The organism is Streptomyces sp. SolWspMP-5a-2 (assembly GCF_900091845.1).
GTDB classification, from domain to species: Bacteria; Actinomycetota; Actinomycetes; order Streptomycetales; family Streptomycetaceae; genus Streptomyces; species Streptomyces doudnae.
Genome location: NZ_FMCI01000394.1, coordinates 1 through 56,131, shown reverse-complemented (window position 1 = coordinate 56,131; position 56,131 = coordinate 1). Strand labels below are relative to the sequence as shown.

The window sequence follows — 56,131 nt, the reverse complement described above, 5'->3', positions numbered from 1 at the left end:
CGGGCGGGCCTGGTCCGGCAGGAAGTGGCCCCATGGCTGAACCAGAGCGCTCCCCGGCCACCGAGCCGCCCCCGGGCGGGCGCGCGGCCCGAGAGGGCGTCAGAGGGCTCGACGCGCAGGGGTACATCGCCCGTGAGGGCTCCCTCGCGCGCGTGCCCGCCGTCTTCCGCCCGGTCGTCGCGCACGCCAGGGACCGTCTCCTGGACGCCTTCGGGAACCGGCTGCACAGCGCCTACCTGTACGGCTCGGTGCCGCGCGGCACCGCCCGCGCGGGCCGCTCCGACCTGGACCTCCTGGTCGCGCTGCGCGAGGAGCCCACGGCCGCCGACCGGGAGACCGCGCGCGCCCTGGACGCGGCCGTCGACCGGGAGTTCCCCGAGGTCGACGGCGTCGACACGCTCGTCCACGGCAGGGCCCGGCTGCTGAGCGACGACGAGACGTACGACCTCGGCTGGTTCGTGGCCTGCCTGTGCACCCCGCTGCTCGGCGACGACCTCGGCGAGTACCTGCCGCGCTACCGCCCGGACGCCCGCCTGGCCGCGGGGACCAACGGCGACCTGGCGGCGCTGCTGCCCGGCTGGCGGCGGCGCGTCCTGGCCGCGGCGGACGCCGGGGAGAGCGAAGCCGCCGTCGCCGAACGGCGGGCCCTGGTCCGGTCCCTGTCGCGCCGTCTCGTCCGCACCGGGTTCTCGCTCGTCATGCCCCGCTGGAACGGCTGGACGAGCGACCTGACCGAGATGGCCGAGGTCTTCGGGACGTACTACGGGGAGCGGGCGGCCGACCTGCGCGCGGCGGCCCGGCGCGGGTCCGGGCCGGACGCGGACCCCGCCGTGCTGCGCCACTACGTCGACGACCTCGGCCCCTGGCTCGCCGCCGAGTACGCGCGCGTGCACGGCACCGGGCGGCTCCCCCCGGACGGCCGCCCCGGCCCCGGCGACGGCCCGGGGACCGCCTGAGACGGCGTCCCGCGGGCCCTAGATGATGCCGTGTTCGCGCAGGTAGTCGAGCTGGGCCCGGACCGACAGCTCCGCGGCGGGCCACAGCGCACGGTCGACGTCCGCGTAGACGTGCGCGACGACCTCGGCCGGGGTGCCGTGGCCGTCCTCGACCGCCGTCTCCACCTGGGCGAGCCGGTGCGCGCGGTGGGCGAGGTAGTACTCCACGACGCCCTGCGCGTCCTCCAGGACGGGCCCGTGGCCCGGCAGGACGGTGTGGACGCCGTCGTCGACCGCGAGGGAGCGCAGCCGGCGCAGCGAGTCCAGGTAGTCGCCCAGACGGCCGTCCGGGTGCGCCACGACGGTCGTGCCGCGGCCGAGGACCGTGTCCCCGGTGAGGACCGCTCGGTCGGCCGGGAGGTGGAAGCAGAGGGAGTCCGAGGTGTGGCCCGGCGTGGGCACCACCCGCAGCTCCAGACCGCCGACGGTGACGACGTCCCCGGCGGCCAGCCCCTCGTCCCCGAGCCGCAGCGCCGGATCGAGGGCCCGCACCTTCGTGCCGGTCAGCTCGGCGAACCGGGCGGCCCCCTCGGCGTGGTCGGGGTGGCCGTGGGTGAGGAGGGTGAGCGCGACGCGCCGTCCGGCCCGCTCGGCGGCGTCGACGACGGCCCGCAGGTGCCCCTCGTCCAGCGGGCCGGGGTCGATGACGACGGCGAGGTCGGAGTCCGGCTCGGCGAGCAGCCAGGTGTTGGTGCCGTCCAGGGTCATCGCCGACGCGTTCGGCGCCAGGACGTTGACCGCGCGCGCGGTGGCGGGGCCCGAGCGGACCACACCGCGGGGCTGTCCCGGCAGGGCGCTTGCGTCCGTCATGCGGGAGCTCCCCCGGTGGGCGGGTCGGTCGGGACGTGCCGGGTGAACTCGTCGTGCCCCGGCCAGGTCAGGACGATGCCGCCGTCCTCCAGGCGGGCCCGCGCGAGGACCGGGGTGAGGTCGCGGGCGGGGGCGTCGGCGAGGGCGTCGGCCGCGGCGGCGTAGGGGGCGAGCTGACGCAGGGTGGCGAGGGTGGGCGGCATCATCAGCAGGTCGCCGCGCTCGTACCCGGCGACGGCCTCCCCGGGGCGGATCCAGACGGTGCGGTCGGCCTCCGTGGAGGCGTTGCGGGTGCGCTGGCCGGGCGGCAGGGCGGCCACGAAGAAGAACGTGTCGTAGCGGCGCGCCTCGAACTCCGGGGTGATCCAGCGGGTCCAGGCGCCCAGCAGGTCCGAGCGCAGCACCAGCCCGCGCCGGTCGAGGAACTCCGCGAAGGACACCTTGCGGTCCACCAGGTCCGCGCGGTCGGCCTCCCAGTCGGCGCCCGTGGTGTCGCCGACCACGGTGTCGGGGGCGGCCCCGGCGAGCAGGACGCCGGCCTCCTCGTACGTCTCGCGGACGGCGGCGCAGACGATCGCCTGGGCCGCGACCTCGTCGACGTCCAGGCGCCGCGCCCACCACGCGCGCGTGGGGCCCGCCCAGCGGATGCCCCGCTCCTCGTCGCGCGGGTCGACACCGCCGCCCGGATACGCGTACGCGCCCCCGGCGAAGGCCATGGAGGCGCGTCTGCGCAGCATGTGGACGGATGGTCCGGCGCCCGCGCCGCCGTCCTTGAGGAGCATGACGGTGGCGGCCCGCCGGGGGACGACCGGGGTGAGCGTGCCCCGCGCCAGCGCGCGGATACGTTCCGGCCAGTCCTGCGGGAACCACTGCCCATTCGCCATGGGCGGAGGCTATCCCGTGGCGCGCGAATGTTCGAGAGGTGATCGGAGCGGGGCGACCCGGGCCGCCACCGCGCCTTCCTCCGCTACGGGACGAGTTCCACCTGGATCTCGACCTCGACCGGCGCGTCCAGCGGGAGCACCGCGACACCCACCGCGCTGCGCGCGTGGACGCCCTTCTCGCCGAGGACCTCGCCGAGCAGCTCGCTGGCGCCGTTGACGACACCCGGCTGGCCGGTGAAGTCGGCCGCGGAGGCGACGAAGCCCACGACCTTCACCACGCGCGCGACGCGGTCCAGATCACCGGCGACGGACTTGACGGCGGCCAGCGCGTTCAGCGCGCAGACCCGGGCCAGCTCCTTGGCCTCCTCCGCGGTGACCTCGGCGCCGACCTTGCCGGTGACGGGCAGTTTGCCGTCCACCATGGGGAGCTGGCCGGAGGTGTACACGTAGGCGCCCGACCGCACGGCCGGCTGGTAGGCGGCCAGCGGCGGCACCACGTCCGGCAGGGTCAGGCCCAGCCCGGCGAGGCGCTCCTCGACGGCGCTCACGCCTTGGCCCGCTTCAGGTACGCCACGAGCTGCTCCGGGTTGGGTCCGGGGACGACCTGGACCAGCTCCCAGCCGTCCTCGCCCCAGGTGTCCAGAATCTGCTTCGTGGCGTGGACGAGCAGCGGCACGGTCGAGTATTCCCACTTGGTCATACGGGCGACTCTAGCCGCTGCCGTGACAGGCCGGACCGCCGCTGTCCCGGCGGGCCCGGACGGTGCCCGCGGCCCGGTTGTCCACAGCCTGTCGCGTGGTTGGCACAGGGACTGGTTAGGCTCGAAGACGTGAGCAGGCTCCAGGTCGTCAGCGGCAAGGGCGGGACCGGAAAGACCACGGTCGCCGCAGCCCTCGCGTTGGCTCTCGCGACGGAGGGGAAGCGGACGCTTCTCATCGAGGTCGAGGGCCGCCAGGGCATCGCGCAGCTCTTCGAGACGGAGGCGTTGCCTTATGAGGAGAGGAAGATCGCCGTCGCGCCGGGGGGCGGGGAGGTGTACGCGCTCGCCATCGACCCCGAACTGGCGCTGCTGGACTACCTCCAGATGTTCTACAAGCTGGGCAGCGCCGGGCGGGCCCTGAAGAAGCTCGGCGCGATCGACTTCGCGACCACCATCGCGCCGGGCGTCCGGGACGTCCTGCTGACCGGCAAGGCGTGCGAGGCGGTCCGGCGCAAGGACAAGGGCGGACGGTTCGTCTACGACTTCGTCGTGATGGACGCGCCCCCCACCGGCCGCGTCACCCGCTTCCTGAACGTGAACGACGAGGTGGCGGGCCTCGCGAAGATCGGCCCCATACACAATCAGGCGCAGGCCGTGATGCGGGTGCTGAAGTCGCCGGAGACGGCCGTGCACCTGGTGACACTGCTGGAGGAGATGCCGGTCCAGGAGACCTCCGACGGCATCGCCGAACTGCGGGCGGCGCGGCTGCCGGTGGGCGAGATCATCGTCAACATGGTCCGCCCGCAGGTGTTGGACGCGGCCGACCTGGAACTCGTACGGGAGGTGCCGCGCACCGCCGTCGCCCAGGCGCTCTCCGCCGCGGGGCTCGGCGGGGCCCGGCGCGGTGGCAAGGCGGAGCAGTTGGTGGACCCGCTGCTCGAACAGGCGGCCGAGTACGCGGAACGGCACGCGCTGGAGCACGAGCAGCGCTCCGCCCTGGGCGAGCTGGGGCTGCCGCTGCGCGAACTGCCGCTGCTCGCCGAGGGCATGGATCTCGCGGGCCTGTACGAACTCGCCACCGAGCTGCGCAACCAGGGGATGTCATGAGTCCACAACCGGCGCACACCGACGACAGCGCGCGGCACCGCATCGCCCCCGCGCGCGTGCTCGACGTCGATCCGCTGCTCGACGACCCGGAGACCAGGATCGTGGTCTGCTGCGGCTCGGGCGGGGTCGGCAAGACGACGACGGCGGCGGCGCTGGGGCTGCGGGCTGCCGAGCGGGGCCGCAAGGTGGTCGTGCTGACCATCGACCCGGCGCGCAGGCTGGCGCAGTCCATGGGCATCGACTCGCTGGACAACATCCCGCGCCGGGTGAAGGGCATCGACGACGCGGCGGGCGGCGAACTGCACGCCATGATGCTCGACATGAAGCGCACGTTCGACGAGATCGTCGAGGCGCACGCCGACCCCGAGCGGGCCGCGGCGATCCTGTCGAACCCCTTCTACCAGTCGCTCTCGGCGGGCTTCGCGGGCACGCAGGAGTACATGGCGATGGAGAAGCTGGGGCAGCTCAGGGCCCGCGAGGCGTGGGACCTGATCGTCGTCGACACCCCGCCGTCGCGCTCCGCGCTCGACTTCCTGGACGCGCCCAAGCGGCTCGGGTCGTTCCTGGACGGCAAGCTGATCCGGGTGCTGCTGGCGCCCGCGAAGGTCGGCGGGCGGGCCGGGATGAAGTTCCTGAACGTCGGGATGTCGATGATGACCGGCGCGCTCGGCAAGGTGCTGGGCGGGCAGCTGCTGAAGGACGTGCAGACGTTCGTCGCCGCGATGGACTCGATGTTCGGCGGGTTCCGCACCCGCGCGGACGCCACGTACAAGCTGCTCCAGGCGCCCGGGACGGCGTTCCTGGTGGTCGCGGCGCCGGAGCGGGACGCGCTGCGCGAGGCGGCGTACTTCGTGGAGCGGCTGGCGGCGGAGAAGATGCCGTTCGCGGGTCTGGTGCTCAACCGGGTCCACGGCAGCGGCGCCGACCGGCTGTCGGCCGAGCGCGCGCTCGCCGCCGCGGAAAATCTTGTGGAGTCCCGCATTGTGGATCAGGACGACGGGAAAGCTGGACTTCGTAACTCTCCCGATCCGTACGCCGGTTCAGACTCCCCCACGGCTTCAGGGCCCGCGGCCGATCCCCCCGGTCCGCGCGGACCCGAGCAGGGGCCCGGGAAGGACCGCACCGACTCCACGCACCCCGCGAACCCCGAGGACTCCGCGAAGGGCGTGTCCTCCACGGGCGACGCGGACACCGCGGACCCCATGGACCCCGTGGACATCGCGGACCCCGTGGGCGCCTCGGCCACCGGGGACGACGATGCGGACCAGGGCGTCGACCGGCTCACCGCGGGTCTGCTGAGGCTGCACGCCGAGCGCATGCGGCTGCTCTCCCGCGAGCTGCGCACGCGTGGCCGCTTCACCGCCCGCCACCCCGAGGTGGCCGTGGCGGAAGTGGCCGCGCTCCCCGGTGACGTGCACGACCTCGCGGGGCTGCGGGACATCGGTGACCGGCTCGCGGCCAACCGGTCGGAGCGGTTCGACGCCGCCGACGGCTGAGCCGGGAGCTGTGACCGGGGGCCCGGCCGAGGGGTGACCTCAGCCGACCGCCGCGTAGTTCTCGTAGATCTCGTCGTCGTCGAGGGCGACGATGCCCGCGCCGCGCTCGTACTCCGTACGCGCCGTCTCCAGGAGCCGGCGCCATGAGGTCACCGTGGGCCGCCGGCGCAGCAACGCGCGGCGTTCCCGCTCCGTCATGCCTCCCCACACGCCGAACTCGACGCGGTTGTCCAGCGCGTCCGCCAGGCACTCGGTGCGTACCGGACATCCGGTGCACACTGCCTTGGCCCTGTTCTGCGCCGCTCCTTGAACGAACAGTTCATCCGGATCGGTAGTGCGGCAGGCGGCCTGCGCACTCCAGTCGCTTACCCAGCCCATACCGGCGCCGTCCTCTCCCGAATCGAGGCTCCCCCACGGCGGCAGCGGCATATTCACCGCCGCCAGTTGAGGACGTTACGGAAGGCGGGGACACGGCAACACCCCCGTCGGGCCCAATCTTGAATGGCCCGAACGGACTATGGGTAAGCGGCAGATCACCCGGGGGAGTGAGCTGACGACATGCGTGATCATCCCGGCATACCGGGACGTTTCTCATGGGTCGCAACGGGCGTCAGGTGACACACAAGGCGGATTCGGACACGCCTTCCCCAGAAAATGGGGTACGCCCGGAACGATTCGGGGTCGCCGGACGTATTGATACGTGGTCCTACTGCTGTGACAGTTGAGAGCAGCTTAGGCCAAGGCATATACGCGTGTCCGGCGAATGAGAACGTAGGCTGCCCCCATGCCAAAGAAGCGTTCGGGCGGTGGTCTGTCTCCCGCGCAGCAGGCCGCCAAGTTCCTCGGTGTCAGTGTGCTCGCCGGTGCCGTCCTCGCCGGCATCGCCCTGCCCGCCTTCGGCGCGCTCGGACTCGCGGCCAAGGGGTCGGTGGAGAGCTTCGACGAGCTTCCCGCCAACCTCAAGACCCCGCCGCTGAGCCAGCGCACCACGATCCTCGACGCGGACGGCGGCCAGATCGCCACCGTCTACTCGCGCGACCGGACCGTGGTGTCGCTGAAGGACATGTCGCCCTATGTGCAGAAGGCGATCGTCGCGATCGAGGACTCGCGCTTCTACCAGCACGGCGCGGTCGACATGAAGGGCGTGCTGCGCGCCCTCAACAAGAACGTGCAGAGCAGCGGGGTCGCCCAGGGCGCCTCGACGCTCACCCAGCAGTACGTGAAGAACGTCTTCGTGGAGGAGGCGGGCGACGACCCGACGAAGGTCGCGCAGGCCACCCAGCAGACCCTCGGCCGCAAGATCAAGGAACTGAAGTTCGCGATCCAGGTCGAGGAGGAGCTGGGCAAGAAGAAGATCCTCGAGAACTACCTGAACATCACGTTCTTCGGTGAGCAGGCGTACGGCGTCGAGGCCGCGGCCCAGCGCTACTTCTCCAAGCACGCCAAGGACCTGAACCTCCAGGAGTCGGCGCTGCTCGCGGGCATCGTCCAGTCGCCGAGCCGGTACGACCCGGTCAACGACGAGGAGGAGGCCACCAAGCGCCGCAACACCGTGCTCGCGCGGATGGCGGAGGTCGGCGACGTCTCCAGGGCCGAGGCGGACAAGGCGATGAAGGCGCCGCTCGGGCTGAAGCCGAGCCGCCCGAAGAACGGCTGCATCACCGCCGTCAAGGGCGCCGGGTTCTTCTGCGACTACGTCCGCCAGGTGTTCCTCTCCGACCCGGTCTTCGGCGAGACCTCCGAGGCCCGCGCGAAGGTGTGGAACCAGGGCGGCCTGACGATCCGTACGACGATGGACCCGCAGGCGCAGGAGTCGGCGCAGGACTCGATCAAGAGCCACGTCTACAAGAGCGACGACGTGGCGACCGCGGCAACCATCGTGCAGCCGGGCACCGGCAAGGTGCTGGCGATGGGTCAGTCGCGGCCGTACGGCATCGACACCAAGGACCACCAGACCACGATCAACCTCTCGGTGAACCAGAGCATGGGCGGCGGCGCCGGCTACCAGCCCGGTTCGACGTTCAAGCCGATCGTGGCGGCGGCGGCGCTGGAGGGCGGCACCCCGGCGACCCAGTCGTACTCGTCGCCGTACGAGATGGACTACCCGAGCCCGGTCTCCGTCTGCAACGGCAAGACCTGGCGCAACGACCCGAACAACCCGGCGAAGCTGACCAACGAGGACGAGTCGGAGCACGGCCCGTACTCGATGAAGGAAGCGACCGCGAAGTCGGTCAACACCTACTACGTGCAGATGATCAGCGACATCGGCATCTGCCCGGTGGTCGAGCTGGCCAAGAAGATGGGCGTGAGCCGGGCGGACGGCAACAAGATCGTCCAGGCGCCCTCGATCGCGCTCGGCACCCAGGAGATGTCCCCGCTGACGATGGCGAACGCGTACGCGACCTTCGCCTCGCGCGGCATGTACTGCACGCCGGTCGCCATCGAGTCGATCACGCAGACCGTCGGCAGCCAGAAGAAGTCCCTGCAGGTGCCCAAGTCGACCTGCACGCGGGCGATGTCGCCGACCACCGCCGACACCGTCAGCACGCTCCTGAAGGGCGTCGTCGAGGACGGCACCGGCCAGCAGGCGGGTCTCGGCAGCCGTCCGAGCGCCGGTAAGACCGGTACGACGGACAACCGCTACGCGGCCTGGTTCGTCGGCTACACGCCCAACATGGCGGGCGCGGTCTGGGTCGGCGACCCGACCCACAAGCGCCGCATGATCGGCATCAACATCGGCGGCATCGGCTACGAGAAGGTGTACGGCGGCGAGGTGCCCGGCCCGATCTGGCGCGACATGATGAACGGCGCCCTCCAGGGCAAGCCCGCGCCGGACTTCAACCTCGTCAACATCCCGGACGGCGACAAGAACAAGGGCCGGGGGAACGACGACGGCAACAACGGGGACCCGGGGCGCGGCGGTGACAACGGCAGCCTGTTCGGCGGCCTGCTGAACGGCGGCACCGACGGGGGCGGCAACAACAACGGCGGCAACAACGGCGGTTCCTTCCCGTCCCCGACGTTCTCCCTCCCGGAGGGCCTGTTCCAGGGCAACGGGAACGGCAACGGCAACGGGCATGGGGGGCGGGACGGGGGTGACGGGGCCTCGGTCGGGCGGCAGCCCGGCTGGGCGGCGGCTCGGGTGACGGAGGCTCGGTCGGGCGGGCGGCTCGGGGTGTAGAGGCGCCGGTACGACGAGAAGGGGCTTCCTGGTGGAGGGCGTGAGGAATTCACGTCCGGTACCACCGGGGAGCCCCTTTGTCGTTGCGTCGGTTTCCGCGCGGGGGGGGAGAGAGAGAGGTGGGGCGGCTGTGGCCGTGGGGCGGGGCGGGCGGCCGGGGCTCGGGTGTTGGAGCTGGCCGCGGTGGCCGGAGACCGTACGGGGCGCCGGGGCCGCCCCTGACAGATCCCCGGGGCGGTCGGCCGCCCCTGCTCCCTCCCGGGGGCAGGGGCGGGGAAGAAACCTTCAGCCGGGCGGGGACGCCGTGGGAGGGAGAGGGAGAACCGCTCGGATCGGCGGCCGGGGGTGGGCGCCGGTTCAGCCGGCGAGGTGCTTCTTGACCGCGGCGGCGACCCGGCCGCCCTCCGCGAGGCCCGCGACCTTCGGGTTCACGATCTTCATGACGGCGCCCATGGCCCGCGGCCCCTCGGCACCGGCGGCCCTGGCTTCGGCCACGGCCTGGGCGACGATCGCGTCCAGCTCGTCGTCGCCGAGCTGCTTGGGCAGGTACTCGGCGAGCAGCTCGCCCTCCGCCTTCTCGCGCTCGGCCTGCTCGGCGCGACCGCCCTGGGCGAAGGCGTCGGCCGCCTCACGGCGCTTCTTCGCCTCCTTGGTGATGACCTTCAGCACCTCGTCGTCGGAGAGCTCCCGCTTCTCCTTGCCCGAGACCTCCTCCTTGGTGATCGCGGCGAGCGTCAGCCGGAGCGTCGAGGAGCGGAGCTCGTCACGTGCCTTGATCGCGGTGTTGAGGTCGGCGTGCAGCTTCGACTTGAGCGTGGTGGTCATGGACCCGATTGTCGCAGGTGCCGCGGCGCCGGTGCCCCTCCATTTAGGGGAGACGGGGCGGGAGGGGGCCGGGCCGGACGGACCGGGCCACCGGGGGCGCGGCCCTCAAGGGGCGCTGGGGAGTGGGACATCCGGTGGATCTGACACGATGGAAGAATGCGCGCGCGATACGGAGTACCTCTGTCCATCGCGGCGGCTGGCGCCGCCGGTGTGTTGTACGCGGCGGGCTTCGAGGCCCGCTCCTTCCGCTTGAGGCGGGTGACGATCCCCGTCCTGCCGCCCGGGATGCGCCCGCTGCGTGTGCTCCAGGTCTCCGACATCCACATGGTCGGCGGGCAGCGCAAGAAGCAGCGCTGGCTGCGTTCGCTGGCGGGGCTGCGTCCCGACTTCGTGATCAACACCGGCGACAACCTGTCGGACCCGGAGGGCGTCCCGGAGGTCCTGGACGCGCTGGGCCCGCTGATGGAGTTCCCGGGCGCGTACGTCTTCGGGTCGAACGACTACTACGGGCCCAAGCTCCGCAACCCCGCCCGCTATCTGCTGGAGCGGGCGAACGGGCGGTTCGGGCTGAACGGCAACGCGCCCGCCACCGGCGTGATCCACAATCCGTGGGAGGACCTGCGGGAGGGTTTCGACACGGCGGGCTGGCTCAACCTGACGAACACGCGGGGGACGCTGAAGATCGAGGGCGCGTCGCTGGAGCTGACGGGGCTCGACGACCCGCACATCAAGCGGGACCGGTACGCGCAGGTCGCCGGTGGACCGTCGGGCACGGCGGACTTCTCGATGGGCGTGGTGCACGCGCCGTACCTGCGGGTCCTGGACTCCTTCACGTCCGACGGCTATCCCCTGGTCCTGGCCGGTCACACGCACGGCGGCCAGCTCTGCGTCCCCTTCTACGGGGCGCTGGTCACCAACTGCGACCTGGACACGGACCGGGTGAAGGGCCTGTCGACGCACCGCGCGGAGGGCAGGGAGTCGTACCTCCACGTGTCGGCGGGCTGCGGCACGAACAGGTACACCCCGGTCCGCTTCGCGTGCCCTCCGGAGGCGTCGCTGCTGACGTTGGTGGAGCGGGGATAGGGGGGCGGGGGTAGGGGGGCGGCTGGGCGCAGGGCGCAGGGCACCCGCTCAGCCCCAAGGCCGGGCCCGAATCCGGAACCGGACCCGGACTCGGACCCGGAGCTGAAACTGGAGCCGAGGTCAGGTGCCGTCCTTGGGCGGGTGCGGGGGCAATTTGTGCTGGCGCCCTGGTCGAGGCGCGGGGTGGCCCGTGCTGGAGGCCTGTCGGGGGCGGGGTGACCTGTGCTGGAAGCCTGTCGGGGGGCGGGATGACCCGTGCTGGAAGCCTGTCGGAGGCGGGGTGACCCGTGCTGGAGGACCTGGTCGGAGGGGCGAGGTGATCCGTTGCCGGAGGCTCGGGCGGGTGTGGGGCATCGCGGAATGAAGCCCCGGACGGATGTGGGACATCCCGCGCCGGAGGCCCGGTCGGGGGCGAGGTAACCCACACGGCGCACCCATATCGCCCATTTCACCCCTCCTGCTTAGCGTGAGGGGCATGACCGCCCCGATACCGAGGGACATCCCGGACATTCCCGCAGTTCCGGGCATCCCCGCGCTGCTGCCCCTGCCGGTTCCCGCGTCCGCGGTGATGGCGCCGGTGAGACGCCCCCTGACCGCCGTCTACCGTGCGCTGATCGCGTTCGTGGCGGTGGCGGGGGTGATGATCGTGCTGCTGCTCGGCAGCCCGGTCCGGGTCCTCACCTACTTCGAGGTTCAGTCGAACATCCTGCTGGCGATCGTCTTCGCGGCGGCGGCCCGACGGGACTGGTCGGCACGCCGCCCGCTCCCCTCGGCGCTGACCGGTGCGACGCTGCTCTACATCGTGATCACGGGGGCGGTGTACCACCTGCTCCTGGCGGACGGCGCGATCCCGTTCACGATGACGCCGGGATCGGGGCCGACGGGCTGGGCGTCCGCGGCGAACCAGATCCTGCACACGGTGACGCCGGCGGCGGCGCTGCTGGACTGGCTGCTCCTGACCCAGCCGGGCCGGCTGCGGATCCGGCAGGCGGCGCCGTGGATGCTGTACCCGCTGGCATACCTGGCCGTGTCGCTGACGCGAGGAGAACTGATCCTGCCGGGGACGCCGGGGCGCTACCTCTACCCGTTCCTGGACGTCGACCTGCACGGATACAAGAGCGTCCTGGCCAACGCCCTCCTCCTGGGCCTGGCCTTCTACGCCCTCGCGGTCCTGCTGATCGCCGCCGACCACGCCCGCCCGAAGCCGCTCCGCCACCACGGCAAAACCGGATTTCGTCTCTAGCCACCGGTGGGCTAAAGTAAACGACGTCGCAGAGAGACACAGCGACATCGGGGTGTGGCGCAGCTTGGTAGCGCGCTTCGTTCGGGACGAAGAGGTCGTGGGTTCAAATCCCGCCACCCCGACAGAGAAACACCAGATCAGCCAGACTACTCACATGAGTAGTCTGGCTGATCTGGTTTGTGCGTGTCTATCTGCGTGACTACCGGTTCCCGCGTATATACGGCCGCTGCGGATCAGCGCCGAAGATCCCGTCCATGACCACAGCGCCGGTCTGGATCACGGGCCGGATCTGCTTCCGGTAGACCTCTTCCGTGACGGCCGTGCCGGAGTGCCCGACAAGCCGGGAGATCTCTTCCAGCGGGACGCCCCGATCGGAGAGCAGCGACACGAAGCTGTGCCGGAGCTCCCGCGGCGTCCACTCGTCTCCGTCGATCCCGTCGACGTCCTTGAGCGCCTGGCGGAAGGCGCGGCGGACGTTGGCAGCGTCGAGCGGCTTGCCGACGGCCGAGGAGAAGACAAGGCCGTGTTCCTCCCACTTCTCGTCAGCGGCGAGCCGATCCCAGCCCTGATCTTCGAATTGCTGCCAGAGGGCTTCGACGCAGCGCGCCGGCAGGGCGAGGGTGCGCCGGGACCGCCGGGTCTTGGTGTCCCCGGTGCGCCGGACAGAGCGCCAGACGGCGATGTGGGGAGGCTGCGGCGGGTCCATGTCGGGACGGCCTTTCAGGAAGACGTGGTCCCAGGTGAGGGCGCGCAGTTCTTCAGTCCGGGCCCCGGTCAGCAGCGCGAGCACGATGTACGCGTGCATCGAGGTTCCCTCGGCACCCTTGAGTACGGCCTCAGCCTGGGAGAAGGTGAGCGCCTTGGACGGGCGCCCTGCCTGCCCTTGGGGTACCGAGCACAGCTCGACGACGTTGCGCTTCACCTTGTCCCGCGCCATGGCCCGCTTGACCGCACGGTTCAGGCAGGAGTGAAGGCCCTGAAGTGTGCGTGTGCTGAGCGTCTTCGCCTTGGTTGCCAGCCAACGGTCCACGTCCTCCGCGCTGAGGTCGCGGAGCTTGCGGGCGCCAAGTGATGGGATGACGTGTTTCTCGCTCAGGAGGGTTGTCGTCTCGACGGTGCTGGGGTCGAGGCCGGCGAGGCCGTAGGTCAGCCAGTCCGTCACCGCGTCTTTGACCGTGTAGTTGGTGGGTGCGATGGCAAGGCCGTCTTCGTGGTCCCGCAACACCTCCTTGAGCTTGTTCTTCGCCTCCGTCTTGGTCTTGCCACTCCCCCGCTTCACGATCCGCTTCCCGCTCGGGTCGAAGCCGAGGTTGGCCGTGGCGATCCACCGTTGTCTCTTCTCGTCCCAGTGCAGGCCGCCGTCACCGCGGCTACGGCGCGTCGTCATCAGGCAGCCCGCTCCATCTGCCCAGCGATGAACTCGCCGATAGCGGAAGCAGGGATGCGCCGACACCGGCCGATGGTGACCGAGCGCAGACGCCGGGTGCGGATCAGGTCATAGACCTTCGACCGACCGAGCTTGAGCCGCGCCATGACCTGTACCACGGTCAGCAGTTCGTCATCACGCTCGCGCATGCGTCGGTTCTCCTTCGGTTCCTGGGGCGGGTTCGAGGGTTTCGGCGAGCCAGGTTTCGGTGTCGGTGAGGCCGGTTCCGGCGTAGACCCAGTGGGCGAGGACGAGGGTCGTGTCCGAGGGCGCCTGGTCGTCGGTGACGGCTTGGGCTCGGCGCCACTCGGCGCGGGCCGTGCGGAGCGCACCGAGAGTCGTGGAGTAGCGGCGGGACTTGGTAGAGAAGTGGCCGCGGAAGCCGAGCATGTGAGCCCAGGCCCGCAACCGGAGGTCTGCCAGATCCTTGCGGGCACCGAGTGTCCAAGCGGTGCGGACCATGCGGCGGGCGTGGTCGCTGATGTCGAGTTGGGCGAGTTCGGCGAGGAACTTGAGGGGGCGGTCGAGGGCGCCTGTCGCTGTCTCGGCTCCCTTGGTGGCGTACTTGGCGATGTACGCGGCAACTGCCCGCTCGGTGAGTTCCTGGCCTCCTTCGAAGTCGGCGGATCGGATGGCGCGTACGTCGAGTTGGCGGCCGAAGGTGAAGGTGTGGGCGCGGTTGTCGATGACCGGGCCGTCCACCTGGGCGGCGGAGGCGGCGGTGCGGATGGCGTCGGTGAGGAGTTCGGCGGTGGCCCAGGCGGGCGGAGGGGTGTCGCTGCCCTCGGGCCCGTCGACGCGGATGACGGCGTGGAAGTGGACGGCGCCGCGTTTCTGGTATTCGGCGACCTTGGCGAAGGAGACGCGGGCGTAGTCGCGGAGGGCGCGTTGGGAGAGGCCGGCGCGCTTGGCGACCTCGCGGCGGAGGTAGATCGAGAAGCGTCGCCAGAGCAGGCCCGCGTGAGCGTTCCAGAGAACGGCTGCGTCGTAGTCGTAGGTGTCCGGGTCGAGCGGGGTACCGAGGGCGGCGTCGTCCTGGTCGTGGAGGGCGCCGCAGCGGCAGGGGCGGATCGTTCGAGCCGGGCCGGTCGGGCGGTTGTGGACCGGGCCGAAGCCAGGGGCGGTGAAGGTAGCGAAGACGCGCGGGTGGGAGGCGACGCGTTCGGGGACGCCCTTGCCACCGCGCAGGCCCGAGGTGATCAGGTGGAAGGTGTCTCGGCGGTAGACCTCTGCGCAAGCCTGGCAGCGGGTCGTGCGGCGGTTGTTGCAGCGGACCAGGAGGTGACCGGCCGGGAGGGCGGCGGAGTCGAGGTGGTGGAGGACCTTGCCGATCTCGCCCGTATCGGTGTTCAGCGCGTGTTCGGTGCGGTGGCCGTCGAGGCGGATCGGGTGGGTGCAGCCGCCGAGGCCTGAGAGCTGGCGCAGGAGTGCGGGCATGGTGCCGTGGGCGGCCAGTTCGCCGAGTTCGGACAGCGGGGGCGGGGTGGCGCGGGTGATGATGGTCTTCTCCTTCTGGCTTCGGTCAGGAGGGGTAGGGCCCCCGGGGCGGCGGATGCTTGGCGGTATCAGGGCCGCCCCGGGGGTCTGTTGTGCTGGTGGTGTCAGCGGCGGTGGGAGTCTCGGAGCATCGAACGCAGGACTAGGGCCGCGATGGCCACGGAGATGGCCGTGACGGCGACGGCGGCCAGGAGCGCGGTCAGGACGACGCCGCCGACGAGGACGGTCACGATCGCTCCGGTGCTGACGGAGATCTGTGGGACCGGCCGGTGAACAGGAGCCGGATCGGTCGGCGCGTGCGTGTGCGCGGACGGCGGGGTCGGGCTGTCGGGGTACTTGGGCAGGAACACGGCAGAACTCTCCTTGCCTACTCGTCTAGTTATGTGAGCCGTTGATGACGTCCACGCCGGAGCGCGTACCGGACTCGATGGCCGGGGCCATGAAGGTGTGCGAGAGCCAGAAGCCGAACAGGGCGATCACGACGACGATCCAGGTGCGGACGCCGAGGAACTTGACCGCTCCCCAGGCGAAAGCGCCGAGGACGAAGACGAGCGGCAGGCTGACGGTCACGGTGGATCGGTCCTTTCAGCGGACGGGGCAGCGGTGGGTGCGGGCGGCCAGCTCGGCGGCGGCGCGGCTGTCGTAGTCGGCGGAGAAGCCGCACCGCGGGGCCGTGCAGGCGGCGGTGTGCTTCTCACGGCCCCGGTTGTCGTAGGCCGTGCCGACCTGAACGGGGCCGATGCGGGTGACGGAGCGGAAGCGGCGGTTGGCGCTCATGTGGGTCTCCCTTCAGAGCTGTGCGGCGATGGCGTCGGCCATGGGCAGCGGAACGCCGAGACGGGCGCGCAGGGTCGTGGTGTCGATGGCCGTACCGGTGCGGGCGTGGTGTTCGGTGGCGACTTTGCGGGCGTGCTCGACCAGTGCGGCCGGGACGGGCACGGCGGGCGGAGAAAGCGCAGCGGGGACTGACTCGGTGACCGGTGGCGACGGGAGCGCCGGTACCGAATCGGGCGCGTCCTCCTGGTCGTCGATGTCCTCGGGCTCGTGGCGCTGTTCCTCGGTCGCGTCGTGCTGGGTCGGCGTACGCGTCGGCTTCGGCGTCGAGTGAGCGAGGAGAGTCCCGCCGAGGAAGCCGATCGCGGGCCAACCTGCGACGAGGATGCGGAGCCAGGCCGGCACATGGTCCATGTCGAGCAGTCCGGCGGTGGCGACGTTCGCTCCGAGGGAGGCGGCGAGCGCGATGGCGAACCAGCACCACCCGGCGGCTTTCGCGTCGCTGGTTCGCAGTCGGCGCCAAGCGGCGACGAGCAGCAGGTCGACCGAGACCGGGTAGGCCCACGCTTTCCACCCGTCCTGTCCGGCCGCGGAGGCGACGTCGTGCAGGTGGGCGAAGGACAGGGCTGCGGCGATGACGGCCTGGACGAGTACCGCGTCGACACGGGCCAGTTGGGCGCGCATGTCGCGGCTCCTTTCGGATTCAGACATGGGCGGGATAGGGAGGTGGCGCGAGGTGGTCACGCCGACCGGGAGGAGAGGGAGTGGCTCAGTCGGTCACAGGTCGTGACCGGACGGCCGGGGCCTTGGACTCGACCGGCGGCGGTACGGGTACGTCGTGCCGGAAGGGCTTGAGCGCGGGCAGGTCGGGGACCAGGTGAGCCGAGGCTCGGCAGGTCTCGGCCGCGTCGGCAAGCGAGAGGTACGGCGTGCGGATACGGGACCAGCCGCCGGAGGTGTCACCGGCCACAGCCAGGCCGGGCAGCTCAGGCGCGATGGCGCAGGCGGCCGAGACCGCTTCGGGGGCGATGTCGCCAAGTGCCATCTTGGAGGAGGCTTCGTCGTTGACGCGGTGGCAGACACGGCCGGTGAGCTGGGCCCGCAACATCGTGGCGCCCTTGCCGAGTTCGGCGCCGAAGCGCTGTCCGCAGACCTCCAGGTAGATGCCGGCCGCGCGGCCGAGCTGGGCGAGGCGGATGAGCTGGGTGACCATCTCGTCCCGCCGTTCCTCCTCCTTCTTCGTGGCGACGAGGAAGAGTTCCGCCACCTCATCGACGAGCAGCACAACGGGCACGGGGCGTTCGCGTTCGGGCAGGCCCCAGATGTCGGAGGTGATCTCCTCGTCCGGCGTGCTCGGCGCGATGCCCTGCCGGGACTTGATCAGGTCGTAGCGGTCCTCCATCTCCTGGATGAGCACAGGCAGCAGCTCGGCCGCCTGATCGGGGTCGGTGGCCAGCGCGGAGAGCCGGGCGGCGAAGGGCGCCAGCTCCACGCCGCGCTTGCAGTCGATGCCGACCAGGGCGACGGGCTGCCGGGCGAGTCCGGTGACGAGGTGGCGCAGGTACATGGATTTGCCCGACAGCGTGGCGCCGAGGGTGAGGCCGTGCGGAACGGTGCGGTAGTCGCGTACGAAGGGAGTGGAGTCCTCCCGCAGCGCGACGGGGATCTTCAGGAAGTCGGCTGTCGTCTTGCGCGGCATACGGACCTTGCGCAGTACGTCGAAGCCGACGAGCCGCAGTTCGACCACACCAGGCCTGACCGTGGTCACGTAGACGGCGTGAACTCCCCAGGCGTGCCGCAGCCGTTCGGCGGAGGCGGCGATGTCGGCGGGTTCCTGGCCCGGGGCGAGCCGCAGGCAGAGCCGGAGCCCGGTCGAGGTGGGGCGGATGAGGCCGCGACGCGGCGGGACGGGCCGGACCTCACGGCGGGTGGTGGCCTGGACCGCCAGGGCCCGGAGCCGGGAGGGCGCGACGGTCAGGCCGCAGGCTTCCATGACCGAGCCGTACGAGCTGAGCAACCGGGCCGTGGAGAGCGGCAGGCCAACCGTGGACCAGTAGACCCCGGGGTGGTGGGCCCGGGTGTAGGCGGCCCCACCGCCGAGTGCGGCGACAGGACCTCCCACCTCCAGAAGCGTCGTCAGGTCGGTCATCAGGCCGTGGCCCCCATGGCGGCCGGGAAGGCAGCCGGAGTGACGGCGGCGGCGCGGTAGGCGATGCCGTGCCGCTGCTGGCCGTTGAACACGCTCTCCCAGGGCCGGGCCACCAGGCCGGGCAGCGAGACCGGAGCGCCGAGTGTGAGGCCCTCGGACACCCCGCTCTCCGGGACGGTGACCTTGATCAGCGACGACTCCCCTTCCTCGATGTAGACGACGCCGATCGTCATCAGCGCCTCACCGCTGTTGATGTCCTTGGCGATCTCGCCGGTCTGACGGTCGCGGACCTTGGGCTCGGGAGCTTCGGTCAGGAGGATCGTCGCGGCCGAGGTCTCCACACGGATGGTGCGCAAGGTTTCTTCCCATCTACTCGTCTACACAAGCTGCATCCTTGGTGCCCGACGTCGCCGGGAACGGGATCACTCTGACACACGACTTGCCCACTCGTCTATACGAGTATGCGTGTCGGGGTGTACGAGTCCGGAGAAGTGGCCTCGCGCACCGCCGATCAGTTCGCCGGGAGCTGGTACGACAGCACGTAGGCGTCCGCCGCCATGACGGTGTCGCAGACCTCTACGGCCCGCTTCTCAGTGTCGTAGGCGGTGCGGATCAGGTGGATCACGGGCACGCCGGACGCGAGTTGCAGAGTCCGAACCTCGACGGGCGAGGGCATCCGGGCGCGGATCTCCTCCTCGAAGTGGTCGAGGTGGTGACCCAGTTCTTCGAGCCGGGCGTAGATACCGCCGGGGCCAGGGTTGGGCTCGGCGATCTGCGTGCCGCGGGCGATGTCGAGCGGCAGGTAGGAGGTGGCGAACTCGACCGGCTTCCCGTCGAGGAGATACCGACGCCGGCGGGCGAGCACCCTCCGCACGGAGCCGAGCCGGGTGGAGATGTCCTGGCTAGCCTTCTCCTCCTTCACCTCCAGGCTGTCGACCTGGGGATGGCTACCGGCCGCGTCCGCCTCCACGATGAACGCGGACTTGCCCTGCTCGCGATGGCGGCGGGCGAAGCGGTCGGAGGCGAGACGCCGTACGGGAGGCCGGGGCCGAACAAAGACGCCCTTGCCATGCTCGGCGTGTACCAGGCCCTCGCCCGTGAGGACGGAGAAGGAGTTGCGGACTGTCATCCGGGAAACCCCGTAGTGCTCGACGAGCTCAGCTTCAGAGGGGAGCTTTTCACCCTCCTTGAACCGCCCACGGTCGATGGCCTCGCGCAGCTGGTCTGCGATCTGCCGGAAGACCGCACGATCGCTCGTGGGGTCGAGATCACCGAGCACGCTCGGAAGTGACGTCACGTGTACTCCTTTAGGTATCTAGACGAGTGGGCGAGTGTTGTTGCTACGGTGGAGAGCCTAGCCATCTGAGAGGGCCGAGGAACGTGAGCACTGACCGTCCGCACTCTGTGAGCGTCGCCGGAGTCATCGTCGACGACCACGGACGCGCCCTCCTGATCAAGCGCCGCGACAACGGTAAGTGGGAACCTCCGGGTGGCGTCGTCGAACGGGACGAGACCCTCCCCGAGGCCCTTCAGCGCGAAGTCCTGGAAGAGACCGGCATCAAGATCGCGACCCCTGCCACACTCACCGGCGTCTACAAGAACATGACCGGGTTGATCGTCTCCCTGGTCTTCCGCTGCCAGGCCGCCGACGGCACACCCACCACCGGGGACGAGACCCGCGCACTTCACTGGGCCACCCGCGAAGAGGTATCCGAACTCGCCGACGAGGCATACGCGATCCGCGTCCTGGACGCACTCGACGCGGCATCCCCGCCGGCCATCCGCGCCCACGACGGCGTGAAACTCGTCTAGCCCGAACCCGCTGCACATGGCGGCCTACCAGCACGAAGGAACTTGTATGCACGAGTATACGAGCACTGCGCGGGTCTGGGGGCTCACTTGCCCAGGTTTTCCCGAGGAGGTCAGCCGGGCCCGCCGCTGGACACGCGACATCCTGCGAGGCTCACCCCTGGCCGAAGACGCCGAGCTGATCGTGAGCGAGCTGAGCGCCAACGCGATCCTCCACACCGCGAGTGGGCGAGAGGCCGGCGGCTTCCATCTGGCGTTGGCGATGTCTTCGCGCGTGGTCGCTCTGTCGGTGACGGACGGCGGAGGCGCCGGGACGGCTCCGAAGGTCGAGCACCGGGACCAGGAGGCGGAGCACGGCCGGGGACTGGGCATGGTCAGCGCGATCGCCCACCGGGTCGTGGTCCACGACAGCGACGGCGGTCACACGGTCACCGCGGAGCTCCTAACGGACGTACGACGAGGCGGTCACCCGTGCTGACCACGACGACTGCCCCGGGCTTCTGGTGCGAATGCTGGACCCGGCACCTGGACGACGGCCAGCCGCCAACACTCTTCGGCTCTTACGACGCGCGCACCGAGGTCGAGGCGAACAACTGGGTCTCCGAGATCCTGCGCACCATCTCACCGGCACTCGACACGGACACCTCAGAGGAGGCGTGGGAGCGGCTCTACGACCACCGCGTCAACACCCGCAGAGCCCTCCTACGCCGTGTGCCCTGGACGGTGTCTGTCACCCACGCCCGCACACTCATCAGCTGGACCGTCAGCCCCGTGACCTTCCTACCGTTGGCACACCGCAGGGCCGCAGAACTCCCTACATGCGCATACGACTTCACGCCCCACACACCCCGAACGACCGACTGAGTTACAACTTTCTCTACTGGTTCAAGCACCCGGCTGCGCTCCGCTCCGCCGGGCGGGCTTCCCGGCTCCGCTCGGGGCGCCGCTCCTGCCTTCGGCCCGCTCCGCCCCGCTGCGCCGACGCCCGCCCACTGTGGATAGGCCCGGAGGTCATGAGTCGAGCATCCGACACGCTCGCGGCTCACGGTCACAGACGATGCCTCCGGCGGGGGATCGGCCGGCACCGGGTGGGAGGGGGCGCCGTTCCCGGCCGCGGGCACATCGTGGCGAGCGTTGGGGGCTCCCATCCCGTCCACCGTCGACCCAGGCAGAGCCGAGCAGACGCGGCCCATGGCGTCCAGGTCGTTCGTACAGTGGCGCGCTCCACCTGGACGCCATGAACCACGCCCGCTCCACGGTGTGTGGGTCGACGGCGGACGGGATGGGAGCTGAGGTTGGGTGTGGTGCGGTAGGGCTACCGCAGCGGTTCCCCAGATTCCGTGAACTGGAATTCACACGCTAAAGAATCTCTAGGTTCGACCTGTGCGCGTCACGGGCCCACTGATTTCGCTAACGATTGGCGATGATCAATGAGATCAGGACCAAGCCAATTAGGCCAACGCGCAGTGCTCGGATTGCACGGTTAGTCCACAGGTATTTCCTGTTTGCGACGAGAGAGTTTGCGTGAACCTGAAGTGCGATGTGATCGGTGATCTCTCGCTCGTTCCCTGTTAGTGCTGCCAGTACCTGTGAATACGTTGGCGCATCGTGCTCGTATACACGCTTGACGTCGCCGTAGAACAGCAGGTTAGTAGGGCTGCGCTCGGCCTCAGCCTGCGCAGGCTCTGGCTCGCTTTCGTTAGTTGGCACACGCCGCCCAGCCCACAAGCTGCGCAACTTCGCGCGCGCCGCGCCACTCAGAGGAGGTTTAAGCTGAGGAGCCAGAGCCGCCATGGCAAACAGTCCGGCCAGGAAGATGGCCAGACCGGTAACGCACGCAACGAGGTCGAGTGCGATTCCGGGGTTGCTCTGGTCCTTGAGTAGGTTGTAGGCGACCCCTCCGGCGACTCCAGCAGCAGCCAAGGTTGCAACGCTTTTAGTCTCAGCGTGTTTCACCCAATCGTTGACTAGGCCTAGCGCCTTCCATGCGTGCTCCGGCTGGAGAGCGCCCGGAGCAGGGGTGCCTTGCTCGGGCTCCTCACTCGCTGAGGTTTCTGGCATCACGAGGTGAACCCAGAACGTCGTGCTCGGAGCGCCTCGCGCTCCTGTTGAGCCTTCGACCAGATCGCTTCACGCATTCGCGATGCGGCGGCTGCCTTCTTCAAGTGATCGACGTCGTTGCGCTTCTTCTCGCCACGCAGGACGGCTGCGCAGTACTCCTCCCCATGGACCGCGCACCAAGAGGAATGCAGTACACGCCCCTGAGATTCCGGATCTCCGTCAGGGAGCCGATCGATCGTGTGGTCCACCCAGAGAGTGTCGGACGGACCCTCGCCGCAAGGGCACGTGTAGGCGAGATAGTCGTTCCTCTCGACGCGGTCCCACACGCTGCCGGTAACGGCCATTAGATGCCGATCGACCGACTGGGCGGCTTTGGCCGCAAAGTTGACCGCCTTGCCCGCCCAGACTGGTTCTTGCTGATTGATATTGCGCGGCGTGCCGACCCGCTTGGCTAGGAGACGGCTGGAGGCAACGCCGACTTTATATCCCGTGCTTGGCAATTGGGGATCGTGCGGCCACCGGGCTTCAAGCCGCCTCACCAAGTCGGAACTAAAACGCAGTACGGTGATCCCGGTAGTCAAGGCACGCTCATACCGGCGTTCCCCCCAGAAAAGCGCAAAAGCGCCGTCACCTTGAATGGCCAGGAAGTCGGCCTCGAACTTGTCGAAAATTCTGACGACTCCGCCCGTGCTGGCCTCGTAGATGCTGGCGGTGCTCGCAGCCCACTTTCCGGTACCCAACTTCGTGGAGCCCTTCAAGTCCGCAACGACGGCGACCGCGTCAGTTACCTTGTGCCATCTCCGAGCGCTGATGGGCAAGGCCGACACGTCAAGGTCGTGCCCCTTGTCCACCACGTCCGGGGTGGACGCGAACTCGTCCTTCGCCTTCTGGTCGAGCTCTTTGAGTAGATCTTCGAGATTGACGTCAGTCACGGACGACCCCTCCCACTTGGTGCTACGGCTTCCAAGGTAAGGGAGAGGTGTGACAAGACGAGGCCAAAGAGACAGAACGCGAGTCCTGCTGACATCTACAGATGGCATCAGCGGCGTCAAAGGAGGCACCTCTGTGAGGCCCCGCACGTCCGCTGCAACCCCCCGCGAGCCCCACGGGGGTGTCCTTGGCGTGAACTACTCGGGCAGTGAAGCCGTCGGACAGGTCCAGGTGGACCGGCGAGCCCGGATGGGTCGGGGACCAGCCTCTCCGGAGGGCCCACGTGATGGTGGCGGCGACGTCCGAGGGCAGCACCGGGACGACAGGCTCTCCGACCCAGTTGCTGGCGTGCGGCTGGTTCGTGGTGACGACGAGGGTCGTCCCAGGGGTATCTGCATGCTCCACCGCGTACGTACAGGGTGACCAGCAAAGCCCCTGGCTGTACGTCGGCCGGCCGCGCAGGTGCCAGCGGTACGTCGTGCCGTCGACGACGATGCGGCGTGAACCCTTGCGGCCGATTGCCATGGCGAGCCCCCATCCCCTGAACTGGCCGCGATGCTAGCTGGTCAGAGCATGGCTGAGCCGGGACTTTCGGGCCTTCCCTGGGCCGTCCGAGGCCGCTCGACAGTGACCAGCAGCGACCGACAGCGACAGGTGTCCAGGGCGACGACCCCAGGTCACCGCGTTCCATCTGCGACACTGGTACAGCCATGCCTAAGCCCGGAGAACTGAGCTCCGAGAGCCGGATAGTGATCCGCCTGCCTTCCTGCTCGGACCCGTGCCAGAACCATGCCAGGTTGGCCGGGGAACCACGGGGAGTGGCGGGCACGAAGTCGCCTGTGCCGAGGCGCCATTAGAGCACTTTGCCGCAGGTCAGACGCCCAACTCCCCCTAGATCAAACGAGCTTCCTAAGCATGTGTTCACTCGGTGCGCTCTAGACCTTCCCGAACTGCCGGTTCTAACATTCGAGGTCGACCACAGAGGGATTTGGGGGAATCGTGACGGACTTTCATGCTGAGGCGATCAAGGTGTACGAGACGACACGCAGCAGCGATACCCGAGGCATCATCTCGGCCCTGTTGCACCTAGCCGAGACGATGGCCCCGGCAGTCCCCAGCAGTCCGGGGGGCGGCACCTCGCTGAGCTGGCAGGGGCCGGCCCTCGCCTACGTCCAGGGCAATCGGCACCAGAAAATGAGCGTTGACCATCTGGCCAAGTGGCTGACTCAGCAAGGCTTCGACGTGGACAAAGACGCTGTCAGTCGCGGCATGTGGGAACTTCACGGGGCGGGCCGCGTGGGGGTCCACACTGGCGGGGACCAGCCAGTGTTCTCCGCCGTCCCCGAGCGTCGGTGACGACATCTACTCCTGAACAGCGATTCCACCGAAGCCAGTGCGTGTCTAACTGCGTGACAACCGCGACGCACAGCCGCGAACAACCGTGGACGTCAGCGGACCATCAGCGCAGGTGACAGGCCGAGTAGCCCAAGGACAGGGAGCGGCCAGAGTTGCTTCGGGACGAAGAGGTCGTGGGTTCAAATCCCGCCACCCCGACAGCCAAAACAGCAGGTCAGGCCCGGTACTGAGGAATCAGTATCGGGCCTGATTTGCGTTCGGGGGCCAATTTGGGAGCCGTTTGGGAGCCGACTTCGGGATCGGGCTCCCCCAGCCGACCGCCTGGCGACAACCGCAGGGCAACAGATCCTTCGGACGGAAACTCGGGCTCACTGTCAGTGGCCCCGTCTAGCCTTGAACCAGCACCGTCCTAAAGGAGGCCGGATTGGCCGGGTTCAAGATCGACAAGCGCGCGATCGCGAAGATGCAGAAGGAGATCGTCAAGGAGTTCGAGCGGGCCAACCGTAAGCACCCCGTACGCATCCCCGTCGAGGTCGACCCGCCGTCCATGGGCATGCTCACCCTCGCGAGTGCCAGCGGCCTCGAAAGCGATCCGCAGCTGTCCCGCTTGTTGCTCTGGCTGTACGAGTCGGTCCAGCAGAATCCGAGCCACTACGTAGACGTGCAGGTCTTCGCGCGGAGCGAAGGTCTGCCGGAAGACGATAGCGACACCATGGCGCTGCAACTCGAGAAGCTCGGGCTCGTCAAGATCGCGCGAAGTCTCGCCGGCGGACTCTCCGAGGTGTTCCCCACGGACGACGGCCTCCTGGAAGCGCGCCGCCTGCTCGCTCTGCGCACCGACACAGTCGAACGCTTCGGGCACGCCTGCGATGTGTTGTTGCGCTGGGTCCTACGCGTGGGCGGACGGCAAGCCTCGGTTCCGGCGCTGGCCTTCCTGGACGACCCGCTGTGCAGCTTCGCCGGGGACCCCCTGACCGAAGTAGAAGTTCTCAGCGCGCTCGACTACCTGCGTGAGCACGCTCTTGTGGAGCGAGTGGTCTCAGACGCCGAGGTCGCAGTCCTGATCACGGCACAAGGCACTCGCTGCGTACTCGCTGGAGGCACCGTGAATGACTTTCTGAGCCGTCAACCGACCGGCGGCGACACCTACAACATCAGCGACTCCCACGGCTTCGTTGCCGGCTCGCAGCAGCATGTCGTACAGAACAACTCCTTCGGCCTGGACGCATCCAAGCTCGCCGAGTTCGCCCAACAGGTACGGCAGTTCGCGCCGAGCCTGGGCGTCACCGAGGAGGAGCAGAGCCAGTTGATTCTGGACGCAGAGGTTCTGGAAGAAGCTGCCGCCTCCGACGAGGCCGAACCGGGGCGTGTGCGGGCCGCATTTGATCGACTGAACGCGACCCTCACCGCAATCGGTACGGCTACCCCTGGACTGACCATGCTCCTCGGGGCTGGACAGAGCGCATACCAGGCAGTGTTCGGCGCCTGAAGTACTGGGAGCCAATCATCCAGTCATCAGGCGGCCGCCGACCGACTGAGACGGGCGACGTCGAATGCGCTGCGGTCCGCTCTGTCCCCGCAGCAAACGCTGCGGGGACAGAGCGGAGCTATCGGAGTGCTACCGCTCGTGCGCGCAGAAGATCGTTGAGCGCGTACACCGGCGACGTGGGGCACATCGCGAGACGGGCATCGAGTGCCGCTTCCCACTGCTGGGTCAGGCCAGCAACGAGACGTCGGCGCATGCCGACGGTGACGTGGGCATAGCGTGCCGAGACCGAGCCGTCGATGTGGCCCATGCGTTCGTCCATGAGGACCTTCTCGGTGCCGAGGTCCTCCATGATCGTGCGGTGGGTGTGGCGCAGACCGTGAGGTGTGAGGCTCTTGGCGATCGGGAGCCAGCAGGCGTCTGCCCGAGCGGCGGCGCCTCGGCCTCGGGCTGGGATGCCTGGCCACGGCTCGCCGAGGATGGGCACCGGGCGGGCCTCCTGGGGTGCCTTCCTCGGGTACCAGCCGGAGACCGCCGGAGTGAACAGCCAGGTGGCGAAGCCGTTGCGGCGCCAGTGGGCTGCGTGCTCCGACGGGGCACCGCCTCGAAGGAACCCGAGATCTGCAATGGCGAGTTCGACCCGTACGCGGGTGGCCTCGCGTACACGGTCGGGGTGGTTGAGGACGTTGGAGACCGTGCCCGTGGAGACCTCGGCACGGCGGGCCACATCGACGAGCTTGGCGCCCTGGTGACCACCGGTACGAGCTGTGCCCTGGCCTCGGAAGACGTACGTCCGGCCGTGGCAGGGGCAGGGCGTCGGCTTGGTGCGGGCGATGTGGTTGAAGACCAGGGCGGAGAGCCAGTCCGTCGAGTCGATGGTGCGGTAGCTGTCGTCCTTGGGCGGGCAGCGAACCAGCTCGCCGGTGTCCAACTCGTACAGCTGCCACTCGACTCGGAAGGCGGCAGGGCGCACGAACGCTGTTTCCAGGCCGACAATTTCGCCCCAGCGTTTGCCGGTGTAGCCCTTGAGGACCGTGGCGACGAACTCGTCGTCGCGACCGGAGAGCAGGGCTGCCCGTTCGGCGGTGAGCAGGATGCCGAGCGCATCGGTGACAACCTTCTCCGGGCCGCGGTCGCGGGAGCGGCCGGCGCGCTTGCCGCGCCCGCGCCGCCGGACGGCAGGGTTGGACGTGAGCAGGCCCTCGTCGATCGCGTCCTCGAAGATCAGGTGGAGCGTGGAGCGCCAGGTCTTGACGCTGGAGGCCGCGTATACGGCCCGTTCCTTTTTCTCCCACAGCTCGACGTCCGCGCGCAGGACGCCTGCGAGCGCCTTGTCCTCGAAGTCGGGGAGCAGGTGCTCCTCGATGTGGCGCTTGTAGTTCTGCATGGTCGACGCGGCCAGGTCCTGAGCGGCGTACCAGCGGTTCGCGTACTCGCCGAAGGTCTCCTGGCCGAGTGCCGGGTCCCGCCAGTCGCCGCGCCGGTACTTGTTCTCGGCCTCGCTCGCGGCGCGCTGGGCCTCGCCCTTGGTGGCGAATTTGATCGGCTTGCCATCCTCACCGACGACGGTGAGGTGCTTGCCGGGCGCGATCTTGTAGCGGGCGCGCCAGTAGTTTCCGCGCTTCTCGCCGAAACCCATCTACCCCTCCCCTTCTCCGTCGTCGTGCTAGGCCGCGGTCCCGAACTGGCTCTGGCGGGCTCGGCGTGGTGGCCGGGCCCGCAAGTGAGCCTTGGCAGCGGCGGACTGAGAAGGAGGTTGGGGAGCAGGGGGCTTGGGGGCAGGAGGCGTTGCCGCCTGCTTCTGCGGGAGCGCGGGGCGGGCCTCGTGCAGGCGGATGATCTCCGCGAGGTGCTCGCCGGTGAAGCGGTAGGCGCGGCCGACGCGCGTGAATGGGATTAGGCGCCGACGGGCGCGGTCCTTGACCCACCAGGCGGAGCAGCCGAGGACAGCAGCGACTTCCTCGGGGACGTACAGACGAGGCAGGGCAGCCTCGGCGCGCAAGGTCGTTGCGGAGGCAGGGGATATTGCGGGTTGGCGCAAGGAGTGAGCCCTCTTCAGGTCATGGCAGGCGTAGGCGCGGCAACGCCGACCTGCCGGTCGATCGCTAGGGATGAAGGTTGAGATGCCCGTGCCGGGGGTTTGCGGGCCCAGGACGGGAATGGGAGCGGGACGCTATGCCTCGCCGGTGGAGCTGGGGGCGCCGTGTCCGCTGGGCGGAGGACCGTGCATCTTCAGCATGGTCTTGCTGGCCTCCTCCGCGATGGCGCTCTGGACCATGAGGTCGGCCTCCTCGCGGACATCGGGGTACTCGGCGAGGTAGGCGTCGAGCGCTTCGCGCGCCTCCGTGAAGGCCATGTTGGCTCTCTGCGTCGCGCGGAACGCGTCCACGACCTCGTCGATGAGTTCCATGGCGCGAGCCTTGGCCGCCAGCTGGGGCGGCCCGACGAGGTTGCGCAGGTCGATGCCCAGAACCTCGGCAAAGCCGATGGCGTCGTCGAGGTTGATGCGGCGCTTGCCGTTTTCGATGCGCCAGACCGCGGACGGGTTCATCTCGAAGCCGGCCTCGTTGAGCCGGTCGGACAGGGCGTTGGTGCTCCAGCCGCGCGCTTCGCGCTCCACCCTGATGCGGGTCGCAACGTTCGCCTCGCCGCTGAGCAGGACGCCCTCGGACGGTTCTTCCTCCGCCATCAGCACCCCCTTCCGTTCGTAGCGATGCACTGCGGTTTGCAGCGCAGCCTAAACAGTAGCATCGATACTGCGAGATGCAAAATACTTCTGCAATCTGCAATTCGTGTGGCATAGTGGTGGCATCCACATCACTGACCTCAGGAGCCCCACGCGAGCGCACGTCACATGAAAGAAGCCCCCGGCGATGCCGGGGGCTCAAGCGCAAACCTCTCAACCGCCATCCCTAGCGATCAACCTGCGGAGTCCGGGATTGCCGTCCCATATGGCCCGCGAGCAGAGGAGCTGATGCCCAGTATGACCGATCCCCAGCCGAGTACGCCATCCCTTCCCGACCGCTCCGGCACATCGTGGCCCCCGGTCGCCGTGCCCGGCCAGCCGTCCGGCGCTGCTGCGCCTCCGGCAGAAGAGGACCGCGACGACTTCGCCTCGCCCACGCCGCTGCCCGAGGGGGCGCAGATCCTGGACGACCTGCGGGCACAGCTGAAGCGGTATGTGGCGATGCCGAGCGAGGAGACCGTCACGGCGGTGGCCTTGTGGATTGCGGCGACACATCTGCAGCGTGCGTGGCAGCACGCGCCGCGTCTGGCAATCGTCGCGCCGGAGAAGCGGTGCGGTAAGTCCCGCCTGCTGGACGTGGTGACCGAGACGGTGCACAACCGACTGATCACAGTCAACGCCAGTGCGGCGGCGATCTTCCGGTCGATCGACGGGGACGACCCGCCGACCCTATTGGTCGACGAGGCCGACACCATGTTCAGCACCACCAAGGCCGCGGAGAAGAACGAGGAGGTCCGCGGCTTGATCAACGCTGGGCACCAGCGTGGCCGCCCGACTCTTCGGGTGTCCGGGCACGAGCACCAGGTGCAGGAGTTCCCTACCTTCGCCATGGCCGCGCTCGCCGGGATCGGCGACCTGCCCGACACCATCATGGACCGCGCGGTGGTCATCCGGATGCGACGCCGTGCGGCGGGCGAGAAGGTTGCCTCCTTCCGCACCGGCCGTGACACCCCCGCCCTGAACGCGCTCCGTGATCGCCTCCATGCCTGGCTCCAACCGCTGTACGTACAGGCCATGGAGATGGAGCCGCCCATGCCGGTCGAGGACCGCGCAGCGGACACCTGGGAACCGCTGGTCATCACCGCCGACCTCGCCGGAGGCGACTGGCCCGCGCTCGCCCGCACCGCCTGCCGCACCATGGCCGACTACGAGGCCGGCCAGGACGAGGAAGGCGGCCTGCGTACCCGCCTCCTGGTCGGCATCCGCCGCGCCTTCGCCGCCGTCAGCGACCCTGCCGTGCTCAGCACGAAGCAGCTGCTGGAGTCCCTCAACGCGGACAAGGAAGCTCCCTGGGCGGAGTACGGCGTCAACGGCCTGACTCCGCGCGGCCTGCAGCTGCTCCTCAAGCCCTACGGCATCGGTTCTGCCAATCGCCGCTTCCCCGACGGCACCCAGGCCAAGGGCTTCGCCCGCAACCAATTCCTCGACACGTGGGCGCGCTACTGCCCCGAGCCGAAGCCGGTGGACGGGCCCGCCCAGAGAGCGGACGAGCCGCTGCCCGGCACCGCCGCCTGACCCGACTCCACTCGCATCACTCGTCCCCGCGCAGGTCAGCGCAGGGACGAGTGAACACCCCGCAACGAGTCGAGTCGACATCACCGCGCCACTCGTACCTGCCCTGACCAGGCACGCGACGAGTGGTACGACACATCACGCCGTACGGCGGCCACGCGTTGTCCTCCCCCGCGCCGAGGCCGCCACGCGCCAAGCTCACCCGGAGTATCCCGCTTGCTCGCTCGCGTCATCGCCCGCCTCCGCCCAACTGAGTCGCGACCTCGCCCTGCCACCGATCCTGGAGAGGCTCGCCGCGCACGCGCCCGCACCACGCTCGTCCTCGGCCTGGTGGCCGTCGTACTCATGGCCTTCCGCGTCTCGTGGAACGCACTGTCCGACGTGGCCCGCGCCATCGGCGCCGATTCCACCGCTGCACTGCTCTACCCGATCGTGGTCGACGGGCTGATGGCCCTCGCGCTCATCGCCACGCTCGTACTGACCGGCCCCGATCGGAAGTTCGCGCTTCGGGTCCTGGCGACGTACACCCTCGCCAGCCTCCTGCTGAACTACGTGCACGGCCTCATACCGGCCTTGCACAGCGAGTCGATCCGGTGGGGCCGACTGGCCGACTGGGACCCTGCGAACTGGGCCCTCGTACTCCTGGCCACCTCGCTCCCAGTCGGGTCGATCTACTTCGGGTCCGACCTCGTGGCGAAGGTGCTGCACCACACCCCAGAGTCGGCCGACTCCGCCGCAGTAGCCCCTGGCCCGTCGGCCGACGAACACGCTGATGAGTCGGCCGTCCAGATCACGGGCACGCAAGCCTCCGAGTCGGCGCCTGACCTGGCCGAATCGGATCCCGAAGGGGCTCGCGATGCGGCGCCCGTGAAGGAGCCGACCGAGGGCGACGAGTCGGCCTCCACGGCCCGATCAACCCGATCGGTCACCGTGGCGGAGTCGACCGGAACCCTCCGCCGGCCGGCGACCGGTCGGGTACCCGTCGCGGCCAAGCCGACTGCCGACCGCCTCCGCACCGAGGCCGAAGTCCTTGAGGAGGCACGGATCCTGACCGCCTCCTGGAGCGACGACTCGCTGACCGCCGAGCGTCTGCGCAACGAACTACGCGTCGGCCAGAACCGCGCCCGTGCCGTGCGCGACCAACTTCGGGCCGAGCGCTCCAGCCTGCCCGAGCCCGTCACGTACGACAGCCCCGAGGGCGAACCTCTCGGCGTACTCGACGGCGACGCCCCACAGCAGCAGAGGAAGCCCGCTACGGCCCCGTCCGGCACGGCCTGACCCAGCGTTCGCGCTGGCCGCCCTTGTGCCTCCCCGTGTCGACGAGCGCGAGGAGGCACGGGGCCCGACTACAGCGCCCCCCATCCCCCAGCACCCCACGGAGATCCAGCCCATGCACGACCCGCACAACGAAATACCGCTCCACCAGCAGGAGATGACCGACGGCCTCAACAGCGCAGCAAGTTGTCGGGTAAGGAGTCCTTACCCGACCTCCGCCCCACAGGGGGCGGAGGCGTCCGGCGCCGAGGCGACACCGGAGTCGGCCGGCCCGGGGGTGCCAGCCGAGATGGGGGCCAGCAAGTCCTCGCCGAGCACTCCGCAGAAGCCCGTCCAGCGCCGCCGTCTGCGCGACAAGCAGTTCCGCAAGCACCGCTTCCATCCGCGTTACAACGACGACGAGTTCGCCCTCGTGAAGCAGGCTGCTGCCCTGAGCGGCATGGCGCCTGGTGGCTATGTGGCCGAGTGCTCGCTCGCCGCTGCCCGCTCCGCTGATCCCACCGCAGCCGTCGCCGACTACCGCGCCATGATCAAGGCACTCATGGCTGCCAACGGCAAGCTCGGCCAGATCGGCAACAACCTCAACCAGCTCACCTGGCACCTCCACAAGGACGGCGCCTGGCCTCACCCGGCCACCGTCCAGCAACTCCTGGACCGCGTCGATGCGTCGGTCGCCGAGCTGGACACCGTCATCGCTCAGGTCGCTGAGGGGCGGTGATCAGGTGATACCCAAGATCATCCTCAGCTCGGGCCCAGCAGCCACGCGCCGCACGATCGGCTACCTCTTCGGCAAAGGCCGGGCGAACGAGCACATCGACCCGCACCTCGTGGCCTCCTGGAACAGCTTCGCCCCCGACCCCGGCCGCAGCCCCCATCGCGCCCCCAAGGAAGTGATGGCCCAGCTCGTCGCGCAACTCGACCAGCCCGTGAAGATGCTGGGCGACAAGGCGCCCAGGGACACCGTGTGGCATTGCCCCGTGCGCGCCGCACCCGAGGACCCGATCCTCACCGACGCCCAATGGGCTGACATCGCCCGCCGGATCGTGGCCGCCGCCGGCATCGCCCCCGACGGAGACGAAGAAGCCTGCCGCTGGGTCGCCGTCCGCCACGCCGACGACCACATCCACATCGCCGCCACTCTCGTACGACAGGACGGCCGACGCCCCGAACGCGGCTACGACCAGCGTGCCGTCCAACGCGCGGCCCGCAAGATAGAAGTCGACTACGGGCTCAGGCGGTTGAAGCAGGGCGACGGCACCGGCGCCAAGCGCCCCACCAGCAAGGAGCACTTCAAGGCCAAGCGCCTGGGACAGGACGCCGCTACTCGTGATGTCCTCCGTCTGCGAGTGCGCCGCGCGGTTGCCGCCGCAGCTGACGAGGCCGAGTTCTTCGCCCTGCTGGAGGCGACGGGCGTGACCGTACGCCTCAAGCTCGGCCCCTCCGGCGACGCACTCGGCTGCAACTTCGCCCTGCCCGCCGACACGAACGACAAGGGCGAGCCGGTCTTCTACTCGGGGTCCGCGCTCGCCCCCGACCTATCCTTGCCCAAGATCCGCAAAAGCCTCGCCACCACCAGCCCCGATCCCGTGACGGCCCCGCCGGCCGATCCGTGGCGCCAGGCGACAGCCGCCGCCGAACGCGTCCCCCACCACCTCATCCACAGCGACGACCCCACCGCCCAGGGCCAGCTGGTCGCGCTCGGCGCGACACTGGACATCCTGTCGTTCACCGCACCGGCCGCAGTCAGGGCTGAGCTGGAACAGGTCGCATCCGCCTTCGAGCGCGCCACCCGCTCCCGCATCGCGGCCGACCTGGACAGCTCCCGCGTCCTGCGCCGCAGCGTTCAAGCGATCTGGCGCGAGAAGCCCGCGGACGGTGACGGAATCGGGTTCACGATGCTCCTGGACGCCGTGCTCACGGCGGTGGCGTTCGCGATGCACTGGCACCGCACGCACCAGCACGCACAACAGGAAGCAGCAGCCGAGCAAGCCCTTGTCCACCTGCAGATCGCGTACGCGCAGGCAGCCGAGCCGGTCGTGGCGGGCCTCGCGCAACGGGCTCCCAGCCTCCAGATGAAGCAGCGCTTCGCCCGCCACCTCCAGCAGGCGGTCCCCGATCGCGCCGAGCGCATCCTGGGCGACCCCGCCTGGGACGCGCTCACAGCCGTGCTCGCCGAAGCAGAGGCCGCCGGGCACAACGCAGACGCGCTTCTCGACCAAGCGCTCGACCAGCGCACCTTGTATGACGCCCGCAGCCCCGCACGTGCACTGACCTGGCGCGTCCGGCGTCTGGGCGAGCGTCACGCCCCCAGCCCCCGGGCCCAGGCGGCAAGGGCTCGCAGTGCCGCACACGGCTACGCCGGCTCGACCAGCCCAAACCGCTCGACGCCCGCCGCACCCCTACAACCGCGGACGCCATCGCGCCGACGCTGACCAAGGAGCGCGCAACATAGCCGACGATCGCCGATTACCCAAACCGGCGATTGTCCGGAGTATTTGGGCCTCACCCCCCGAACTCCGAAAGGAACCCCTGCATGCCCTCGCCCGAAATCCGACCGCACATCGTCACCCTCCTGTGCCGCGCTGACTTCAAGCTCCGGTCCGACACCAAGACGTGGAGCGACCGCTCCGGACGCCCGTTCACCGAGGCAGAGCAGGCAACAGCTCTCTCCGCCACCAAGGACGAATTCGAGGAGTTCGGCGCGCAGCACCAGCGCTACATGGAGTACCTGCGCACGAAGGAGGACAGCCCCGACACCCTCCAGACCTTCCTCGCCCCGTTCATGGAACGGCTCACCGAGAAGAACCTCGGCAATGCGGTCGAGCTGATGACCAGCGATGATAGGGCCGAACTCGACCGCATCCTCCGCCTCGTGATCGAACCGGCTCTCCCGTTCACCCCGTACACCTTCTGAAAGGCGTCACGGACACGGCGGCGCTGATCAGGCCCGCGGGGACAGCCCGGGAGTGAGCAGTTCCAGCGCTTCCTCCCAGCGGTAGCGGTCGGCCCCTCCGCCGGCCTTCGGCTGGTGGGGCTCGTACGAGCCGATCAGGACGCCCATCTCGCGCAGCACGTCGAGGCTGCGCGCGTACGCGGGATGGGCGGCCTGGGCTCGGTTCAGGTGAGGCATGACCGCGATGGGGATGCCCCTGCCGTGCGCCTCGCACAGAATGCCCAGCGCCAAGGTGTCCGAGATCCCTGCCGCCCACTTGTTGATCGTGTTGAAGGTGGCCGGCGCCACCGCGATGGCATCGGAAGGAGGCAGCGGGCGCGGGTCACCGGGCATCCGCCATGCTGAGCGGATCGGGTAGCCGGTCTGTGCCTCGACCGCCTCGGCGTCTATGAAGCCGAGGCCCTGCGGGGTGGCGACGACGCCGACGTCCCAGTTCGCCTCCTGGGCCGCGGTGATCAGCTTGCCCACGTCGCCGGCGATCCCGGACGCGCACACGACCACGTACAGGAAGGGCTTCTTCTGGCTCGGCTCGGTCTGCTGGTCTGGCTGATCACTCACGCGGGGACTCCCAGTTGGCGACTGAAGCGGTGCAGTTCAGGCAGCGTACGGCGGGGGTCGAGCGCGGCCATGTCGGCCACCAACTCCTGGATGGCCGGGCGGCGGATGTCCTTCTATGTCCAGTGCGGACACGGGGGCGCGTACGCCTACACGGCTCGCGTCAACGGTCACGCTGTCAGGGGAGACAAGGCGACGCAGGTCGAATTCCGGCGGAAGTCAGTTGCCTCGACTAGGCCGGTCGGACATCAGTGTCGTCGCCAGTCGCTCCGGATCCCCGTCGTAGACGACGACGTCTTCGTCTTCAGCGGGCGGATCGAATCGGGCAAAGAAGTCGTCGAGGGCTTCAGGGGTGACCGTGAGGGCGTTGGCGTCCTCACGGTGGTTGCGTTCGGCCAGGCGCTGGAGCAGCACGTCGCGGTCGGCGGGGAGGTAGACGACCCGCGGATGGCCTCCGGCTCGGCGGGCGGAGTCTCGCCAGGCATCGCGCTCGTCGCGGCGCCAGAGCCCGTGATCGAGGACGATGTCGTTACCGGCCTGCAGTTCCCTGGTGAAGCGGGCCCGGATCGCCTCGACGACGGGGCGTTCGCGCTCGAAGTAGGTGTGCTCGGGGTAGTCCACGCCGTAGCGGCCATGCAGGCGGTGGACTTCCTCGTCGACGGAGAGCCGGGTGAAGCCGTGCGCCGCGAGAGCTTGGGCGACGGTGGTCTTCCCGGAGCCGGTCAGCCCGGTCAGGAGAACGGCGAGGGGCACAAGGCTTCCCTTCTGTGGCGAGTGTGTGTCAGCGGGCATTGTTCCTAACCGCGGTGGGGGGTCGCGTGTGGCGGTCGCCAGGAGGTGAAGATGCCGTGGGCCTCCGTGGTCCAGCTCGTCGGCATCCTGTTCAAGGTCACCTGCCGGAAAGCGAACCGGGGGTCACGCACGTTGATGGCACCGCCGTGGCGTCCGACGTGGGCCAGGAGATGGCCGGCCTCATCGCGGACAGCCGGAGTGTGTTCCTGCCAGACGCCGGACGAGAAGTGCTGGACCCGACGGCGCAGATCATCCAGGACACCGGCGCGCCATTTGAAGTGGTGGACAGCGCAGAGGTGCTCGGGATCGGGCCGATGATCCGGAGCTCGGTGGTTGCCTGATGCCACGGCGACGTCGTGGCGGGCGAGAACGACCTTGCGGGGGTCTCCCCGCAGGAGGCGGTGGGTGAGATGGCCGCCGAGGGGATACGCGCGATCGACGCCGCCTTCGGGGCGCCAGCCAGTAAGGCGTCCGCTGGCCGCGACTCGGTCGAGCATGAGACCGCCGACGGCGCGGTGTCCGGCGGCGTCGGCTCGAGCCATGACGTCGGTGAGATCCGCTGGGTACTGCTGGAATTCGTCAGCGTCGGCGAGCAGGTGCCAGCCGGGCCCGGCGCGATGCCGTAGTGCGTCTCTGAGCCGGGTGTTGGTGTGCTCGTGCCACGGACCGACGCTGGTCCCGATGGGAACGATGCCGCATCCACGGACGGTGGCCTGGAGGTCACGTCGCAGTACGGGAGAGACGTGCTCGGGGAAGTGGAAGGCGAGCAGGAACCGCTCGACGCCCAGTTGCTGGTAGTGCCGGACCCAGGCGGTGAGGAGCGGCGGCTCGATGGGGCCGATGACGGCGATCAGTGCGGGCGGTGCGGTCAGCATTCGGCGCTCCTCGGTCGCGGCTCCGCGTTTTCCAGGGAGGCGAAGGTGTGGGTGAGGAAGTCGGCCTGCTCCGCGGCGGAGCGCATCCCGACTTGCTCCGGTGCCTCGGGGCCCGGCCGGGCGGGCGGCATGCGGATGATCGTGTGCAGCGCGTCCGTGAGGGCGGCAGGTTCGCCGGCGGGGAAGATCCGGGCCCAGGGCAGTCCGTCCAGACGGCTGGTGAGCGCGGGGTCATGGTTCGAGACGAGCAGGGGAACCCCGAGGCGTGCGGCGTCCATGACCAGGCCCGATTCCTTGCCCGTGCCGGGGAGGCGGGTGACGAGGGCTACGTCGGCGGCCGCGTACACAAGACGCAGAACGGCCTCACTGACGGGGCCAGGCACCGTGTGAACGCGCAGACCCGGCAAGCTGCGCCAGCGCCCCAGAACCGTCTCGTCGAGCGGGGTGCCGACAACCACCAGATGCAAGGGCTCCTTGAGCCGGGGTAGAGCCTTGTCGACCGTGTCGATGTCCTTGGACGGCCACCAGCCGCCGACCAGGCACACCACCGCCTCCGCTGCCGGGATGCCAAAGGCCACTCGGCCGCCGTCGCGCTCCACGTCGGTGAGGCCCTGGCCGTCATCCACGGCGTACGGACTGATGACCGCAGGCAGGTCAGGGAACGATGTAGAGAGCTGACGGCCCACGGCCTGTGTCGGGCACACCGCGATCGTCCGTTGCTCACCTCGGTGAGCGAGCCGGCCGAGCACTCGCACGAGCAGGTCCTCGGTGGTGACCTGCTCGTGCACGAACCGCAGGTGCGGCTGGCCGCCCAAGAGCGTCGCCAGCCCGTGCAGAGCCTCGCTCGCCGTGAGGATCACGACCGCGTCAGCACCGGGCGCCTGCTGTCGGGAGATGCGCAGGGCGGACGCTTCGGTGAGACAGCGGGCGAGGAGCGTGATCTGGTGCGGTAGCCGCCGAAGCCGGCGAGGCCACCTGCGGGGTCGGAAGGCCCACTGGCCGACAGCGGAAACGCGAGTCGCCAGCCTGGCCAAGGCCAGGAGCGTACCCGCCGTGGCCCCGTGCGGACCCGCGAGCGTGCGGGCTCCCGTCTCCAGCAAGGCCGTCTCCCCATCGGCCGCGATCCCGTTCGGAGCGATCACCACGCTCCCGGGACGGGCCCGGGCGAGAGCGATCAGGGTGCGTTGGTGGTGTCCGCCCATGCGATGGGCGTACGGCTCGATGAGTACGAGTGGCTCACTCATCCCGAGATCACCTGGTCCCCGTGCGCAGCGGTGAAGCGCTCACACAGCCACGCGGGGTCGTTGAGGTGGTCGAACTGCCGCGAGTCGCGGGCCGCCTCCCGGGCGAACTCGATCCCCTCGCTCGCCCCGACGGCGGCAAAGTCGGCGAAATCGCCGGTGCGGCTGCCCGTCCACGCCTTCATCCGCTGACGGGCATCGTCGTCGGCCATCCCGTACTCGCTGCCGCGGGCGAGCATGGCGCACTCACGGAAACCCGCCTTCCAGGCGTGCAGAGGGCTTTGGTTGAACCGTGTGATCCCAGCGTTCTGACGGGCGAACTCGATGCGGCCGGGCAAAGCTGCGAGGACATCCACGGCCGCGCCCATGTCGCGCAGTGCGCTGCGGCGGATCAGTTTCAGTCCGCCGTAGCCGTAGATCAGACCGTTGACGGGATTGACCGCCTGCCAGACACGCATGGAGATGCCCTCATCCAGCGGTTCGACCGCGGACGGATCGAAGTCGGTGTTGATGGCGAAGTCACCGTCGGCGAGGAAGAAGTGCTCGTGGTCGACGACCTCAGCGCACAGCCGGTAGGCCCTGCGCATGCCGTGCACCCCGTGCAGACGTTTGACCGTGCCGCCGAGTGTCCGCTGGAGTCGGGAGTGCAGGGAGTCGGCCATCGGCTCGTCGTAGGACAGGAAGACCGCGTCGAAGCCGGTCACGAGATCGCCTCCAGGTACCGGGCGGCGATGAGCGCGGGCGTGAAGTCGTGAGTGGAGGCGTACGCGCGCTTGGCGTGCAGGGCGTGGAACTCGTCATCCATGACGAGGCGTTCGGCCAGGGCTACTGCCTCTTCGGGCGCGGTGAAGCACAGCTCGGGATCGATGTGTTCGGCCAGCCAGCCCAGCCTGGGTGCGATGACCGGCAGGCCCATGCCCTGGCAGTCGATCACGCTCATCGACCAGGGGCAGCCGTGCCGGAACGGGGCGATGCCGAAGCGGGCGCCGGCCAGCAGGTGCTTGTAGCGGGTGCGGTCGCCGCGATCGGAGACCACCTGGACGTGCGGGAGAGCGGCCAGTTGGTCTCGCATACACTCCGGGCTGTCGTCCAGCCCTTTGCGCTCGGCCCGGCGGTCTCCGAAGAGGTCCATCACCCTCAGTCGCACCTTGCCGGACTCCGTCAGGTCGCGCGCCATACGGACAAACTTGTCGGTTCCGTAGTGCGCGTAGAGCCGGTGGTTGTAGATGCCGATCTTGCTGTCCGAGCTGAGGTCGGAGCTGGTAGCGGCAGGATCGCGCACCAGCCGCTCGTCCCGTGGGGCCGGAACCACGCGGAGCCGGTCGCCCAGATCCACGGTCATACGGGTGGCTGCCGCGGACACCCAGGAAGCGGCCGTGGAGGAGTGCACCATCACGCGGTCGCAGGCGGCCAGACCGGCGGCGAACGCCAGCTGCACCGGCCGGCCGAGCCCCGCGTCGTTCAGGGACGGGTCGAGCAGCAGCTGACCACCGCTGTTGAAGGAGAAGGGGAGGTAGTGGCAGTACCCGGCGAGCAGTGCGTCAACTCCGGCCTCCAGCAGCGCGGTACGGATTGCGGGCGCCTCCTCGATCTGGTTGGCCACCACCACGTCCGGCCGCTCCGACCGGATCAACGTGACGAGCTCGTCGACATCGTTCGAGAAGCGGGCCCGGTACTTCGTCCCGGGCGTCTTCGTCTGCCGGAAGCCGCAGCGGGAGTCACCGGCGGCGGCCGGGGCCGCGACGGCCACCTCGGCGCCGGCGTCCACCAAGGCCGGCGCCAGCAAGTCGGCGAAGATCCACCCCGAATCCGCCGACAGGCGGTCAGGGTTAGAGATGTTCAGCAGGTACAGCACACGCATGGGATGTCGCCTCCCTCATCTGCCCGGACGGGTCGATCCGGGCCGCTGAGGGAAGGAAAGCGGTGACGGGCACCGTGACGGGATGATGAACTTGGATCACTCACGGTTCATTCATGCTCACCAACAAGTGACGCGGGGCGGAGCTTCGATGGACGCGCACAGCGAGGAGATCACCGTCGAGCAGGCGGCCGAGGGCTTCGCGGCCGAGGTAGCCAGGTGGCGGGAAGTACGCGGCATGTCCAAGCGCGCCCTCGCACGGGCCATGGGCTTCGACCCGTCCTACGTGAGTCACGTGGAATCAGGCCGCCACAAGCCCAGCGAGGAGTTCGCCCGCCTCGCCGACGAAGCGCTGAACGCCGGAAAGGCGATCTGGCGTCGGTGGGGCGACTACGAGCAAGCCCGCGTTCGCGCAACCAACCGACCGGCCGTGCCGGCACCGACCTCCTCCAGGACCGAGCAGCCGTACGCCACCGGTTCCGCTCTTGTCGTCGAGCACGACGCCGCCCTGCTCCAGTACGACGGCAGCGCCTACCGCCTCACCATGCGCAGACTGCTGCGCAACACCGGCACCAAACCGATCACCCGCTACCTGATCCGTATCTCCGTCGACCGCTACCCCGGAAATCCAGAACGCTCCAACACCCACTACCGGGCTCATCCGCTGACCTGGGACGAACTCGACCTCACGGCGACCTGTCGCGGCGAGACGATGCGCCGGCAGGCCAAGCACGACCGCGACGCCTTCAAAGAAGTCTGGCTGCTGTTCGACAACGAGCGTGGGCGCTTCCCGCTCTACCCCGGCGAATCCGTGTGGATCGAGTACGCGTACACCGTCGGGGACGACAAGTGGGGCAACTGGTTCCAGCGCGCCGTCCGCCTTCCCACCGAACAGCTCGAAGTCCAACTCGCCTTCCCCGCACACCTGGATCCGGTCGTCTGGGGAACCGAGACCTCCATGACCGCCGAAGCGTCCCCGCTGCGCACCCCGCCCATCCGCAGCGACGCAGGCGAACTGAGGCAGTTCACCTGGATCACAGCGACACCCGCCCTGCACGCTCGGTACCGTCTGGAGTGGCGATTCCGGGCCAGGCCCGAACAGGACATAAATTAAGGGGAGTTCAGGTGACCGACGTACGGCCCAGCCAGCGCATGCGCGATCTCGGAGTAGTCCAGCGCGGCGCCGGCATCCTGGACGAAACGGCCCGCGCCTTCAGCCTGCCCGCCGAACGCGACGAAGCCGAGCGCATCACCGACGAACTGTTCGCCGCCCTGGACCGCATCGGCCAGGTCCACCCCTTCGCCAAGGGCATGGGCATCGCCGCCCCACAGATCGGCATCGGCAGGGCCGCAGCAGTCGTGCAGCCCCCTGCGAACGCCCCCGCCGTCATCCTCCTCAACCCGAAGATCACCGCCCGCTCCGAGGAGACCGACGAACACTACGAGGGCTGCCTCAGCTTCTTCGACGTACGCGGTCTCGTGCCGCGACCATTGACGATCACCGTCGAGACCACGACCCTCACCGGCGAGACCGTCACCACCGTCTACGAGCGCGGCCTCGCCCGGCTCATCCACCACGAGATCGACCACCTCGACGGCCTCGTCTACACGGCCCGCATGAAGGACGGGGTCGTCCCGATCCCGGTCGAGGAGTACCGCCAGACCGGTCAGGCGTGGGCCTACGAGCGATCCTGAGGTCCCACAACGACGTGGGCTCTATACCAGGTCAGCACAGGCGGAACGTGCGAACTGTGGCGCCAAGTGAACGCCGGAGCTAAGGAGCGTCCAGCCCTACTCAATGGGGTTGGCACGGACGGATCTTGTTTCCAGGGCCCTTTCGATGTCCGTTACGGCATCAGCAAGCCGGCGGTAGACGGGCGTCGAACGTCCCATGCGCTTGAGGCCGTGCTGCAACGGATCGCGCATGTGCTTCTCACAGACGACGAAGTCCGCGTATCCGGCCGCGCAGGACAGGTAAATCATGTCTGTCAGGTCATTAGGGCGCCACCTCGTCCCCTTGTTGAGGTGCCGACTCTGAAGCATCTCCCGGAAGAGGCCGACGGCCGGAGACTCACCAATGGCCCGCACCCAGCCCTTGAAGCCCCAGCGCCGGAACAGTTCCTTCGAGACATCGGCCGCAGCTGCCTCCTCGGCAAGTTCCCGCTGCAGATCTGTCACGAGGTGGATGTCAACGACCCTGCGCTTCTGCTGAGAGTCCTGATCAAGCTCATCCAGCCAGTCACTGAACCGCTGGCTTACCGCGGTCCACCCGGTGTCCGGCCCCTCCCCGACCCTCTGGGTGTCAAGCATGGCATCGATGGAGCCAGAGGCAGCGACTAGCGCCTCGGGCTGGAACACAAAGTGATCCTGGAACACTGACGACATCTCAGCAACACCGTCAGCAATGCGGGTAGAGGAGTGAAGAGCATCCGAGTCGAGAGTGAAGACCGGGGCGCTACGCTTGTTATCGGGCCGATCAAGTCGGTGGCAAAAGGCATCGTGAATCTCGTTTCGCCGGACCTGTAGCGGATCACGCATCTGCCAACCCCGGCTGTACTGCAGGATCGTCAACCCGAGGTCGTAGCGCTTATCGGTGCTGAACCGTTTGCCGGTCTCGTAGTAATGACCAGCAGAAGCAGGCAAGACGATCCGGCGCTGGTCCACCCATTCCCCGAGTCTCAGCGCAGCGGCTCGATCCGCCTCGCTGCTCGTCGGCGCACCGTGGGAAGCGTTGCTCAGCAAGCTCCACTGGTTCTGGTCGAGGTAGACGACGAGCCGTCCCGCCAACTGTTCAGCAGCCCCCGCAAGCGGCATTTCGAAAAGGACCTGATCGCCGCTCAGGGTGGTAGCGAGGAGGGCTGCCAAGGCTGGACTGAAGTCCAGTCTGGCAATCACGCTCGTGTCCTCGAACGGGGAGGGGTCCAAGGGGAACCGGGCCTCCTTCCCATCCGAGCGGGTGAAGATGGTGCACGATGCCGCGCGGTCCATCGTGACGAGCCTGATGGAGGGGGTGCTTTCGTCTTCCACGGCACCTATCTTGCGGTGCTCCTACCAAGAACGTGAACGGGTTTGATTCCGCAGATGTCCCCCTCAGCGTGATCGGGGTTCCGCCAGGGCACACATCGCTGCTCGGCGTTGGAGCACCCTCCTTGCAACGTGGCAATTCTGCAGTTGAGGTCAGGTGCCTGACCCGCAGACCGGGCCGGACCCCTGCGTTGTTTATGGGGCCATTTTGGGCACCAACTGCGGCGCACAGCCTTCCCCAGGTTTCGACCAGGCACCCTCGGGTTCAGCTCAGCAGCCCGCTCACGGCATGCGCAAGAGCCTCTCCGCTCTGCTGGACAACGGTCCCGAGAACCAGTGCCGGCAGCGCCTGCGCGATCCCCCTTAACGTGCTCGTGCTCTCGGCCGGGGCCGTGAGCGAGCCGTCTACCGTGCCCGCCATGGCCCTCAGCGCCTCTGCGTGCTGTAGAACCGCCGCGTTGCGGTCTAGATCCTCGCGGAACGCGATGAGGAGAGCCCGCACGGCGTCGACGTCGGTGGTCCCGTCTGCCGATGCAGCCTGGTACACGCGTGAGATGTTCTGCCCCACGACGTTCTGGAGTGGGGCGATGTTGTTGCCGCCGATGCTGATGCCTGACCCGTGCCCCGGTTCGGGCGTGGGGTCCGGTCGACGTCGTCCGATGGCCATCACTTTCCTCCTTGGTTAGAGGGGCCTTGTCCAATGTTGCTGTTGCCGTTGCCGACGACGTTCTGGATGGGCGCGTTGTTGTCGCCATAGATCTGGATGTTGTTGGTCACGGCGGCTACCTGCTGGTCGTACGCGGTGGTGTCGATGCCCCGGTCGCGCAGATAGGAGGCAACCGTGCGGAAGACACAGGTCTCTATGAGGACGACGTGGCGCTTGGCGTCGTCGCTCTGGTGCATATCGGTGACTTCCTCGGTCGAGTACCGGTCCCTGAGGCTCACCGGGTCCTCTTCGTCTACGTGACTCTCGATGCTCTCGCCGAGTCCGACACGGGCCACCCGTCGCCATAGAGTGAGCGGGCCGACAGCTGCATCCAGGAGAGCCTGGACCGTTACCCATCTCCACAGCCGCATGCCGCGCTGCCCGGCAGGGGCATCTGTCACTTTCAGCTCGTTGTAGAGCGGGGTCATCACGTGTGGTCGCACCGTCAGCCTCAACTCGCCTGCTTCCAAAGCAGCGTGTACGAAGACGCTGACCACAACCTGGCCGTTCCAGGTGATGCACTGCGCGCGCAGGTAGAGGCGTTCCGGCTCACTAGATGGCGACTTACGGCCCCTGCCCGTCAGGTCCGGGGTTTCCCCGTTTCCTTCCCGGGTCCGCTGTAACCAGAGGTGGGACGGTAGCCCGAGCACCCGCTCCATGGAGAACCCTGGCAGAGGGTCCGTGATCTCCCTTACGCCACGTCCCAGTTCGTCAAGTGCGGCACCTACACGCCGCAGCAGTTCGGCTTCGCCGAAGGACTTGACCGGCTCCTCAGGGTCTTGGGGCTTTAGAGGGATGTTGATGTGGGCGGCTCCCCAATGATCACGGCCCGCACCGATGAAGTGCTGCGAAGCGTCGTAGGGCAGCAGACGTCCCTCCTGCTCCTCTCCGAGCACGAATATCCTCCGGGCGGCCTTCGGCGTCGCCCACGGCAATGCATCACGGGAGACCTTGCTGCGGCTCAACACAGACAGCGCGGATCTCGCAAATAGCCGGTCCCCGGCATAGACCACCGCCATCCCGGCGAGAAAGCCGAACGGCGCTACGGCCAGGCCAAGACGCGTTGCCGACACCATGTCCTCACCCGAGTCGTAAGGCACCAGCGCGAGCAGCCATGGGATAACGAGAGGTAGGTATGCCAGACGTGGGCGACGGGCCAATCGGCTGTTGCGCTTCTGCTTGCGCTGGGCTCGAAACGCTGCCCACCTCATGGTGAGGGCGATCGCGATTGCGCCCAGCCAGATCGCTGTCGCCCAAGGAGTGACGTATCCGACCACTGCCAGAAGCAGCAGGAAGCACAGACGCCGTAGGCGCCTTCTTCGGCGCGCACGCACACTGTGCCTCGCCACGGGGACAAGATCGAACCCATAGGACGGCACGGGAGTCGGCGGGCCGTTTAGTACATGGTCGACAACCCACTGAGCCGTCGGTTCACCCAGCGGAGGGCAGTCGTCGCTGCCCTCCAGGTAGATGGGCCGACGCGTGCTACGACGCGGCCTCTTCGCGGGCGCGCTTTTGCCACGCAACTTGCGCCACCACGACTTGAGTTGCTTCGCCCGGTCCGGCCGCGCGTACACCGCTTGACACAGAAGCCTCGTCACCTCGGTGGCAGTCGGTTCGACCTCAGCAGGCCGAGGGGTATCAGCTCGGTGCGGTGCCCGTTGCGTTGGGATACCCGGCCATTGGTCGGCGCCCCACCCCCCTTGCCTCTTCCTCTCCCGGGCCTTGGTGCCCCAGGCAGCTCCCATACGTTCCCCCGTTCTCACTTACGGCGGGCATCTTCACGGCGAACGGCGGAGACCGCCAGACCGCAAAAGCGACATTGAGCACAACGGGCCGTAGTACGCGGAGGAATGGCCGAAATATGCTCAGCTAAGGCAGACCAAAGGCCCGTGAAGATCCACTTGTGAATGAGAGGAAAAGTAGGCAGCTTCCGATGCACGACCTGCAAGTTTTCCCTGCCTAGCTGCACCGTTGGCGTCCGTCGCCGACCACCAGCGCGTAGCTGGCCATGGAGCAGACCGCGCTCACGAACTGGGGCTCGCCCCGGGGCGCGATCGTGAGCTGGGCTTCAGTTCCGCGAGTGGATGTCGCGTTACCGGCCGTGCCGACTGCACAATCGGCTCGCGATGGAACATCTCATCGATACATTCGAGATCATTTTCGGTAAAGTATACAAACTTGCCGATCTTCCCGTGCGGCAGCTCCATGATGTGGGCCCGCAGCCAGTTCTCGCTGACGCGCAATTCTCGGGCTGCCTCGGGGTATGTCATCCGCCGCTTGCGCCGAGGGTCGCAAAGCTTCTTTTTTGAACGGCGGCCGATCAGGCAGCGACCGTAGGCCATCTTGAGCCCCTCAGAACTCATGCTCGCACCGCGCAATCTCAGAGCAGGAGGAGTCAATGGCGACAAGCTCAACTCTCGTCCGCCCACTGTGACATCGGTTCGGCCGTCGGGCCGCAACACCTTCCTGACACCGGGCTCCGCTGCTCTCCCCCACTGATCCAGCACCAAACGTCACTTTGAGTATCTGTACGGATGCGGGTGGTTGTCAACGTGCCCCATGATCGCTCCTGTCGGGCATGAAAGGCGAGGAGCCAAGAGTGAAGCGGACACAACGGCGTCACAGTCGGAATGGTGCGAGTAAGACGGGGCGGACGAAGGCTCCACCGAGACCTAGGCGGCCCAGCCGAAGCGTGGACGAGCCCCGCGTCGGTTACCTCGTCATCCATGGGGTCGGCAACCAGCATCGGCGCATCGGCTCCGACCGTTCCGTCCTGCACCTCATGGGCAGGGGCATCGTGGATCCGATCGAGAAGGCCCACGGCGGGTCTTCAGTCACCTGGACTGAGACTCCGGAGTGCAGGGAGAGCTCTACCGAGTGGCCCCTGGGTACCCCTGCCCACGCAACTGTCGGTATCACCGGTCCCGGGCAGGAGAGGGGAACAGTGCTCATTGCGGAGGCAGTATGGGCGGACCGTTTCCGTCGGCCCCCGTGGTATCTCCGCTGGTTGCTGACCATCGGCTACGTTTTGCTGAGCCTGCCTGCAGCACTGCTGCTGATCGGACCAGACCGCCGCGACCGCAACTTCTGGGCGCCGACTGAGCCTTCGCCAAAGAGGACCTTGGCGCGCTCCCTTCTCGAGGGGCTGCGGCCTGGCGCCTTCCTTTTCGGTCCAGATTTTCGCCACATTGCCCGCATAGGGTGGCGGTTCCTGACTCTGGTCGTACTCCTGGCGGCGTTTACGGCACTGCTGTTGGAGCACACCTGGTGGACCGTCAGCTGTGCAGCCGTTCTAATCGTTCTGCTGAGCACGCGGCTGAACGTCGGAGACCACGTCATTACCGCTGTTGCGCGGAGTCAGGAGCGAGAGAAGCTACTCGCCTTCCTGGAGGAGCGGTTGCGCTGGATGCGGGCGCATTGCGACAAGGTCGTGATCATCGCTCATTCACAGGGAGGCTTTCTGGCCCACCAGCTCATGGCCCGCGACGGGGGCCGTAATCAGTCGAAAGTGATTCGGCTGGTGGGCGTCGGGTCCGGCCTCAAGCCCATCTGGCTTCTCCAGCAGATCAAGCGGCCGCTCGTCTGCGCCGTGGCATGGATGCTGCCCGTCGCGTCCCTCTGTCTGGCTTGGGGGGCTTCGCCGCTCATCGAGCCGAGTAATTCAGAGATTGCGGCGAGCATGCTGATGCAGGTGAAAGTGCTTGTTTCTTCCATGGCGGTGCCGCTGGGCGCACAGTCCCCCCAGTTCAGCACCGATATGTTGCACGGCGTAGTCGAGTCGATGGAGCGGATGCAGTCCGGCCTCCTGCTCGTGGGCGACATGTCTTGGGAACGGTGGGTCGCCATGACGGTGAGCGCGACACTGAGCCTTACGTGCGGCCTGATCATCAGGTTCCGTATCCGCCCCAACGCGAAGTCGATCTTCGCCCTGCCGCCGACCAAGGGGACAAAGCAGCTGAAGTGGGAGGAGTACAGCAGCCATCACGACATGGTTGGGAGGATGCTGCTGCCAACTCTCCCGCAGGGCGTGGAGCGGGAAGCCGCACCCGTCCTCGGTCATCCGCTGGGCGATCACACAAAGTACTTCGACAGCAATGGGTTACTACCGCGCCGTCTGGCAGCCGGCCTGCTTACTGACATCGAATCTTCATCCCGCAGCTTCGGCGCAAAGCGGTGGATGGAAACGGTCGCCCGCTACGAACGAGCCTTGCGGAAACAACATGATCGGCGGCGCTGCTTCCAAGGGGTGCTCATGCTGTGGGTGGCATCCGCCACCCTGCTCCCTCGTATTGCTCACGGTGCGACGATCGTCGAGGCGGTTGTTGGAAACTGGCAACCGCTGGTGGTGGCAACACTCGTCCTCAGCGCCGTATTCACCTGGCGAGGTCGCCGGAGTCATCGAGAACTGGTTGCCATGCTCGACTCCGAACTGCGCGGCGAGCCGCGGCCAACGCCGCCAGTAAGGATCGTGGTCCCCGATGGCAGAATCGCTACGACGATGGCGCTGGCGATCGGCGCCGTGTTCGCCTTCTTCGGGGCGCTGGGGCTGAGCCTACTGTCCAAGTTCCAGCCAGCTTGGAACGTCGGATCGCCTGGTGCGCCCATGCTTGCCGCCATGATTCTCGCCATCCTTGCTGGCGCAGCAGGTTCCGGCTATCGGGTTCGGCGACGCTGGGTTGCCGGCGCAGGGTTCCTGGCCTGCCTTCCTGCACTGACCTCGGAGGGCCCGCCGAGCTCGAGTGTCCCTGCGTGGACGACGGTTCCCGGAGGGACACTCGCTGCTGTTGTCCTGGTTGCTGCGGCAATCGCGCTGATCGGTCTGACCAGGGCACGTCCGGTTTCACTTCCAGATGCGCCGCCCAGCCCTTCGGCTGTCCCCAGCCAGCGAAGAGCCGCCAGTGACCTCGCAGCCGTTGGCCCCGATCGCGAGTGAAGTGGCAAGGGGGTTGAACTGGTGGCCGCCGATGGTCTCCACTGACAGGGCGGGGAGGACGGACCCAAAGACGATTAGCCAAGGCCATTTGGGAGCCATCGGGGAGCCGATCCGCTCCCCGAGCCCCTTCAAGACCACCCGAGGCCACGGCAAACCAACGCGCTGACCAGGTAAAACATCATCCGCGCTGGCAAGATCAGCACCCGAACCTCATTCGGGACGAAGAGGTCGTGGGTTCAAATCCCGCCACCCCGACAGCTGGAACACCAGGTCAAGGGTCTGATCCGCATCGCGGGTCAGACCCTTTCTGCGTCTCCGGTGCCCGCGTCTCCCGCGATTCATGGGGACGCTCCCCCGGTGTGGTTGTTCCTCATGGACCGCACTGCGTGACCATCGCGTCCCCTGCATCTCCTTGATCACGGAATGGCGCCGAGCCGCCAGAAGTCGCTGGCGGCCGTGCCGTTCAGTCGATTCCCAGGGCTGATCGCGCGGTGAGTCCCAGGCCGACGCAGACGACCAAGAGGGCCGTCGCGGCGGGTCCGAGGCGGGTGAGCAGACGCAGGGCGCGTTCCCGGCCCGCGGTCGTGTGGCGTTGCAGGTGGGCTTCGACACGGTCGCGCAGGCGTACGAGGAGGAGTCCTGCCGCGGTGAGGGTCGCGGCCATGCCGAGGCCGTAGGCGAGGACCAGGAAGATTCCGAACACCGTCCGTCCCAGGGCTACGGCTCCGAGGAGGACGACGAGCGCGGAGGGGCTCGGGACAAGGCCGCCCGCGATACCGATGCCGACCAGTCCGCCGCGGCCGAGGCGGCGCGGCGCGGGGTGGTGATGCGCGTGGGTGACGGCGCGTTCTGTCGTGGGGAGGGTGGCCAGAGCGACGTTGTGTCCGCTCGGGCGCGCGGGGTCGGAGGTGTGGGGGTTGCGGGCGGTCGGCAGCAGTGCCTCGGCGGTGTCCCCGGGGTGGTGATGGTGGTGCTCGTGGGCGTGGTGGTGATGACGGTGGCGCCCGTCCTGGTGGTGCCCCTCGTCGTGGTGGTGCCCGTGATGATGATGGTGGTGGTGTTCGTGGCGGGGACGGTTGCGGACCGCTCCGACGAGGAGCCAGCCTCCGATGCCCGTGACGATCAGGCCGCTCGCCGCTCCGAGCCAGGTCAGGACGGTTTCGCCGGCCAGGTGGGTGGCGGCCGGGAGTACGAGGCCCAGCAGGAGCACTCCGCCGGTGTGGGTGAGGGTGACGGTGGCGCCGACGGTGATCGCGTCCCGCCGGGTGCCCCGGCGCCCGGCGAGGTAGGAGGCCATGATGGTCTTGCCGTGTCCGGGGAGCACAGCGTGCGAGGCCCCGAGGACGACGGCGAGGAGCATCGCCAACAGGCCGATGGGCAGCGTGAGTTCACGGGTGCCGACCAGCGAGTCGAAGGCCGCTGACGCCTTCGCCTGAACCCGGTCCGGCCATCCCGTCGTCGCGGCTGTCGCCGGGGTGGCCACCGACGCGTCCTCCCCGGGGCGGCAACTGACGTGTGCGGCACGCTGGTCGAGGGGTGCGGTCGCCGGGTCGCGGGGGTAGTGGCGCAGTTCGTCCGTGGGGGAGTCGGCGGGCAGAGCGGTGCCGGAGACCTGGATCCCTTCCCCCCGGACGGTGATCTCGCGCCAGCCGACGCGCCGGCTGTCGTAGGACGTGCGCAGGTCGAGTCCGGTGGGGCTGGTGAGTTCTGCCGGAGCGGTGTAGGTGCAGGCCAGGCGGCTTGTTTCCAGGCCGGCTTCACCTTTCTCGTAGGTGAGCGCGGTGGAGACCGCGCTCCACCCGACGGGTGTACCCGCGACGTCGAGACGCAGTTCTCGGGCCATTGCGGAGCAGTTGGCCTCTGCGTAGGCGTGCGTCTCCGCGGGATCGATACGGCCGTCGTGATCGCGGTCGACGAGGGGGCGTTCCTGGAGCGTGGAGATCTCAGCGCGGTCGACGATCACTCGCGCGTCGATCCGGTCGGGGCGCAGGGTGAGGCCCGTGTGGTAGTTGACGGTGAAGTTGCCCAGGGGGTGGGCGGCGGGGCGGCCCGGTGCGGCGGCTGCCGGGGAGAGGGCGCCGGCGCAGGCCAGGAGAGCCGATGCCGCGGTGAAGGTGAGGCGAGGGAAACCATGGTTCATGCGCTGTCGATCCGCTGGAGCAGGGCACGCGCCTCGGCGGCGTGCAGGGGATGGAAGTGGGGCTCGGTGCGCAGGGCGGTGGTGAGGTCCGTGCGGGCCGCGTCGTCGTCGCCGAGGGCGTGAAGGATGACGGCCCGGTGGTAGCGGAAGAGGGCGCTGCGGGTGCCGAGGGCGAGGGCCTGGTCTGCTTGGCGCAGTGCCTCGCTGTCGCGTCCCGCTCGGTGCAGTGCCCATGCGCAGGCGTCGTGCATCGCGATGAACTCGCGTTTTCCCAGGGCTTGTCGGGCCATGGCCACGGCTTGTTCCGGGTCGCCGTGGTCGGCTTCGAAGAGGATGGCGTCGGTGTCGGCGGGGGCGTGGCTTGAGCGCCGGACGGCTTCCTGTCCGCGGAGGACCGCGTACTGGGCCTCGGCCTCCGTGTCGTTGCCCAGGGACTGCTGGAGTTCGCCCAGGCCGAGCAGGTAGTGCGGGAGTGGCGCGACGGCGACGGCGGCCCGGAAGTCGGTGACGGCCTGTCCGGTGTGGCCGAGGGCCTCGTGGGCGCGGGCCCGTGCTTCCAGGAGGGCGGAGTCACCCGGCGTCGCCCGCAGCCCGGTCTCCGCCTCCCGCAGCGCCTGACGGGGCCGGCCGCTCTGGAGGGCGAGCGTGGCCAGGACGGCGTGCGCGAAGGACCGTTCGCCCGGGGTGGACGCGGCGTCGAGCGATCGCCGCATGAGCGAGACCGCCTCGCCGGTCCTGCCCCGCAGTTCGAACGTGTACGAGGCGCGGGCCAGAGCGGGTGCGTCCGGGCGCAGGTCGTTCATGCGCTGGACGGCCTGGTAGGCGTCGGGGTAGCGGCCGAGCTGGGTGTAGGCGTCGGCGAGGACGCCGTAGCCGACCGGGTCGTACGGAGCGCTCGCGGTCGCCTTCCTGGCCCAGGAGAGTGCCGTCGGGAAGTCGTGGCGGGCCGCCGCGAGCGCCCCCATGCCGATCTGCGCGCCCGTGTTGTCGTCCGGCTGGGCTGCCAGGGAACGGCGCAGCGCCGTCTCGGCGCGCGCGTAGGTCGCCGGGTCGGCTGTGGCGCGGGCCTGCTGGACGTATCCCAGGCCGAGGGCCGACCAGGCGGCGGCGTCCGCGGGGACTGTCCGGACACGTTCCCGCAGGGCTTCGACGGAGCCTCGGGGAGCGGCTGTCCGGTGGGCGTCGGCAGGCGTGGTGTTGGCGTCCGGGGCCAGTCCGAGGGCGCCGATCGTGAACATGGCCGCGCCCAGGACAAGGACGACGGCGATACTGCGGAGCCTCGACGGAGGGGGTGTGGGCATGGGTGCTCCCTGCCGGTGCGGCCGGTGCCCGACCACAGCAGGTCGGGCACCGGCGGGCGAACGGCGTTGTGGACTCAGGCGTCAGCTGGTCTTGTTCCGGCGGCGCAGCCGCCAGCCGCCGACACCCAGCATCAGGGAGCCGAGCGCGCCGATACCCGCCGCGTGGGCGGTCCTCAGCGACGACTGCTGCGCGCGGTCACCGCCGGAGCGGCTGTTCACGGACTTGGTGTGCGGCAGCGCCAGGTAGGGGAACGACGTGCCGAAGGGCAGGTCGTTGGCGTTGACCTTGTCCCCGTCGGCGAGCGCGGGCACGAGCTTGCCGGTCTGGGCCGCGCCTTCGACGGCCTGGAGCGAGATGTCGATGACGTCGTCGGTGAGGCGTCGGCCGTTGGGGAATCCGGCCAGGTCACCGGCGAGAACGCCCAACCGCTGGGGCCGTGCGGCGGGCGGTACGGCCATGTTCAGGCGCAGTTCCTCGGCGGGGACGATCCTGCGGAGGTCGGCGTCCTTGTTGAGCCGGTGGGCGTTGAGGTCGGCCTTGATCGGGCCGCATGCCTTGCAGATGCCGGTCAGGTAGATCTCGGCGAGGTCGTTGCGGGGCGTCGCCGGGGCGGGGATCCCGTAGACCTTCTGGATCAGCTTGGGCAGGATCGGGTCGTAGACCTTGTCCACGACCGGCTTGACGGTGCGGTCCTGGTCGGGGTTGAGGGTGTTGAACGCGTCCTTGTACTTCAGCGGGACGACGACCTCGTTGACCAGGGGGTTGCCCAGGCGCGAGACCTGCCGCCAGGTGTCGTGCCGGGTCCGCGAGTCGGAGATCTGCACCCCCTTGCGGTCGGTGGTGGACCAGACGCCGACGACCGGGTTGCGGGTGCTGTTGCCGCGGAGGGCGAGCGCCTTCTTGGGGACCTGGAGGGCGACGGAGTTGACGTTGTACCCGGCGAGGGTGTCCTGCCCACGCTCGGACAGGTTGCCGCCGTAGAGGAGGTCGAAGACCCTCAGGTCGGCGAAGAACGGGTCGTCCGCCTGTCCCGCGAAGGTCTTGATCCCGCCCCCGACGGAACGGACGGCCTGCGCCCTGAGCGCGCCGTAGTTCGGCATGGAGGCCGGGCCGACACGTGACGGTGCCACCGGCACACCGGACTTGAGGACCTTGCTCCTGCCGTTCTCGGTGACCACGAGGTCGTAGACCTGGCGGAAGTTCAGGTTCGGGTCGGTCAGCGAGGTGACCGGGCCGGTGTTGTAGAGGAACTGGTTCGCCGCGTCGCGGGTCTGGTTGTGGAAGCACCAGGTGTAGGTGACGTCGGCCTTGCCGTCACCGTTGTTGTCGATCTTGATGTTGTAGCGGGCGTCGTCCGCGAACGCGTAGAAGTTCGGTCCGCCGTTGGGCTCCTCGAACGGGATCCAGTTCGCGACGAGGGTGACGCTGTCGGCCTTGTCGGGGCTGGTGAACGCGTACACGTCCGTGTTGTCCGCGCGCGGGTCGCCGGCGATGAGAGGCGCCTCGCGGTGACTGGACGCCTGGCTGACGCCGGGCGCCAGGGTCAGCACCCCGAGCGCGGTCGCCAGGGCACTGGTGCCGAGCACCAGAAGGGAGTGGTCCAGGGCGCGCCGGGAGCGGGGCCCGGCGGCGGTCGTTGCCTTCACAGTCTTCCTTCCACACGGAAGCTTCCTCCGCCGCGTTGCCGCAGGCAGGAGAGAAGCAGGGGTGGGTGGCATTGACGGTCGGCACCGTGGCGAGCGGACTCGCGCTGTCCGGGGACGACAGGAAAGGCAACGGGGACTGCCGGCCCGGGACACACCACCGCGCATCGCTGCGCGAAAGGAGGAAAGCACACGGACGGTCCGGTTTTCTCCCCCTTCCCGCGCGCGTCACCGGGCAACGGACCGTGCGCTGACAGCAAACGCACAGGCAGGGGCCGCTGCCGCGGGCACGGCGGGCGGCTGGGAGAACGACTGCGACACCGGGTGGTGGTTGACCCGAACGAGAACGCGGCATGGGTCGCGCCGGTCGGCCGGAGAGGGCGGCGGCCGGAGGTGCGCTCGACGCCCTGGTCGCCCTCTGCGCACGATGCCCTGGCGCCTTGGCGGTCCGCTGCGTCCGACGCCTGCGTCCCCCGGGTCCGCGAAGGGTGAACGGTGGCGGCCGGAGGCGGAGGCGGCCCCGTCGTCCCGTTGGGTGCGTGTTTTCCGCCTCGGCCGGTACGGGTGTCGGCGTCCACGGCACGTGCCGGCCACCACGGCCGGGACGCCGTGGTGGCCTGTGGTCCCCGCGTTCACCGGCCGGGGGTCAGGTCCGGACGGTGGCGTTCCTGCGGCGGCTCATCGCAACGGCCCCGACGCTGCCCACGGTGAGGGCTGCCGCGGCGGTGACCAGCCCGGCGCTGGGCAGACTCTGCGTTCCACCGCCTCCGGCCGCGACGGCCCCCGACGGCGCGGGGGTGGAGCCGTTGGTTCCGGGGAGGGTCTGGAACCAGAGGAAGGTGTTGGTGGGTATGGGCTGGCTGACACCGGAGTTGGGGTTGGCGGCGAGCTTCTTGACGGTGTCGAAGCTCTTGCCCTCCTGGATCTTGGCGAACGATCCGGGGTCGGTGACGGCCACCACGTAGACAGGCCACCACTCGGGCCGGTTGTTGTTCCGGTCGGTGATGATGTGGTCGTGGCCGGGCAGCTCGGTGTTCTTCAGTGCCGAGGCGGGCATCTTGAGAGCGGCGGCGAGACGTGAGAGATCGATGGTGGTCGGATGGTCCACGCAGGGCACGTTCGCGGGGCACTGAAGGGCCTTCGGCGCCGGTTTGAACAGCGGGACGGGGATGTAGAGCGGGTCGGTGAACTTGGCCGAGGTGGTGCCGGGCGGGACGTTCTGGTACTTGGCTCCGGCCTCGCACTTGCTCGGCGCGCCGGAGGCGATCGCGGGGTCACAGAAAAAGTTCTGGGTGTAGAGGAACTTGATGGTCTTGCCCTGGAACCACCCGTCGGTGACGCCGATGTTGCGGCAGAGGTCCTGGGGTTCTCCCGTGGTGCACTGATTCTTCAGCGGCTGGACGGTGCGACCGCCGGTGGGATCCGGCCCGAACCCCTGGGCATCGGCGGTGTCCCCGGCCCCCTCGGCGAGGGCGAGGCCACCGGTCGCCAGACCTGAGAGGGCGAGAGCGGAGCCGAGGGCGGTAACGCGGGCAAGTCGCCGCGATATGTCACTCATCCTGGTGATCTCCTTTGATGACGCCCGACGGCCGGAATCGAGGACAGCCCCGGTTGGTTCGGGCACGGGCTGCGCGTCGCACTGGAGTGCGGGGCGCTCCCTCCATCACTACAGCAAGCGACGACCTATCGCTCAGAGTGATGGGCTGGATGGGTGGCGTCCTGCTCCCGAGGCCACGGACGGCAAGAGGCCGGTGTCCGGCTCCGTTCTCTGCTGTCAGCGACACCGGCCGCCGCGCACGGCGTGCACGGCCGCCGGGTACGCGATAAGGCCCGGCACACCGCCCGGTACGCGGAATGACGCAAGCGGTGATACCAGCTTCAAGGACCACGCGTCCGCATCGCTCCCCGGCCAATAATCGGTGGAGACGTGACCGGACTCGGGAGCGTCATCTTCTCGACCCGGCCGCAGGGGGCTCGATATCGCAGAGGAATTCGCTGTCGCCCGCAGAGGCGGCAAAGAGATTGCTCCTCGACCGGGTCGTACGTTCGGCCACCCGCCCACGGCGATGAACTCGGCGGCCCGGTCCTTGCCCGGGTGCCGACGGGAGAGTCGCTGCGGGTGGCGGTGCCGAATCCGCCACCCGCGCGGATCCCCAGGACCGCCGCTCATGGTCATGGGGATCTTCCGGTTCGAGCCGCCCCGTAAACGGCCGCGAGCCGGAATGGTGTGGCCCGTCCGCCCTCACGGCTGGAAACCGCGCGCCGGAGTGGGCCTTCCGATGGCAATCCGGATCGACACGGCACGCGGCTTGGCCGCCGATACTCGATTAACTCGATCGAGTGACACCAGCGCAAGCGGCAGCACATGACCCGGCCTGCGCGGCAAACAGAATCGGCGACGGATCGTCACGTTCTCACAGCGACTCGTCCCCGGATTCCCGATAATCGAATCCGGAATCCAGCCCCCTGGAGGGCGTCTCCCTTTTTCCGCGTCCGCAAGACGCCCTCTGCCATCGAATTTCTGCTGCTTCGGGCGCAGACCGCGCGATCAGAGTGCCAGTCAGGCAGAAAACAGGATCAGCGTGCAGGTCATCGCCTGAAGACCGCGGTGGGGGGGCACTCTTCAGCGGGTCGCCCTGAGTGGCGACGGCATCGCCCCCCGGCACCGGGGCGGCGCACCCGCACGGATAGTGCGGTGGCGCCGCCCCGGCCCGTCTCCCCCGTGCGCGGACGGAATCGCGTGCGTCAGCTCGTCGGCATG

General features: G+C 68.8%; 54 protein-coding genes, 1 tRNA gene and 2 pseudogenes. 20 read left to right on the top strand and 37 right to left on the bottom strand.

From position 1 onward, the window contains the following. Window positions 1–32 precede the first annotated feature (32 nt). Window positions 33–956 carry a nucleotidyltransferase domain-containing protein gene (locus tag GA0115242_RS39310; protein ID WP_107461588.1) on the top strand — a complete coding sequence of 308 codons (924 nt, stop codon included), beginning with the start codon at window positions 33–35 and terminating at the stop codon, window positions 954–956. A gap of 18 nt (window positions 957–974) precedes the next feature. Here GA0115242_RS39310 and GA0115242_RS39305 read toward each other — a convergent pair whose 3' ends face one another. The 4 genes from GA0115242_RS39305 to GA0115242_RS39290 all read right to left on the bottom strand — a co-directional run bounded on the left by GA0115242_RS39305 (window position 975) and on the right by GA0115242_RS39290 (window position 3,389). Further along, window positions 975–1,805, bottom strand: a complete 831-nt coding sequence (locus GA0115242_RS39305) for an MBL fold metallo-hydrolase (RefSeq protein WP_093836438.1) — start codon at window positions 1,803–1,805, stop codon at window positions 975–977. Continuing rightward, entirely contained in the window at window positions 1,802–2,689 is an 888-nt protein-coding gene (locus tag GA0115242_RS39300) for an NUDIX hydrolase (RefSeq protein ID WP_093836437.1), read from the bottom strand. Before GA0115242_RS39300 ends, GA0115242_RS39305 begins: the two co-directional genes overlap by 4 nt. An 83-nt stretch (window positions 2,690–2,772) precedes the next feature. Continuing rightward, window positions 2,773–3,237 carry a RidA family protein gene (locus GA0115242_RS39295; RefSeq protein ID WP_093836436.1) on the bottom strand — a complete coding sequence of 155 codons (465 nt, stop codon included), beginning with the start codon at window positions 3,235–3,237 and terminating at the stop codon, window positions 2,773–2,775. Beyond that, window positions 3,234–3,389, bottom strand: coding sequence for a DUF4177 domain-containing protein (locus GA0115242_RS39290; RefSeq protein ID WP_093836435.1), 156 nt, complete (start codon window positions 3,387–3,389; stop codon window positions 3,234–3,236). Before GA0115242_RS39290 ends, GA0115242_RS39295 begins: the two co-directional genes overlap by 4 nt. 129 nt (window positions 3,390–3,518) lie before the next feature. Here GA0115242_RS39290 and GA0115242_RS39285 point away from each other — a divergent pair, with 129 nt between their 5' ends. Beyond that, on the top strand, window positions 3,519–4,496 hold the full coding sequence (locus GA0115242_RS39285; protein WP_093836434.1) for an ArsA family ATPase: 978 nt from the start codon (window positions 3,519–3,521) through the stop codon (window positions 4,494–4,496). Continuing rightward, complete coding sequence (locus tag GA0115242_RS39280; protein WP_093836433.1) at window positions 4,493–5,992, top strand: ArsA family ATPase; 1,500 nt, start codon at window positions 4,493–4,495, stop codon at window positions 5,990–5,992. The genes GA0115242_RS39285 and GA0115242_RS39280 overlap by 4 nt, the downstream gene beginning before the upstream one ends. A gap of 39 nt (window positions 5,993–6,031) precedes the next feature. Here the strand turns inward: GA0115242_RS39280 and wblA are convergent, their stop codons facing one another. Continuing rightward, window positions 6,032–6,370 carry a transcriptional regulator WblA gene (wblA, locus tag GA0115242_RS39275; RefSeq protein ID WP_176730012.1) on the bottom strand — a complete coding sequence of 113 codons (339 nt, stop codon included), beginning with the start codon at window positions 6,368–6,370 and terminating at the stop codon, window positions 6,032–6,034. A gap of 406 nt (window positions 6,371–6,776) precedes the next feature. On the opposite strand from wblA, the gene GA0115242_RS39265 reads away from it, so the two are divergent. Next, on the top strand, window positions 6,777–9,173 hold the full coding sequence (locus tag GA0115242_RS39265) for a transglycosylase domain-containing protein (protein WP_093836430.1): 2,397 nt from the start codon (window positions 6,777–6,779) through the stop codon (window positions 9,171–9,173). Between the two features lie 357 nt (window positions 9,174–9,530). Here GA0115242_RS39265 and GA0115242_RS39260 read toward each other — a convergent pair whose 3' ends face one another. Then, window positions 9,531–9,998: a GatB/YqeY domain-containing protein gene (locus GA0115242_RS39260; RefSeq protein WP_093836429.1), complete on the bottom strand. Its 468-nt coding sequence runs from the start codon at window positions 9,996–9,998 to the stop codon at window positions 9,531–9,533. Window positions 9,999–10,154: 156 nt separating this feature from the next. Here GA0115242_RS39260 and GA0115242_RS39255 point away from each other — a divergent pair, with 156 nt between their 5' ends. From GA0115242_RS39255 to GA0115242_RS39245, 3 genes are all read left to right on the top strand, one after another. Beyond that, window positions 10,155–11,081: a metallophosphoesterase gene (locus GA0115242_RS39255; RefSeq protein ID WP_093836428.1), complete on the top strand. Its 927-nt coding sequence runs from the start codon at window positions 10,155–10,157 to the stop codon at window positions 11,079–11,081. A 475-nt stretch (window positions 11,082–11,556) separates the two neighbouring features. Further along, the gene (locus GA0115242_RS39250) at window positions 11,557–12,324 is read left to right on the top strand and encodes a Pr6Pr family membrane protein (RefSeq protein ID WP_093836427.1); all 768 of its coding nucleotides are present in this window, start codon (window positions 11,557–11,559) and stop codon (window positions 12,322–12,324) included. 48 nt (window positions 12,325–12,372) lie between these two features. Further along, window positions 12,373–12,446: transfer RNA gene (locus GA0115242_RS39245), tRNA-Pro, on the top strand. Between the two features lie 77 nt (window positions 12,447–12,523). Here GA0115242_RS39245 and xerC read toward each other — a convergent pair. The 10 genes from xerC to GA0115242_RS39195 form a co-directional block, all read right to left on the bottom strand. Next, entirely contained in the window at window positions 12,524–13,711 is a 1,188-nt protein-coding gene (xerC, locus tag GA0115242_RS39240; RefSeq protein ID WP_093836426.1) for a site-specific integrase, read from the bottom strand. Beyond that, entirely contained in the window at window positions 13,711–13,899 is a 189-nt protein-coding gene (locus tag GA0115242_RS39235) for a helix-turn-helix domain-containing protein (protein ID WP_093836425.1), read from the bottom strand. Before GA0115242_RS39235 ends, xerC begins: the two co-directional genes overlap by 1 nt. Then, window positions 13,886–15,187, bottom strand: a complete 1,302-nt coding sequence (locus GA0115242_RS39230; RefSeq protein ID WP_093836424.1) for a replication initiator — start codon at window positions 15,185–15,187, stop codon at window positions 13,886–13,888. The genes GA0115242_RS39235 and GA0115242_RS39230 overlap by 14 nt, the downstream gene beginning before the upstream one ends. A gap of 164 nt (window positions 15,188–15,351) precedes the next feature. Continuing rightward, complete coding sequence (locus tag GA0115242_RS39225) at window positions 15,352–15,597, bottom strand: SpdD protein (RefSeq protein WP_093836423.1); 246 nt, start codon at window positions 15,595–15,597, stop codon at window positions 15,352–15,354. Window positions 15,598–15,622: 25 nt separating this feature from the next. After that, the gene (locus GA0115242_RS39220) at window positions 15,623–15,817 is read right to left on the bottom strand and encodes a hypothetical protein (protein ID WP_093836422.1); all 195 of its coding nucleotides are present in this window, start codon (window positions 15,815–15,817) and stop codon (window positions 15,623–15,625) included. A 15-nt stretch (window positions 15,818–15,832) separates the two neighbouring features. Beyond that, window positions 15,833–16,024 (bottom strand): mobile element transfer protein, encoded by a 192-nt coding sequence (locus GA0115242_RS39215; RefSeq protein ID WP_093836421.1) that lies wholly within the window; start codon window positions 16,022–16,024, stop codon window positions 15,833–15,835. 12 nt (window positions 16,025–16,036) lie between these two features. Then, complete coding sequence (locus GA0115242_RS39210; RefSeq protein ID WP_093836420.1) at window positions 16,037–16,705, bottom strand: DUF2637 domain-containing protein; 669 nt, start codon at window positions 16,703–16,705, stop codon at window positions 16,037–16,039. A gap of 85 nt (window positions 16,706–16,790) precedes the next feature. Then, window positions 16,791–18,170 carry an FtsK/SpoIIIE domain-containing protein gene (locus GA0115242_RS39205; protein ID WP_093836419.1) on the bottom strand — a complete coding sequence of 460 codons (1,380 nt, stop codon included), beginning with the start codon at window positions 18,168–18,170 and terminating at the stop codon, window positions 16,791–16,793. Continuing rightward, window positions 18,170–18,526, bottom strand: coding sequence for an SCO3933 family regulatory protein (locus GA0115242_RS39200; protein WP_093836418.1), 357 nt, complete (start codon window positions 18,524–18,526; stop codon window positions 18,170–18,172). The genes GA0115242_RS39205 and GA0115242_RS39200 overlap by 1 nt, the downstream gene beginning before the upstream one ends. Before the next feature lie 155 nt (window positions 18,527–18,681). Next, on the bottom strand, window positions 18,682–19,467 hold the full coding sequence (locus GA0115242_RS39195; protein ID WP_093836417.1) for a GntR family transcriptional regulator: 786 nt from the start codon (window positions 19,465–19,467) through the stop codon (window positions 18,682–18,684). 107 nt (window positions 19,468–19,574) lie between these two features. On the opposite strand from GA0115242_RS39195, the gene GA0115242_RS39190 reads away from it, so the two are divergent. From GA0115242_RS39190 to GA0115242_RS39180, 3 genes are read left to right on the top strand one after another with little or no spacing between them, the layout of a single operon-like run. Further along, window positions 19,575–19,982: an NUDIX hydrolase gene (locus tag GA0115242_RS39190; RefSeq protein WP_093836416.1), complete on the top strand. Its 408-nt coding sequence runs from the start codon at window positions 19,575–19,577 to the stop codon at window positions 19,980–19,982. Window positions 19,983–20,028: 46 nt separating this feature from the next. Continuing rightward, window positions 20,029–20,457 (top strand): ATP-binding protein, encoded by a 429-nt coding sequence (locus tag GA0115242_RS39185; RefSeq protein WP_093836415.1) that lies wholly within the window; start codon window positions 20,029–20,031, stop codon window positions 20,455–20,457. Beyond that, window positions 20,451–20,843, top strand: coding sequence for a hypothetical protein (locus tag GA0115242_RS39180; protein WP_093836414.1), 393 nt, complete (start codon window positions 20,451–20,453; stop codon window positions 20,841–20,843). The genes GA0115242_RS39185 and GA0115242_RS39180 overlap by 7 nt, the downstream gene beginning before the upstream one ends. Window positions 20,844–21,389: 546 nt before the next feature. Here GA0115242_RS39180 and GA0115242_RS40470 read toward each other — a convergent pair. The 3 genes and pseudogenes from GA0115242_RS40470 to GA0115242_RS42240 form a co-directional block, all read right to left on the bottom strand. Beyond that, window positions 21,390–21,935 carry a Pycsar system effector family protein gene (locus tag GA0115242_RS40470; RefSeq protein ID WP_141721931.1) on the bottom strand — a complete coding sequence of 182 codons (546 nt, stop codon included), beginning with the start codon at window positions 21,933–21,935 and terminating at the stop codon, window positions 21,390–21,392. Between the two features lie 104 nt (window positions 21,936–22,039). Continuing rightward, window positions 22,040–22,972 carry a hypothetical protein gene (locus GA0115242_RS39175; RefSeq protein ID WP_093836413.1) on the bottom strand — a complete coding sequence of 311 codons (933 nt, stop codon included), beginning with the start codon at window positions 22,970–22,972 and terminating at the stop codon, window positions 22,040–22,042. Between the two features lie 208 nt (window positions 22,973–23,180). Beyond that, window positions 23,181–23,495: pseudogene (locus tag GA0115242_RS42240) on the bottom strand (hypothetical protein); the annotation flags it as partial. Window positions 23,496–23,969: 474 nt separating this feature from the next. Here GA0115242_RS42240 and GA0115242_RS39165 point away from each other — a divergent pair. Continuing rightward, on the top strand, window positions 23,970–24,326 hold the full coding sequence (locus tag GA0115242_RS39165) for a hypothetical protein (protein ID WP_093836412.1): 357 nt from the start codon (window positions 23,970–23,972) through the stop codon (window positions 24,324–24,326). A 424-nt stretch (window positions 24,327–24,750) separates the two neighbouring features. Beyond that, on the top strand, window positions 24,751–25,815 hold the full coding sequence (locus tag GA0115242_RS39160; protein ID WP_093836411.1) for a hypothetical protein: 1,065 nt from the start codon (window positions 24,751–24,753) through the stop codon (window positions 25,813–25,815). 118 nt (window positions 25,816–25,933) lie between these two features. On the opposite strand, the gene GA0115242_RS39155 is transcribed toward GA0115242_RS39160, so the two are convergent. The 3 genes from GA0115242_RS39155 to GA0115242_RS39145 all read right to left on the bottom strand — a co-directional run bounded on the left by GA0115242_RS39155 (window position 25,934) and on the right by GA0115242_RS39145 (window position 28,501). After that, window positions 25,934–27,451: a LacI family DNA-binding transcriptional regulator gene (locus tag GA0115242_RS39155; RefSeq protein ID WP_093836410.1), complete on the bottom strand. Its 1,518-nt coding sequence runs from the start codon at window positions 27,449–27,451 to the stop codon at window positions 25,934–25,936. A gap of 27 nt (window positions 27,452–27,478) precedes the next feature. Beyond that, complete coding sequence (locus GA0115242_RS42235) at window positions 27,479–27,853, bottom strand: helix-turn-helix domain-containing protein (protein ID WP_370672356.1); 375 nt, start codon at window positions 27,851–27,853, stop codon at window positions 27,479–27,481. A gap of 132 nt (window positions 27,854–27,985) precedes the next feature. Then, entirely contained in the window at window positions 27,986–28,501 is a 516-nt protein-coding gene (locus GA0115242_RS39145) for a helix-turn-helix domain-containing protein (protein WP_176730011.1), read from the bottom strand. Window positions 28,502–28,795: 294 nt separating this feature from the next. On the opposite strand from GA0115242_RS39145, the gene GA0115242_RS39140 reads away from it, so the two are divergent. The 5 genes from GA0115242_RS39140 to GA0115242_RS39120 all read left to right on the top strand — a co-directional run bounded on the left by GA0115242_RS39140 (window position 28,796) and on the right by GA0115242_RS39120 (window position 34,259). Beyond that, window positions 28,796–30,073 (top strand): DUF3631 domain-containing protein, encoded by a 1,278-nt coding sequence (locus GA0115242_RS39140; RefSeq protein ID WP_176730010.1) that lies wholly within the window; start codon window positions 28,796–28,798, stop codon window positions 30,071–30,073. 342 nt (window positions 30,074–30,415) lie between these two features. After that, the gene (locus GA0115242_RS39135) at window positions 30,416–31,348 is read left to right on the top strand and encodes a DUF2637 domain-containing protein (RefSeq protein ID WP_237549580.1); all 933 of its coding nucleotides are present in this window, start codon (window positions 30,416–30,418) and stop codon (window positions 31,346–31,348) included. A 286-nt stretch (window positions 31,349–31,634) separates the two neighbouring features. Further along, a complete protein-coding gene (locus GA0115242_RS39130) occupies window positions 31,635–32,063 on the top strand; it encodes a plasmid mobilization protein (protein ID WP_176730009.1) in 429 nt (142 codons plus the stop codon). Between the two features lie 4 nt (window positions 32,064–32,067). Beyond that, window positions 32,068–33,777: a relaxase/mobilization nuclease domain-containing protein gene (locus GA0115242_RS39125; RefSeq protein ID WP_093836407.1), complete on the top strand. Its 1,710-nt coding sequence runs from the start codon at window positions 32,068–32,070 to the stop codon at window positions 33,775–33,777. Window positions 33,778–33,878: 101 nt separating this feature from the next. Continuing rightward, entirely contained in the window at window positions 33,879–34,259 is a 381-nt protein-coding gene (locus GA0115242_RS39120) for a hypothetical protein (protein WP_093836406.1), read from the top strand. A gap of 27 nt (window positions 34,260–34,286) precedes the next feature. Here GA0115242_RS39120 and GA0115242_RS39115 read toward each other — a convergent pair whose 3' ends face one another. The 7 genes and pseudogenes from GA0115242_RS39115 to GA0115242_RS39090 form a co-directional block, all read right to left on the bottom strand. After that, entirely contained in the window at window positions 34,287–34,856 is a 570-nt protein-coding gene (locus GA0115242_RS39115; protein ID WP_093836405.1) for a flavoprotein, read from the bottom strand. Further along, window positions 34,853–34,969, bottom strand: a pseudogene (locus tag GA0115242_RS42230) (heavy metal transporter CzcB); the annotation flags it as partial. The pseudogene GA0115242_RS42230 and the gene GA0115242_RS39115, both read right to left, overlap by 4 nt. 103 nt (window positions 34,970–35,072) lie before the next feature. Continuing rightward, a complete protein-coding gene (locus GA0115242_RS39110; RefSeq protein ID WP_218088679.1) occupies window positions 35,073–35,606 on the bottom strand; it encodes an AAA family ATPase in 534 nt (177 codons plus the stop codon). A gap of 44 nt (window positions 35,607–35,650) precedes the next feature. Then, window positions 35,651–36,520, bottom strand: coding sequence for a glycosyltransferase family 2 protein (locus tag GA0115242_RS39105; protein ID WP_093836403.1), 870 nt, complete (start codon window positions 36,518–36,520; stop codon window positions 35,651–35,653). After that, window positions 36,514–37,764 (bottom strand): hypothetical protein, encoded by a 1,251-nt coding sequence (locus tag GA0115242_RS39100; protein ID WP_093836402.1) that lies wholly within the window; start codon window positions 37,762–37,764, stop codon window positions 36,514–36,516. Before GA0115242_RS39100 ends, GA0115242_RS39105 begins: the two co-directional genes overlap by 7 nt. Next, window positions 37,761–38,465 (bottom strand): hypothetical protein, encoded by a 705-nt coding sequence (locus GA0115242_RS39095; RefSeq protein WP_176730008.1) that lies wholly within the window; start codon window positions 38,463–38,465, stop codon window positions 37,761–37,763. The genes GA0115242_RS39100 and GA0115242_RS39095 overlap by 4 nt, the downstream gene beginning before the upstream one ends. Then, window positions 38,462–39,622, bottom strand: a complete 1,161-nt coding sequence (locus tag GA0115242_RS39090; protein ID WP_093836401.1) for a vegetative cell wall protein — start codon at window positions 39,620–39,622, stop codon at window positions 38,462–38,464. The genes GA0115242_RS39095 and GA0115242_RS39090 overlap by 4 nt, the downstream gene beginning before the upstream one ends. Before the next feature lie 148 nt (window positions 39,623–39,770). On the opposite strand from GA0115242_RS39090, the gene GA0115242_RS39085 reads away from it, so the two are divergent. After that, on the top strand, window positions 39,771–40,733 hold the full coding sequence (locus tag GA0115242_RS39085) for a helix-turn-helix domain-containing protein (protein ID WP_093836400.1): 963 nt from the start codon (window positions 39,771–39,773) through the stop codon (window positions 40,731–40,733). A gap of 11 nt (window positions 40,734–40,744) precedes the next feature. Next, entirely contained in the window at window positions 40,745–41,314 is a 570-nt protein-coding gene (locus GA0115242_RS39080; protein ID WP_093836399.1) for a peptide deformylase, read from the top strand. A 96-nt stretch (window positions 41,315–41,410) separates the two neighbouring features. Here the strand turns inward: GA0115242_RS39080 and GA0115242_RS39075 are convergent, their stop codons facing one another. The 4 genes from GA0115242_RS39075 to GA0115242_RS40465 form a co-directional block, all read right to left on the bottom strand. Continuing rightward, window positions 41,411–42,646, bottom strand: a complete 1,236-nt coding sequence (locus tag GA0115242_RS39075) for a hypothetical protein (protein ID WP_093836398.1) — start codon at window positions 42,644–42,646, stop codon at window positions 41,411–41,413. Between the two features lie 262 nt (window positions 42,647–42,908). After that, complete coding sequence (locus tag GA0115242_RS39070; RefSeq protein WP_093836397.1) at window positions 42,909–43,310, bottom strand: hypothetical protein; 402 nt, start codon at window positions 43,308–43,310, stop codon at window positions 42,909–42,911. Continuing rightward, a complete protein-coding gene (locus GA0115242_RS39065) occupies window positions 43,310–44,626 on the bottom strand; it encodes a hypothetical protein (RefSeq protein ID WP_256089858.1) in 1,317 nt (438 codons plus the stop codon). The genes GA0115242_RS39070 and GA0115242_RS39065 overlap by 1 nt, the downstream gene beginning before the upstream one ends. A 750-nt stretch (window positions 44,627–45,376) precedes the next feature. Continuing rightward, window positions 45,377–45,715 carry a helix-turn-helix domain-containing protein gene (locus GA0115242_RS40465; protein WP_141721929.1) on the bottom strand — a complete coding sequence of 113 codons (339 nt, stop codon included), beginning with the start codon at window positions 45,713–45,715 and terminating at the stop codon, window positions 45,377–45,379. Between the two features lie 644 nt (window positions 45,716–46,359). Here GA0115242_RS40465 and GA0115242_RS39060 point away from each other — a divergent pair. Further along, entirely contained in the window at window positions 46,360–48,285 is a 1,926-nt protein-coding gene (locus GA0115242_RS39060; protein WP_141721927.1) for a hypothetical protein, read from the top strand. Between the two features lie 463 nt (window positions 48,286–48,748). On the opposite strand, the gene GA0115242_RS39055 is transcribed toward GA0115242_RS39060, so the two are convergent. From GA0115242_RS39055 to GA0115242_RS39040, 4 genes are all read right to left on the bottom strand, one after another. Next, window positions 48,749–50,425 carry a nickel/cobalt transporter gene (locus GA0115242_RS39055; protein ID WP_176730007.1) on the bottom strand — a complete coding sequence of 559 codons (1,677 nt, stop codon included), beginning with the start codon at window positions 50,423–50,425 and terminating at the stop codon, window positions 48,749–48,751. Then, the gene (locus GA0115242_RS39050; RefSeq protein ID WP_093836395.1) at window positions 50,422–51,726 is read right to left on the bottom strand and encodes a tetratricopeptide repeat protein; all 1,305 of its coding nucleotides are present in this window, start codon (window positions 51,724–51,726) and stop codon (window positions 50,422–50,424) included. The genes GA0115242_RS39055 and GA0115242_RS39050 overlap by 4 nt, the downstream gene beginning before the upstream one ends. An 81-nt stretch (window positions 51,727–51,807) precedes the next feature. Then, window positions 51,808–53,373, bottom strand: coding sequence for a DUF4331 domain-containing protein (locus GA0115242_RS39045; RefSeq protein WP_370672355.1), 1,566 nt, complete (start codon window positions 53,371–53,373; stop codon window positions 51,808–51,810). 643 nt (window positions 53,374–54,016) lie between these two features. Then, window positions 54,017–54,928, bottom strand: a complete 912-nt coding sequence (locus GA0115242_RS39040; RefSeq protein WP_093836393.1) for a hypothetical protein — start codon at window positions 54,926–54,928, stop codon at window positions 54,017–54,019. Window positions 54,929–56,131 lie beyond the last annotated feature (1,203 nt).

Excerpts from the sequence above, each read along its gene's own strand:
- GA0115242_RS39310 (WP_107461588.1), top strand. The coding sequence starts at position 33 with ATGGCTGAACCAGAGCGCTCCCCGGCCACCGAGCCGCCCCCGGGCGGG.
- GA0115242_RS39305 (WP_093836438.1), bottom strand. The coding sequence starts at position 1,805 with ATGACGGACGCAAGCGCCCTGCCGGGACAGCCCCGCGGTGTGGTCCGC.
- GA0115242_RS39300 (WP_093836437.1), bottom strand. The coding sequence starts at position 2,689 with ATGGCGAATGGGCAGTGGTTCCCGCAGGACTGGCCGGAACGTATCCGC.
- GA0115242_RS39290 (WP_093836435.1), bottom strand. The coding sequence starts at position 3,389 with ATGACCAAGTGGGAATACTCGACCGTGCCGCTGCTCGTCCACGCCACG.
- GA0115242_RS39280 (WP_093836433.1), top strand. The coding sequence starts at position 4,493 with ATGAGTCCACAACCGGCGCACACCGACGACAGCGCGCGGCACCGCATC.
- wblA (WP_176730012.1), bottom strand. The coding sequence starts at position 6,370 with ATGGGCTGGGTAAGCGACTGGAGTGCGCAGGCCGCCTGCCGCACTACC.
- GA0115242_RS39265 (WP_093836430.1), top strand. The coding sequence starts at position 6,777 with ATGCCAAAGAAGCGTTCGGGCGGTGGTCTGTCTCCCGCGCAGCAGGCC.
- GA0115242_RS39260 (WP_093836429.1), bottom strand. The coding sequence starts at position 9,998 with ATGACCACCACGCTCAAGTCGAAGCTGCACGCCGACCTCAACACCGCG.
- GA0115242_RS39255 (WP_093836428.1), top strand. The coding sequence starts at position 10,155 with ATGCGCGCGCGATACGGAGTACCTCTGTCCATCGCGGCGGCTGGCGCC.
- GA0115242_RS39250 (WP_093836427.1), top strand. The coding sequence starts at position 11,557 with ATGACCGCCCCGATACCGAGGGACATCCCGGACATTCCCGCAGTTCCG.
- xerC (WP_093836426.1), bottom strand. The coding sequence starts at position 13,711 with ATGACGACGCGCCGTAGCCGCGGTGACGGCGGCCTGCACTGGGACGAG.
- GA0115242_RS39235 (WP_093836425.1), bottom strand. The coding sequence starts at position 13,899 with ATGCGCGAGCGTGATGACGAACTGCTGACCGTGGTACAGGTCATGGCG.
- GA0115242_RS39230 (WP_093836424.1), bottom strand. The coding sequence starts at position 15,187 with ATGCCCGCACTCCTGCGCCAGCTCTCAGGCCTCGGCGGCTGCACCCAC.
- GA0115242_RS39215 (WP_093836421.1), bottom strand. The coding sequence starts at position 16,024 with ATGAGCGCCAACCGCCGCTTCCGCTCCGTCACCCGCATCGGCCCCGTT.
- GA0115242_RS39210 (WP_093836420.1), bottom strand. The coding sequence starts at position 16,705 with ATGCGCGCCCAACTGGCCCGTGTCGACGCGGTACTCGTCCAGGCCGTC.
- GA0115242_RS39205 (WP_093836419.1), bottom strand. The coding sequence starts at position 18,170 with ATGACCGACCTGACGACGCTTCTGGAGGTGGGAGGTCCTGTCGCCGCA.
- GA0115242_RS39185 (WP_093836415.1), top strand. The coding sequence starts at position 20,029 with ATGCACGAGTATACGAGCACTGCGCGGGTCTGGGGGCTCACTTGCCCA.
- GA0115242_RS39155 (WP_093836410.1), bottom strand. The coding sequence starts at position 27,451 with ATGGGTTTCGGCGAGAAGCGCGGAAACTACTGGCGCGCCCGCTACAAG.
- GA0115242_RS39145 (WP_176730011.1), bottom strand. The coding sequence starts at position 28,501 with ATGGCGGAGGAAGAACCGTCCGAGGGCGTCCTGCTCAGCGGCGAGGCG.
- GA0115242_RS39140 (WP_176730010.1), top strand. The coding sequence starts at position 28,796 with ATGACCGATCCCCAGCCGAGTACGCCATCCCTTCCCGACCGCTCCGGC.
- GA0115242_RS39135 (WP_237549580.1), top strand. The coding sequence starts at position 30,416 with ATGGCCTTCCGCGTCTCGTGGAACGCACTGTCCGACGTGGCCCGCGCC.
- GA0115242_RS39130 (WP_176730009.1), top strand. The coding sequence starts at position 31,635 with ATGGGGGCCAGCAAGTCCTCGCCGAGCACTCCGCAGAAGCCCGTCCAG.
- GA0115242_RS39120 (WP_093836406.1), top strand. The coding sequence starts at position 33,879 with ATGCCCTCGCCCGAAATCCGACCGCACATCGTCACCCTCCTGTGCCGC.
- GA0115242_RS39105 (WP_093836403.1), bottom strand. The coding sequence starts at position 36,520 with ATGCTGACCGCACCGCCCGCACTGATCGCCGTCATCGGCCCCATCGAG.
- GA0115242_RS39100 (WP_093836402.1), bottom strand. The coding sequence starts at position 37,764 with ATGAGTGAGCCACTCGTACTCATCGAGCCGTACGCCCATCGCATGGGC.
- GA0115242_RS39090 (WP_093836401.1), bottom strand. The coding sequence starts at position 39,622 with ATGCGTGTGCTGTACCTGCTGAACATCTCTAACCCTGACCGCCTGTCG.
- GA0115242_RS39085 (WP_093836400.1), top strand. The coding sequence starts at position 39,771 with ATGGACGCGCACAGCGAGGAGATCACCGTCGAGCAGGCGGCCGAGGGC.
- GA0115242_RS39070 (WP_093836397.1), bottom strand. The coding sequence starts at position 43,310 with ATGGCCATCGGACGACGTCGACCGGACCCCACGCCCGAACCGGGGCAC.
- GA0115242_RS40465 (WP_141721929.1), bottom strand. The coding sequence starts at position 45,715 with ATGAGTTCTGAGGGGCTCAAGATGGCCTACGGTCGCTGCCTGATCGGC.
- GA0115242_RS39055 (WP_176730007.1), bottom strand. The coding sequence starts at position 50,425 with ATGAACCATGGTTTCCCTCGCCTCACCTTCACCGCGGCATCGGCTCTC.
- GA0115242_RS39050 (WP_093836395.1), bottom strand. The coding sequence starts at position 51,726 with ATGCCCACACCCCCTCCGTCGAGGCTCCGCAGTATCGCCGTCGTCCTT.
- GA0115242_RS39040 (WP_093836393.1), bottom strand. The coding sequence starts at position 54,928 with ATGAGTGACATATCGCGGCGACTTGCCCGCGTTACCGCCCTCGGCTCC.